This is a genomic window from candidate division WOR-3 bacterium (genome assembly GCA_016867815.1).
Classification (GTDB): Bacteria; Hydrothermota; Tepidihabitantia; order Tepidihabitantales; family Tepidihabitantaceae; genus UBA2258.
In genome coordinates, this window is sequence record VGIR01000015.1 from 1 (window position 1) to 43,218 (window position 43,218).

A 43,218-nucleotide genomic window follows, 5' to 3' on the forward strand; every position below is an offset into this window, starting at 1 on the left:
TGGCGGGTGTGGTTCTGCGATCTTGTGGTGGGTGGGTTAGAGTCGAAGAACGGCAGAATCAGGCGTTGCCCGGCGGCAGAAAACCCGCCGCCCGGCGACAAGGACTGTAACCCATGTCCTGACAATAAAGTGTAACCCATGTCCCGTCCGCGCCGCCCGGGGGACGACCCCTACCCTTGAATTGCGGAGCAGATGCCCGGCTCCAACCTGCTGAATATTAGTCACTTAGGACCGACTCAGTGCCCGGCCCGAATCCCGGTTTCGGGCATCGACTTCGCGGCGTCAGGATGTGTGATCGCTCAGGCTATTTTGGGCTATTTTGGGGACACTTTACTTAATTGACATGGATCGTGGCTTGGGACCTCGCTTGCCGGGGACCAGAACCCGACCGCTCTTGGCTTCGAGTGTCTCAACGAATTCGGGACTGCCCAAAGGTCGCCCGCTGCGCATGTGACGACGTAGAATCTCCGTGTCGGCGCTCTCCTGCTCGGCGCTGAGGTACTCACGCCAGTCACTGACTCGGCCGAGCATCGGCTTCACCTTCACCAGCACGTCATCCCGCTTCCTCACGTGCGCTGCCGCGCTCGACCACGAGTACAGCCAGGGCCGCTCGACCAGCCTCGCCCGTACCGGATTCAGCTCAGCATAGCGGACCGCGGCAAGAAGATACTGCTCGTCGAGCGGGTAGGACGAGAACCGCCCCTGCCACAGATACCCGCGCCAGTTCTCGCGCTGGTTCACACGCACCGTGTACCGGCGATGGGCCTCACCAATCGCTCGGGCAAGCCCCTGCTCGTTCTCGGGCACTGCCACCAGATGCACATGGTTAGACATCAGGCAGTAGGCCCAAACCTCAACCCGCTCCTGCTGACACCATGTGGCCATCAACCGCAGGTAGGCCTTCTGGTCCGCCGAACTGAAGAAGACCGGCTGACGCCGGTTGCCTCGCTGCACAACATGATGCGGTACGCCTGCTGCCACTACTCGCGCGATTCTGGCCACGAACAAGTCTACAGGGAGCTGCATCGGAGTCAACGGCGATTAAGTATTGTGTCCCCGAAATAGGAAGTTGTGCGCTTGAGCTGGCTGAGAGCTTGAGGCTAGTGCGGCGCAGTCGCCGTCCGCCAAACGTGCTTCTGAATCTACTCGGCAAAGTGAGTCCCTGCCACTCCCAAGTACCGGCACCGGGCTCGACACAGGCCGTTCGGCTAGCATCAGCTACCAACTCTTGCTCAGTTGCGCGGTCAGGCGCAGGTCGTTGTACTTCCCGTCGTCACCTGAGTAGGCAGCGTCACTGACGCCAACGCTGGCGTCGCATATCTTCCATATCGGGAATGACGATGTGAAACGCGCATCTATCCGTCTTGCGCCGCCAAAGGTCCCGCCGAGGCTCAGGCTGTTCGTCCACTTCTCGAACAGCGTGTACGATGGAGAAATGTCGAAGTAGATCCGGTTGTCAGATGTAGTGTCCATCACTGCCTCCGACGTGCTGTACCCGCAGCTCGCCGACAAGGACAGCGGGAACTCGAATCCCAGCCCATAGTTCAGGCTTGCGTCCCAACTCGAGTTGTCGGCCGATTCCGACACCGGGCCACGCGCGTCGTTGTAGCTGAAAGAAGCTCCGGGCGAATGCGAGACCTTGCCGGTCTGGAAGCTGTGACCTGCGCTTGCTGAAATCACGCTGCCCTCGAGTATCCTTGTCGCTGCCACGTTGGCCATTGAGTCCAGGCTGTCGCTGCTCTGGGTGTACGGGCTGTAGCTCACTTGCAGGTACGGTAGATTGGGGAACGCCAATCCCAGACTCGCCTCCCAATTGGTGAACCGCGACGTCATGCTCTTCAGCGTGAGCACGCGCATTGCTCTGCCGAGGCCGTCTTTCACGGCCTGAGTCAGCAGGTTGTCATGTTCACTCGTGTATTCGGCCGAGAAAGAGACGGCGTTGTCCAGGAAGCTGCGCTCGATTCCGGCGCCGATGGCCATATTGTCATTGCGCAGGCCCGGCGCGCCCAGCGACTGAAAGCCCGGCCCGACAAACTCGATCTTGCCGTACACCCTCGTATCCAGCGCTTTCAGGGACGGCTTCACCTTGAATGCGTAGTCAACCGAACTCGATATCCGAGGTCTAACCGCACTCGCGGCCCAAGCCGGCATCCAGTCCCCCTTTTCGACCGGCAGCCGCTTGTCCCTGGTCATCTCACATACCGCGACTTCGGATTCCAGCCGAAATGCATCCTTAGCCAGGCTCAGGTTGAACTCCGCGCCCAGAACGTAGTTCTCCTGCGGCCTCACGACTTCATAGGTGTCGGTTGTGTCGTTCGGGTTCGGCTGCTTGTTGCCCGCGGGCGAGGCTGTGTCGTCCCCGGCGTACAAGGCGGTCAGGTAGAAGTGAGTCTCCTCCTTCTTGCCGAATCCGAACCGTCCGGAGTAGAGCATCCGGGCGTACGCCCCCTGGGTCGAGTCCGAAACAGGGACCCGGCGCTGAGTGCGGCCCGCTGCAGCGGCTGTATACAGGTGCCATGGAGTTAGTTCCACGGCGCCGCCCAGCACCGGCGTGCCGGACAGGGTGTATGGCGTCCACGACGGATTGCAGGAGCCCAGTTCCAACCCCTTCAGCGACCAGGCAAACCCCGACAGGTTGGTTTGGGCCTCCAGCCACTTCCTCGGGTTCAGGAAGAGCTTGAACTTGTCCAACTGCTGCCTGAGCGGGTTCTCCTGCGTACTCAAGAGCATGTTGAGACCGAGCGGTACTCCGAAGAGCGAGAGCGTGGGGTTGATGTTGAACCGCAGCTCCGGCGTTGGTTTGACCAGGCTGTCGCCCGTCACCCTGCCATACTCACTGTACATGCTGGCGGAGCCAGAGAACTGCACCGGTCCGGCGCCGAGCGAAACTGCCAATAGCGGCGCGATCAGAGTCAGCACTCTTGACCTCCTGAATCGACTGGCCGTTGTAGCTGCTTCAATTCGGCTACCACCCGGCGGCTAGTGCTGCAGCACTATCGGCCCAGGCTGGGTGAGAGTCTTCACAACGTGTCCGTGTCCGTCGTCGAACTGGAACAGATACCAGTGTTCTCCGGCCGCGAGCGGCGTCTGGTAGACGAACCACATCCCGGCGACCGGTTCTCCACCTCCCGGTATCATCCTTTGTTGCACACCGTCAACCACGGCCGAGTGCTCAACCGGCAAGTCTCCGTCCGGATCACGATAGAGCACGCGATAGACGAAAGGCATCCCGGCCAGGCCGGAGTCAGGCTGCACCTGTCCTGAGTCGAGTACCGGCGCCCGGTTCTCGGCTGTGCCCGTGAACACCGGCTGGGTCAGGCGGTCGTTTCCGGGGTTGCTGTCACCCGCAAGGATGGTCTGGAACGATGCTTCGTAGCTGTTGCCCGGCCCGCCTGGAGTCCAGGCGCTGAATACCACGTCGGCCGTGACCCCGGGACCCAGGCCGTTGACGGTCCGCGTGTCGTGATACACCTGTGTTCCGGCCGAGTCCACCCGGCACGAGACAGTCAGCATGCGGATGGTATCCCGTCCGTAGTTCTCCACGACCGCTTCCGGCGCAACCGGCGTCTGGCCCGGAATTTCCAGCCGTGGGGCCAGGGCGTTCTTCACCCCGGCGTCAGCTCTCTCCTGCGGCCGGCCGGCAATCGCCAGGTTGGCGGCGTTGATGATGCTGTCGTACACCATATTCCCCGTGAAGGTGATGTCGTGGCAGGGGGTGAACCCTTCCGGCGCTTTCCCGCCCGCCGGCCGCACCCGCACGGTCTTGCCTTTGAGCGCGGGCGGTTCGGCCACGAGCACGTCAATCCAGCCGTCGCCCGCGGCCTCGATATGCCCTTTGAGTTTCAGTTCCACGGGTCTGGCCTTGGTTACCCAGCCCGGCTGGCCAAAGCTGTCCAGCTTGATGGAATCAGGAGTAAGTACGCCCCGCACGTTGACCGTGTTGCAGGGCTTCACGAAATCCGGCAGCGGCCTGCCGGGTGGCAGCTTCCACTTCCGCACCGTGCAGAACAGCCACTCCGGATCCTGGATGTGGAACGTCACTACGCCATCCTTCACCTCGCGCACGTGTCCGCGGTAGACTAGCTTCTCGCCACGGGTGTTGATGGTTACGCCGGTCGCGTCGTAGATGCTGTCCGACAGCCGGCCCTTGAGGGATACCCACTTGCAGTAGCCGATGCCGGGCGGCAGTTTGACCCCTTCCTTCATCGTCACGCGGCGCGTGTGGCAGTACTGCCACCCCGGCCTGGTGATGTGCATCGTGAACTCGCCCTTGTCCGGGTCTGCCGACTGGACGTGACCGTAGAAGTTGACTTCGGGAGACTCCCGCTCGTCCGCTCCGCTGATGGTCGGAACCGTGTCCAGGTGGCCTTTGGTAATCGTCACCCACTTGCACTCCTGCAGCCAGTCGGGCAGCGAGTCCGGGGGCTTCCACTTGAAGGTGTAGGTGGATTCCTTCATGAAGTCCGGTCCGCCGAAGTGTACTACCACCAGGCCATTCTCCCGGTCCACGCTCTGGACGTGCCCCCACGCGCCTTCGACATTGAGTGAGACGGTGCTGCTCTTGGCCGTGTAGGTGGTATCCTTCTTCTGCACCAGGATGGTGGCGTCCGAGCAGACGTTGAGCAGGCAGAAGTCGAGTTCCTTCCTTCCCACCTTTATCCGCGAACCCGGGTTCATCACTATCTTTCGCAGCGTGCCGGTGCGGTCTTTGAGCGTCACGGTCTTGGGCCCGTTCGGCTTGGGCTGTTCCACCGCTTCCACGTGGCCGGAGAACCGCTTCCAGGTCTGGGGCTTGTCCGTCTTCTTGATGGCGTCGCTTCTCTCGCTGTCCGCGCTCTTGCCCGCCTCCTGCATTGCGTCCTGCAGGTTCGCTCCCTTTGGCACACTGGCCAGGTCTTCGTTGAATTTGGTCGGCCAGTCCCGGCCGCCCCAGGTGACGGTCCTGTTCTTCTCGTCGATGATGCCGTCGCCGCTGGCTGTCGTCCCGCCGGTGCTCGACTGGGCGATGATGACGTGCGGGTCCGCGTTGGTCACATTGTCGATGAAGTTGCCGCTGTAGCAGGAGTGGTCAACGATGATCACCTTGCAGGTGCAGAGGCTACGCAGCCCGGCTGAGTCCAGAAACCAGCTCACCAGTTCGGACGCGGTCACCGAACCGATGTTGCCCCGCCGGCGGAACTCGAGGTTCCCGCCTGACGCGCTGCCGTGCCCGTTGTAGTAGAAGACGATGGAATCCCCGCACTTCACTCTGCCCTTGAGTCTCTTGATGGCGGCAAGCAACTCGCCTTCGGACTTGGCGCTGTCCATGTTCGTCACCCCGCGCTCGCCGACGAGCCTCGCGAATTCCCGCGCCCAGGCTTCCATCTGCGGACCCATCAGGGGATCTCCACCCGCGGCCCAGATGCCGTAGTTCTCAGCCCGCGCCGGGACCCACAGAAGGAGGACGGCCAGCAGCGCGAAACCCGCCGCCGGACCGACGTCGAATGACGGGTGCCGTCTCATCGCCCGCCCCCTTTCGTCTCCAGGAAGATGACATGCCTGTCTCCGGCCAGCTCCTCGGGCGTCACCCATATCCAGTTGCGGTTCAGGCTCGGCCACCAGTTGCGCACCTCCACGCCCAGCTCCCCGGTGGAGGCGTCCACGAAGACGTAGCGCGTCGGGCGCGCAAAGTAGGAGAGGGGCCGGTCGTTCACCCAACCGAACCAAGTCGGCTTGGAGAAGGTCTTCTGCCACGGGTTGTCGCTCGCCTCAGCCAGGGTGTCGGCCGGCCCCAGCGGCGCCCGGCCGAGAAAGGCCACGACATCGTGGTCCAGGCTCTCCGGCTTGATGACCTGCTTCAGGATGATGGCGACGACCTCTTCGCGCGTCAGCATCCGGGCGGTCTTCCCCATGGCAAGACGCCGAGTTTCGCTTGTCCCGCCCGGGCTGCCGGTCACCTGCCAGGCAAAGTCCTCGCCGGATTCCAGCGCCTGTGCAGAACTCGGGTAGACCAGACTGGTGCCGACCATGTCCCGTTTCTCGAACCACGGCAAGTTGACGCTCATCGCCTCCTCTTTGGTCTGGCCGGGCAGCAGTTGGACCAGCTTCAGGCCAAAGGTCACCCGGCCCGAGGGCCTCGGCACCGGTGGCGCCCAGACGAATTGAGGATACCTCGCTCTGACGGTGTCACCATCACGCGGCGAGATCAGCCTCGGCGGGCCCATCGGCTTCACTTCGAACCCGTTCGAGTCGCCGACATCGAACGGCTTCAGGACGAGTTCGAAGCTGTACCGGCCCTGAGGCAGAGTCCCCTGCCGCGTAAGGAAGGCCTCGTAGCCGGGCGCGGTCTTGGTCTCGTCAATGGTCACGCTGTGGTAGCCAAAGACCTTTGTACCCCGGGTCAGCGAGAACGTCTTCGTCTTCGCCCAGAACACCTGCCCCTGCCGCGCTTCAAGCACGAAACCTTCAAACCAGACGTTGTCGTAGGAGCTGTCGGAAACGACCGTGGCCTTCCACAGGTCTTCGATGCCGTACCGCCCCGGCGGCGGAACTGACAGTCTTACGAGTACCTGCGCGGCCGATGCAACCGCCAGCGAGATCGCTATCATCGCGGCGGCGAGGACGGGTCTGCGTCTCAACGTCTCTCCTTTCGTATCCTCGACGCAGTCAGTCACGCGCCTCGGGTGCCGGCTGCCTCGGCTTCAGTCTTCTGTGGTCAGGGAGCCCGCGTCCGGACCTTTCCGCTGCTCGATTCTACAGGTTGTCGTGGAGTCGCGTCAAGCGAAATCTTCGGGGATGGCTTGACCTCGCTTCAAGTGCGACGGACTAGGTGGTGTCGCTCTGGTCTTCGGCGCACTTGCCTGGCTCCGTAGGTGGTCAATTCTAGATGCGGCACGCAACCATCCCCGGATTCCTCCTCCGTGCAGGCTAGACTCAGGATCTGGCGTGGGGCGGACTGTAGGGCAACGGGCTGAGGAATCAACAGAACCGCAAGTGATCAGGTGACCTAGTGGTCAAGTGGTCCAGTGAGAAGAGAAGGGAGTGAGGAACGGGGTCAGAAGCTCGATGCCGGAGGCGAGAAGCGGAAGGACAGCGGTGCGAGATGTGACAAGGACCTGCGGAATACGGCGGCTTGGTCTCGCTATCGCTGAATGACGAGGCGGGCAGCAGTGCCCGAGCCAGCGCGGAGGAAGTAGACGCCACTCGGCGTGGCTCGCAGGTCGAGTTCCAGGGACCGCACGCCTGACGGCGCAGGAATTGCCTGTTGCACCCGCCCCGCGACATCCACAAGGGTAGCCTGCATCGGCCTCACGAGTGGGCGTGAGAACTCGATGCTGACTCGACCTCGGCACGGGTTCGGCCGGACCGCGACTCCAGCAGCCAGGTTGTAGAGGCCTTCGTATCCGCGTGCCTCATCAACCCCTATCGCCCAGTCGCCGAAGCCGAGAACCAGACCGTTCGCACCCACAGCCCAGGCATGGGTGCTGTCCAGAACGAACACATCGTAGAGGTCAGACGTGAACTTGCTCCCGTCCCAGATCCAGGTCTGACCTCCGTCGCTCGTGCGGAGTATCAGGCCCTTCTTTCCGACAATCGCGCCATGCAGCGAGTCACAGAAGGCAATTGCCTGTAGCCCGGAGTGCACCACACCGCCATTCCAAGTCATACCGCCGGTGGTCGTCTCGAACAATTCTGAATCAGAAATGGCCCAACCGGTTGTCAGGCTGGTCATCTTCAGGCGCTTCACGCCGATACCGGTCGCGATGATGGTCCACGAATCACCGCCATCGGTGGTGCGGCGGATGTTGCTACGGGAGTCGATTACCCACCCATTGAGCATATCAAAGAAGCTGATGTCAAACGGCTCCCCGTAGCCTCTAGTCCCGAGCGTATCCATGTCGAGCCATGTTGTGCCGCCGTCGGTGCTACGTAACGAGTTGCCATCCGGTGTCCATACACCGGGATGCCATATGTGTCGGTCGACGCGCGCAAACCGTGAGGACCCGATCGGCGATGCTCCGTAGTCAAAGTAGATGGGGTTAATTGAGGCCCACGAATCTCCGGCATCGGTCGTGAGTCCAAGCGCGAAGTGTCCGTACCACCACATATTCATAGGGTCGTACTCGCTGTACGCTCCTGCCACGAAGGCTGCCGACTCATCAAGAGCCAGCACGTCGCTCACTGGACTTACTGGAGGTCCGGCCGACGCCGGAACCCAATACCTTCCTCCGTCGGAGGTCCGAGCCGGCCAAAGAGCTGACGCCGCCCAACCGTGGAGGCTGTCGATGAAGTCAACGTTGCGGAGCGTCGCGCCAGACTGTGGCTTCGCTCGATCCCACGAAATGCCCGAGTCAGATGACGACCAGATTGCGCCACCGTCTCCGCAAACCCACGCGCGCTCGCCTCGCACGGCTGAGATGTCGCGAAACGCCTCTATCTGAGACGCCCCCGACCTGTGGCATAACGGTGGCTCATAGACGACCCATCCTCGTTCCTCAACTCCACACACGCGGCCTTCTGGGCCGATGTCACAGGCAACGCCGCGAGTGGTGTACCCGGTGAGAGAATCCCACGATGCGCCACCGTCAGTGGTGGCTGACCAGCCACAGACGAAGTAAGTATGGAAGCCCGAATTGAAGGAGCTCCGCCAAGCGCAGACTCCCGTATCCTGATTGGTGAAGCCAAGGCAGTCAACCCCACCAGAGGAGTACGGAAGGGGTACTTCGCCGACATAGCTCCAATGCTGTCCCGCATCGGTAGTACGATAGATTAGTGTCATAAGAGAGCACCATCCGTTCAGGCTGTCGGTGAACCACGAATTGTCATACGGCCGCCCCTTCAATGACCAAGTTAGCCCGCCGTCTGAACTGCGTAGATTCCTGTCGTTAATCACGACCCAGATGCAGTGACGTGTGATGAACCGAATCCGGCCACCGACGTACTGAACGTAGGTGGAATCCCAAGTCCCGCCATTATCAGTTGTACGATAGATGATGTCACCCTCGGCCGTGATGAGGCCGAAGCTCTGGTCCCAGAACTCGACGTCAACGAGATTGCGGGTCGTGAAACGAGGCACGCGGCGCCAGCACCCGCCGTTGTCCTCGGAGTAGAAGAACAGACCGTCCTGCCCGACCGCCCAGACATGGCTGCCGACGCTTGAGATGCCGGACAGCCTGCCGCCGGACAGGTAGTGCCACTCGTCGGCGGCCGCCGTCGCCGCGATGGCGCAGACCGCGAACAGCGCAAGTCGCTTCATGTTGTCCCCAAGAGGGTCGCATTAGTCTAGCTCTCGGCTGACCCCTGTCAAGCCGTCGGCCGATGATGCTGGACCCCGAATCCGATGTTGAGCCACGAAGACACCAGGAACGTCAAGCAGACAGAACTGTCTTCCGTCCTCACCCGCTCTATGTCTTGGAGCCTTGGTGGTGAATTCCTGTGTCGCATTCCGGGCTGAACCGGAGGCCTTGACCTGCGGCTGAGTTTGGGTAGAGTGTGGCTCGTGCTTAGGCAACCGATAGCATCTTCTGGAGGCGCGATGAAAGCCCGGACCCCTTTCCTTCTCCTGCTCGGACTGCTGGTGCTCCCGCTGGCCGGAGGTTGTGGGTCCGGCCGCGACCCTGCGGCGATCAAAGGCGGGCCTAGCGACTGGTTCTGGACCGGCTTGATTGCGGTCATCTCGCTCGCCGTAGGATTCCTCATCGGCGCGACGATGTCGCGGAGCGGAGGCCTCCAACTCAGCCATCGCCGTCACCGGAGCCGACGCCGCACCGAGTCCGGCTGGAACCGAATCTCGCAGCGCATCAAGGACGGGACGAGTCAGGGGTTGGCCGACTGGCGCAACTCCGGGAGCTCCGAAAACCCGGACTGGGCCGACCTCAGCCGCAGGATTGAGGAACGTGTCATCGAGGAGATGCGCAAACACCACGACTAGCTCCCACCTCCGCTCCGTCCCGTAGTCACACCACCCAGGCACCGGCACTTCCTCTCCTCGTTTCTGTCCCGATCCCGTTGTCTCATCCCTTCAGCTTCGCACGCAGTGAACCCCAGATCCGCCATACGGAAGCCAACCACAAGAGCAGAAAGACGTTCGAGGGTCCGAATGGATATGTCCGGTGCATGCCTGGTGCTCTTGGCGTCTTGGCGGTTCAGTGCCGAGTTCAGGGTTGGACCGGGCACTTGACCGCCGCGTTTGGCGCGGTAGAGTATGGAGCTCGATCAAAACCGGAGGTGTCGCTATGATGCACAATTGGTCCAAGATCCTGCTGGTCGGACTTCTGGTCCTGCTGGTCGCCGGCTGCGCGCCCGGAAACGCCAGATACAGCGTTGAGACGGGCCGACCCGCCAACTTCTGGGCCGGGCTGTGGCACGGCCTGATCATCGTCATTACGTTCATCGTCAGCCTGTTTGCGAGCGACGTCCGCATCTACGAGGTGAACAACGTCGGCTGGGGCTACAACCTTGGCTTCATCCTCGGCTGCTGCATATCTCTCGGCGGTGGCGCCCGCAGCGTCAGGCACCGCAAGGCCAAGAAGCGCGACTGGGACGAAGTCGGCGACCGAATCGCCGCCAAGGTCCGCGCCCAGTTCGCCGACGAGATGAAACGCGATGAACCGGACTGGGACGAGTTCAGCCGCCAGGTTGAGACCCGCATCCGGGACGAGTTCAAGAAATGGAAGGATTGAACTGACGTGCGGTTTGGCACAGCAATGAGCGAGAAAGGGATAAAGGGACAAAGGGATCGCGGGGCGAAGTTCCGGGACCGGGCACTCTATCCCTTTCTCCCTCGATCCCCCTGTGCCTTTGCCCTTCTCTCTTCACTCTTCACCCTTTCCTTTGCCGCCCAGTTCGTCGGCGAACCGAGCTACACGTTGCCGGCCGATGAGACGCGCATCGGCGACATCTACTTCAGCGGAACGATGCTCCGCATTGAGGGTCGGCTCGACGGTTCGGTACTGGCGGGATCCCAGACCATCAACGTTTCCGGCCCGGTCACGCGCAACCTCTTTCTCGCGGCTCAGAATATCGACGTGTCGGGCGCGGCGGCCGGCGACCTGGTCGCGATCGGCGCGACCCTCACCGTCAGCGGCCGCATCGGCGGTGCGGTCCGGGCCGGTGCCGGCGCGATCTACATCAACGGCGGCGTCGGTCAGGACGTGCTGGCCGGCGGCGCCGCGCTGGCCATCGGCAAGAATGCTGAGGTCCGCGGCGACGTAGTTGCCGGCTGTCAGAAGCTCGAAATCGCCGGCACGGTGCGCGGTGACGTAAAGGCGGTCGCCAATGAAGTCGTGATATCCGGCTCGATTGACGGCGATGTGGACGTGACCGTGGCCGACAAGCTGTCACTCACTCCCGACGCCCGCGTCTACGGCAACCTGCGCTACCGCTCGAGCAAGACGCTCGATGTCGCCAACCCCGACAACGTATTCGGTAACATCGAGCACGTGCAACTCCCCACGCCAAAGGAAATCGAGGACCTCAGGCAGATGAAACCCCGACCGGGGATGCTCGTCAGGTTCTTCCTGCCGTTTACGATTCTCTCGATAGTCGGAGCGCTGGTGGTCGGGTTCCTGCTCGTGGCAATCTGGAAGCATGCCCTCAACGAAGGTCTGACTCGCTCGCTCGGTCACTGGGGCCGGACCCTCGGCTTCGGCGCCATCGGGTTCCTTATCGGCCCGATGAGCATCGTGGTGGCGTTCGCGCTCATCATAACCATTCCTGCCGGCCTCATCGCCCTGGCCGCATACATTGTCTGCCTCTACGTGGCCAAGGTGCTCGCCGGCATGTTCACCGGCCGGCTGTTGTTCCGGATCTTCGGCTCGCCCGAGGTCTCGCTCTGGTGGGCCGCTCCGGTTGGCATCGCCATCGTATTCGCCCTGTGCGCCATCCCCTACGCGGGGTGGGCATTCTGGCTCGCAAGCATGGCTGTTGGTTTCGGGGTCCTTGCCGAACTGCTCGGCATGTCCCGCACCGCCTAGGAGGAAAACATGGCCCATTCAACGCCGCCCTCGCCGAGCGAGGGCGTACAGAAGTACATCGACCGCGCCAACCAGGCGCTTGAGGTCCGCAAACAGGATATCGCGCGGGCGAAGAAGCGCCGCTTCGACACCATCGCGGTTCACGGCCTCTATACCGCGACCGAGGCGATTGAGAAGAACCAGGGCGCGATCATCGAGCCGGTTTTCGCCAGCTCCGGTCAGGCCTACCGCGATTCGGACGAGATGGAGGCCGCGCAGGCGGGCCAGATCCCGACCTGGGCCTACATCCGCATCCATAACCCGACGCTCGGCTACCTCGAGGACACGCTCGCCCTGCTCGAGGCCTACGGCACCGAGGTGGACGCGGGCTGTGTGGTCTATTCATCCGGCATGGCGGCAATCGAGAACTTGACCGACACGCTGCTCGTCAAGCAGGGCAGCGACCCCATCAACTTCGTCGCCCAGTGCCAGATATACGGCGGAACCTTCCAGCAGTTCAACGTCCGCAAGATGCAGGAACGCGGCATCGAAGTGCGCTGGATTCTCGACCCGAACAACCTCGACGAGTGGCGGTCGAAGATCGACAGGAACACCCGGTTCCTGTACGGCGAGCTGCCCTCCAACCCCGGCCTGGTGTTCTTCGACCTGAAGAAGACGGTCGACCTGGCCCACGAACACGGGCTGCCGTACATCGCCGACTCGACCATCGCCACGCCCGCGCTGCTGCGGCCGCTCGCCTACGGCGCCGACATCGTGGTTCACTCGGTGACCAAGACGATGAGCGCGTCCGGCACCGGCACGGCCGGCGCCATCATCGCCCGCAAGTCGATTCCCTCGAACGTGGACAACGACCGGATGAAGGCTGACCTCTGCACCTACCTGCGCGAGTACCCGCACCGCGACCAGGGCGGTTGCCTACACCCGTACCAGGCACTGTCGTCAATTAATGACCTGCGCACCCTGCGCACCCGCGTGGACGTCTGGTCGCAGAGCGCGCTCAAGGTGGCCCGGTTCCTGCAGAAGCAGCCGGGAGTCACCAACGTCAACTACCTCGGCCTCGAGGACCATCCGCTTCACCCGCTGGCGAGCAAGTACCTCTGGCTGGCCGACTCCGAGTACGACGACCGTTACGGGAAGAAGGTGAACCGCTACGGACATCTACTCTCGTTCCGCGTGAAGGCAGGGCCCCAGGCCGCGCGCAAGGTCTTTGACCGGCTGCAACTCATCATGCGCGTAACGGACCTTGGCCGCGTGAAGTCCATCGCCACCATTCCCTCAATCTCTACTCACCTGCAGCAGGGCGAGGAAAGCCGCAAGATGGCCCACATCCCGCCCGACCTTATCCGGCTCTCGGTCGGAGCAGAGCATCCGGACGATATCGTAGCGGACTTAGAGCAGGCGTTGAGCGGAGCGAAGTAGATAGGGATCGAGAGATCAAGGGATCGAGTGATCGAGAGAAGCTCAGGAGCTACCGCGACCTCAAAGTGTGGCAGCGGAGCTACGCCACATCGCTGAAGGTGTATCGCCTGACCATCGGCTTTCCTGCAGGTGAGCTGTACGGCCTCGTGTCGCAAATGCGCCGAGCCGCCATCTCAATTCCATCGAACATCGCGGAGGGGTACGGGCGTCACAGTTCGGCCGAGTTTCTCCGGTCGCTGCGCATAGCCTATGGATCGAACTGTGAGTTGGAAACGCAGGTTATGATTGCCTGCGATCTGCGCCTGCTGACGGCCGAAGATTCCAAGGGTCTCCGGAACGACATCCACGAGGTGGAGCTAATGCTTGCCAGCCTGATGCGCACCATCAAGCGTCGCTCGATCTCTCGATCTCTGGTTCCCTCGATCTCTGAAAAGAGGTGACTGATCATCCTTCTCTACAGCACCAACCTACATTCCCCGGACGTGGACTTGAAAGGCGCTCTTCTCCAGGGCCAGGCCCCGGACAAGGGTCTCTACATGCCGCGCGAGATTCCGAGAATCCCGCTCGACGAGATTGTCGGGTTCCGCGACAAGAGCTACCCCGAGATCGCCTTTGCCGTCCTGAAGCGTTACACCCAGGGCCTGATCCCCGATGACGAACTGGTGCGGCTGTGCGCCGAGTGCTACAACTACGACGTGCCGCTGGAAAAGGTGTACGACCGGAACTACCTTATGCGGCTCGACCAGGGCCCGACCGCGAGTTTCAAGGACTTCGCGGCCCGGATGATGGCGCGGATGATGCGCTACTTCCTGAAAATGGGGACTGTACCTCCTGGTGGACTGTCCCCATTTTCGAATTCGGATCGTGTCTCAGACCATTCGGACAATCTCGTCATCCTCACGGCCACCTCCGGTGACACCGGCTCGGCGGTCGCCAACGCCTTCCACAACGTGGACGGTATCTCGATGGTGGTGCTCTTCCCGATCAAGGAGGTCTCTGACCGCCAACGGAAGCAGATGACCACACTCGGCGGTAACGTCTCGGTCATCGGCGTGGACGGTCAGTTCGACGACTGCCAGGCTCTGGTCAAGCTCGCCTTTGCCGACCCGGCACTGAAGCGTATCCGCTTCTCGTCGGCCAACTCCATCAACATCGGCCGGCTTCTGCCGCAGGCGGTCTACTACCTGTATGCCTGGGCCAAGCTGCAGGAGAAGGGCGAGGCAGCGGTCATCTCGGTTCCATCCGGCAACTTCGGCGACATCTGCGGCGGCCTGATTGCCCGGCAGATGGGTCTGCCGGTCGCACGCTACGTCATCGCCACCAACGCCAACGATGAGTTCCCGAAGTTCGTCGCCACGGGCAGGTACGAGAAGATCGTACCCTCGCGCGTCTGCATCTCCAACGCGATGAACGTCGGCCACCCGTCCAATCTGCCGCGGCTCGTGGCCTTGTATGGTGGCGCGATGGATGAGCAGGGCAAGGTCTCCAAGGAGCCAGACTTTGCGGCGATACGGCGCGACATCTACGCCGTCAGCATCGACGACGAAGGAACCCGACAGGCAATCAAGGACGCCTGGGCCAGGTACAAAACGATGCTCGAGCCGCACGGCGCGGTCGGCTGGGCCGGACTGGTCCGCTACCTGGAACCCTTGAATCCTGGAATCCTTGAATCCTCCCCTCTGGCCATCTCCATCGAAACCGCCCACCCGGCCAAGTTCCCCGAGGAAATCCAGCGTTTGCTCAGCGTCGACCCGCCGCTGCCGCCCTCGCTCGCCGGCCTCGACACTAAGCCGGAGCACTACGAGAAGGGTCCGAATGACTACGGGTGGTTCTCCGATTTCCTTAATCGGAAGTTCCCAAGAGGTTGAGTCATGCGCATAGATGAGAAACTGACCGAGTACGTAGTTGAGCAGGTCGTCCGGCTGGTCAAGACACCCAGCCTGGCTGGCCACACCGACCAGGCCATCAGCTACGTTGAACAAGAGCTGACCCGGTCCGGCATCAAGAACCGTCGCACCGGGCGCGGCGCGCTGCTGGCAACGCTTGAGGGCCGGGAGCCCGGCCCGCACCGGGCGCTGACCGCCCACGTAGATACATTGGGCGCGATGGTAAAGGAGGTGTCGAGCGACGGCTCGCTCGTGTTCACACCGGTCGGCGGCTACGCACTGGGCACGGTCGAAGGTGAGTACGTGACGATCGAACCCGGCTCAGGGAAGCCCCTCCGCGGCACCATCCTGTTCGACGAGCCGTCCGCCCACGTCAGCAAGAAGATAAACGACACCAAGCGCGAGTTCGACAACATGAGAATCCGTCTCGACTCCGAGGTTCACAACGAAAAGGACGTTGCGAGGCTCGGCATCGCAGTCGGCGACTACGTTCACTTCGACCCACGCTGCGAGGTGACCGAGACCGGGTTCGTCAAAACCCGTCACCTCGACGACAAAGCCGGAGTGGCGTGTCTGCTTGGTTCTCTGAAGGCACTGGCCGATTCAGGAACGCGTCCGCGCCTGACGACGCACTTCTTGTTCAGCACGTCAGAAGAGGTCGGGTTCGGCGCCTCAGCGGGAATCCCAAACGAAGTCACGGAACTGGTCGCCGTTGACATGGGCGCGGTCGGCAAGGGTCAGGAGTCGGACGAGTACTCGGTCTGCATCTGCGCCAAGGACTCAACCGGGCCGTTTGACTACGCCTTGCGGCAGCGGCTGGTGAAACTGTGCCGCTCGAAGAAGATACCCTTCAAGGTCGACATCTACCCGTTCTACGGCTCGGACGCAGCCGTTGCCGTACGGGCCGGGTTGGATGCAGTCACCGGGCTTATCGGCCCGGGCATCAACGCATCGCACAACCTCGAACGGACTCACCGCAAGGCCCTGGCCGCAACTGTCCGGCTGATTCTCGCGTACGTCATGGGAGAGAAGTGATCAAGTGGTCTAGTGGTCGAGTGATCTAGTGGCAGACAGAACACAGGTAAGGACCTATCAGGACTTGACCGCGTGGCAGAAGGCGTTTAACTTGTGCGCCGACGTCTATCAGGCCACGAAGCGGTTTCCCCGAAGTGAAGTCTACGGGCTCGCCGGTCAGATGCAGCGGGCCGCCGTGTCCATACCATCAAACATCGCCGAAGGCTTCGGACGACGCACGACAGCCGATTTCCTGCGCTCGCTCTACATTGCCTACGGCTCAATCTGTGAACTCCAGACCCAGGCGCTTCTAACGACGAAGCTGTGCTACCTGTCTGACAAAGAGTCTGCGCCGCTGCTTCAGTCGATTGGCGACACCGAACGTCTGACGAAGGCTCTCATCCGCGCGCTCGAGCGTAAGCTCTCTTCGCCTTCCTCCACTTGACCACCGGACCACTTTCCTCTCCCTCCCATGACCACTGGACCACTAGAACACTCGACCACTGTCCGCTCCCGTCACTTGACCACTAGACCACTGGGCCACTAGACCACATGCGTTATGTCGTCTTTCTCGCCGACGGCGCTGCCGACTTTCCGGTCCCCGAGCTCGGTGGAAAGACCCCGCTGCAGGTAGCAAGGAAGCCCGCTATCGACCGCATCGCCCGGCTCGGCCGCTGCGGCTCGTTCGTCACGGTTGACGAAGACATGCCGCCCGGTTCCGAGGTCGCTAACCTGACCGTGCTCGGGTACGACCCGCACGAATGCTACCAGGGCCGCGGCGTCATCGAGGCCGCTTCGATGGGCGTCAAGCTGAACGACGCCGACATCGCGATGCGTTGTAACCTGATCTGCGTCGCGGACGGCCGAGTCAAGAACCACTCGGCCGGCCACATCTCAACCGAAGAAGCGCACAAGCTCATCCGCCACGTTGACCGCTACATCGGCGGCGACGACGCCCACTTCTTCCCCGGCATCTCCTACCGACACCTGATGGTGCTCGACCAGGGCTCTACCGACTTCGACTGCTTCCCGCCCCACGACCATGTCGGCGAGAAGGTCGAGGACCTGATGATTGTCCCGAAGTCCGAAGAGGCCAAGCCGACGGTCGCCCGGCTGAACGACATGATTCGTGGTTCTTGGAACCTGCTGCCGCACCACTCGGTCAACCGGGAACGGGTCAAAGCCGGGAAAGACCCGGCCAACTCCATCTGGTTCTGGTCACAGGGCCGCAAACCCAAGATGAAGACCCTGAAGGAACAGTACGGCATCACCGGCGCGGTCATCTCTGCGGTCGACCTGATCAAAGGACTCGGCGTCTACGCCGGGCTCGACGTAATCGACGTACCCGGCGCGACCGGTCTCATTGACACCAACTATGAAGGCAAAGCCGACGCCTGCCTGAATGCGCTCGCAGACCACGACTTCGTCTTTGTCCATGTTGAGGCATCGGACGAAGCAGCGCACGCCAAGGACTTGAAGCAGAAGATCCTTGCCATCGAGTATCTCGACTCGCGCCTGGTCACGCGGGTGATGAAGGGGGTTGAGGAGAAAGGCATCGCGGCCACGGTTGCGGTCCTGCCTGACCACATGACGCCGGTTGCCGAGGGCAATCACGTCCACGGTCCGGTTCCGGTCGCGATACTGACTCCGGACGTCGCACCCGACTCAGTCCAGGCGTACGACGAAGCCGCCTGCGCTTCAGGTTCCCTCGGAATGCTGCACGGCTCCGACTTCATCAGAACTGTCTTGAACCGAAACTCCGGTCGCTAGACCACTGGGTCACTTGACCACTGCGCCCCTTCTCCTCGTCCTCGCCCTTCTCGGCCAACCGCCACTGTCCAACATGCCCGACTCGCTGCGCCGTCCTCCGCTCGATCCCTTGATCTCTCGATCTCCTGATTCCTTTCCTCACACTCGACCACTGGACCACTTGACCACGAGGCCGATTTCTCCTGAGCCCGACCGCTGGCTCGCTATAGACAAGTTCTGGCACTTCTCGGCCAGCTTCGTCACCGTCGGCGCGGCGTATCACTTTGGCAGGGACCGAGTCAACCTCTCACAGCCGTTGTCCACGGGAATTGCGACGGGCGGTATCCTGACACTGGGTGTCACAAAAGAGCTCTACGACCTGGTCGGCCCGGAAAAGCACTTCTCCTGGAAGGACCTGGTGGCCGACGCAGCCGGTATCTGCGCCGGTTACTTCGCCTTCATCCACCGCTACTGAGGGAGTCGGGTTCAGGGATTCACGGGCTCCTGGGTTCCCGTGCCGGATTCGACTCAGACCCCGGAATCCGCGAACCCCTCTGCCAGAATCAGGCGGGCGGTGCTGGGCTACTGAGCTCGACCCCGACGGCGTCCGTGAGAGGAAAAACGCCGGACAAGGAGTTCGGCACCGCCCGCCCCAATGAGAACTGCCGTGCGACGGCGACCGCTCACGACTCGCTCGGGCGATTCGGACGAATCGCGACTTCGAAAGCAAGCGGTCCGAACTGCGGCCGCACAACCACCCCAGACCCGTCCGCCGAAGCGCTCTCCATCACGAAGGCGCAGTTGAACGGCAGATCAAGGCAGAAGTGGCCGGGCGTCGTCACCAACTCGTCGTTTGCCGGCGTTGCGCACCGGGCGATCTTGAACCCGACGAGTGTCGTACCGGTCCCGACACTGAACTGCACCAACACCTGCTGCGGCTGCGGGGCGCTCGCGTAGGCCGCGCCCATTGCTGCCAGCAGCATCACTGCAGCAAAACACCTCATCTTCGCCTCACTTCTGAGGACGGGGACAAAGGGATACAGGGACAAAGTGCCGAGCACACGTCCGACACTCGATCCCTTGATCCCTTTATCTCTCGATCCCTGTCCGTATCTCATGCTTCAATACTGAACGGCGGATACTTGTCTGTCGCGAACAGCACCGCGTACCACACCACGCGTGCCTGCCAGCGCATCACCCCGACCACGAAATCGAACAGCGGCCGCGGATACCGGCCGGTGAAGAGGATGGCGAACCAGGCGATGATGACGCAGACGTATGCGGCGATGTTGACGAAACAGAGGACGACGATGTGCGGGATGACGAGGAACCACTTCACCAGCGGCAGCCAGCGGTTCAGCTCGGTCTTCACCTCCGGGTAGGCGACGTCGAGGTGCACTGCCTGCTCCTCGTCGGTGGAAGGGTACTCGTCCCGCAGTAGCCCGAAGTACGCACTCACCCGGAAGACGAACCGGTTCAGGTTCAGGTTCCAGTCGAACCACCAGCGAGGGTACTTCTGCCGGAAGAGGATCATCAGCAGCGCCGGCGCGACTACGCATCCCGCTGTCGCCCACGCGACATCTCCACCCGCGCCATCAAAACCCCATCGGTACTCGCTGCCGACGAGCAGCGCTACCAGCAACGCCATGGGGATGACCAGGATCAGCCTGAAGAACGCGGTCGCTCGGTCGCGCGGTCCCTCTTGGTAGTCAATGCTCAAACTGACCGGATACTGTTCGCTATTCACTGGGCCTCCGTCGCCGCTTGCGCTGCCGACGGCTGCGACGCGCACCTAGACGCCCGTATCACCGCCGCTGCTGCTGCCAGAATTGCCTTCATATCATTTCCTCCGCTTGCCGCTGCTAGTACCAGGACTCCGGGCCCGCCTCACCCAGGCTCGCCACGCTGGGCAGGGACGAAGCCCTCACGACTACCTCGGGCATCTGGTTCGCCCGGACAACGACCTCGGGCACGACCGTGGGGACGCCGGCGCCGGCCACGTCGCTGATCTCGACCGTGTAGGGCCCTTCCGCGCGCCGGGGACTGGAAAGCGCCCACGCGGCGGCCGCCACCAGGGCAACAATCGCCGCGGTGAGGAACAATGTCTTCATTTCTTCTCCTTGGCTGCCTTGCGCCGGTATGTCGCCTCCTCGCGGTCCGCCCGTCGCCTCATTTCCCTCACCTTGTCCATGTCCACCCAGGCACGCTGGACCTCGTAGAAAGTATCGTCGGTTACGTACCGGCGACTCAGGTTACGCAACTCGACTCCCAGCTCCTCTTTCGACTTGCCGGACCAGATGAGCTGCGAGGCCCGGTCGAAGATAAACTCGTGGAACGCGCCGGAAAACGCCTGCATCGCCAGATACGGGTCCTTTATCCAGACCGCGCGGTGCACGCCGGCTCCGTCCTTCTTCAGGAGCGAGTAGAGCGCCTCTCGGCTGTCCACGATTATGTTCATCCAGTCGGCCTTCCATATCTCAAGGTGGAGAGCGGGCTTCTTCGGCGCGATTACCTCGCAGCCTTTGATTTCGCCCGGCAGGTAGGTCAACGCCCAGATTTGCACTCCCCGCTTCGCCGCCGCCTCCAGGTCGCCGCGCAGGTGATCTAGCGGCGTCGGAAAGATATCAACGAGCGCGACCCTCTTCGCCTCGCGCAGCAGCGTCCGGGCCCGGCCGTAGACCTGGTCGGGCGTAGTGAGCTGGTATATCCCGCCCTCCACCCCGCCCGCGGCAAGCCCCTTCAACTCCTCCTCGAGGTGGCCGCGCATCGTATCCAGCCTGCGCTTCATGCCGTCGAAGAACTCGCTCACCGGCAGCGCGGTGTAGGTCCGGCCGCGCCCGGTCTCATCCACGATAATCGCGCCCTTCTTGTGCAGGGCGTCCAGCGCCTTGTAGGTATTCGGCACCGGCTTGCCCGCCAGCCGCGCAATCCGGTACCCGGTCGCCTTCGGCTCCTGCAAGAGCGCCACGTACACCGCCGCCTCGGCGCCCGAGAACCCGAGCTCGGTCAAATGGTCAATCACACTTTCTTTCATCTTCTAGTCCTTAGGTTCGTTGTCTATCACAACCATTAGTAATCAAATACTACTAATGTTCTATCGGCTGTCAACAGCTATTTTAGGGCCGGGTTAGAGGCGGAGGGGTTCTGGTCGGGAGGCCGGCGCCGGCCAGGGGTCGAGACGGGACATGCCCGTGCTGCCCGTCAGGAGTCTCGCGGCCAATCCGGCCGGGGTTCGGATCGAGTCCCAGGCCTGCCAGGCCGGGAGGAAGTAAGATCGGCGGGCAGCTGCTCTACGGCGCTAGCTTGTCAGTGAGCGCAGTGCCAGAACGACACCCGCGAGGAAGGCGAAGAGACCGAGGATAAGGTCACCGGTCCGGCTCTTGGGACCGTAGCGCTGCGAGAGTGGTCGCGCGAGCAGCACGTAAGTCCCCAGCAGGGCAGAGTAGCAGGCGATCGCGAGTGTGGCCCATTTCATGCCGCCTTGGTTCAGGGTCGCCATCGCCTGACCGCGAGGGTGAGGAGGAGCGAAGTCCTGGTCGGACGGCTTGGGACACGATCCGAACCCTCGGCGGATTCGGTCATGTCCCGCGCCGCTACTGCTTCGGGTCGTAGATGGCGCCGAGGAAGAGAATAGAGCCGGTCACGTCGTCGCGGATGGCGCAGAGGAATGGGTGGTCGCAGATGAAGGAGAACTTCTCGTCCTGGCGCGGCATCGCCGTCGCGAGCATCTTAATCGCGGTCACTGCCGCTGCCTCGGTTCCTTCTTCGTTGACCTCGACGAACGTCTTGTGCAGGACTTCGCTGATTGCTGCGGTCGCCGGCGGCACGACCATGCCTGAGAAGTCGGCACCGGGTGTGAAGGCGATGCCCATGCCGAGCTGAGCGAGCACCTTGTTCAGGCTCTGCTCGTACTCGAGCTTGAACCGGGGCAGGACGACCGTGCCTTTCTTTTCGCCGAACCCGGCGAAGAGCGCGGCGAAGTTCTCCGGCTTGGTCGCGTTGATGAGCTTGCCCAGACCGTCCTTGTCGCGGGGCAGGAAGATATACAGGTTGAGCCGCTCGTCGCCGTAGGGCAGGGCGACCGCCTGCATGGCGTCGTTCTCTTTGTAGCGGAACTTGTCTTCACGGTTCATCATCTGGCGCTGGACGCTGCCCGCAGCCAGGTGGAACTCGCGCGGAGCCGTGAGCTTGGGGTCGAACTTCTCCGTCCAGGTTCCCTTGAAGTAGATGGCGTTGACGAGGACGAGGATCTCCTCGGGCTTCAGCTCGCTCACTATCTGCTTGATGCGGCCGTTGGTGTTCTTGGAGCACCAGTCGTTGATGGTGGTCACTGCCGAAGGCCGGGCGAAGTCGAGCGTGGTCACCGACGCCCGGTAGTACTTGCCGCAGTCGTCGGCGAACTGCTTGCGCAGCATCACGCCTTTGCGCAGCCAGAGCGAGTTGGCGATGCCGAGCCGGACCGCCTTGTCGGAGTTCACCAAATCCTCGCGGAGTCGCTGGTTGCCGGCCGCGACCTCGGAGCGAGGGAGCCCGGATACCCGCATCGTGCCGGCCATCGCATCCCAGGTCGCGCCGGCCGCGCCATGCGCGGTCATCTGCAGGGCGATGGCGATGCTCAAGGGCGAGATGAAGACGTTCTCTTGCGGCCGGGCCGTGGTGAGCTGGTCGAAGACCGCGAGCCCAAACATATTGTCGGCCTCGACCAACTCCGCGGTACGGATTGCCGCCGGCTGGGCGCCGGATGCGGCCGAGCAGAAGAGAATGGCTGCGAGCAGTAAGTTCATGGTTCCTCCAGAACGGATTGGGCACAGCCACCGTTTTCGTCCGACGATAGCGGTGGCAGTCCCCGCATTTCTTGAACAGGCTAGCTGGCAGGACATGGCTTGTCAAAGACAATCTACCGGTGGATGCGGGAGGGTATTCCGGGAAGGGGCAAGGGTACTAGTGGTCAAGTGGTATGGTGGTCCAGTGGTCCTCACCCCAACCCTCTCCTCTGAGAGGAGAGGGAGAGCGAAGCGAGGGTGAGGAGAAGACGAAGCAAGAGACCAGAAGCCAGGGGTGGGATGAGCTGGTGCTCTAGTGCCAGGGAAGGGAAGTGCTCAAGTGCGGGGATGGGACGTGCTCTAGTGCACGATTGACCGGTTCATCGAAAGCAGGATAATGGTGTGTTGGCTGGCACCTACCCCGCCTGCGCGCAGTCGTTGAAGTCGGCTCATGCCGGTCGAATGGAGGTCTTGTGAAGGACGTATCGAGGCGTGATTTCCTGAAGTACGTCGGCGTCGGCGCCCTCGGCCTCGTCGCGAAACCGCAGCTCCTGTCCGCGTTCGACCGCAAGCTGTGGCCGGCGCTCGACGCCAGCGACGTGGTCCAGTGCTTCCACGATGGCGCGACCAGCGGCAGCACCATCAACGAGCCGGTCGTGCAGATGATGGTGGACGAGTCGATCATGGCCCTGGCCGGCGTCCGCAACGTCGGCGAGGCCTGGAAGTCGATCTTCCCCGGCATCACGCAGTCCAGCATAGTCAGCATCAAGGCCTGCAACGGCAACGGCGCCATCCCGACCCATCCCGCGGTCGTGCGCTGCATGATTGACGGCCTGGCCCGGATGGACGTCGGCGGCAGCAACTTCCCGAAGAACAACATCATCGTCTGGGAGGATCACGATTCGCAGTTGACCCAGGCCGGCTTCACGATCTACGACGGCAGCGACCCGGATACGGTGCGCTGCTTCGGGACTGACCATTCCGGCGTCGGCTACGACAGCGGCGTGACCCTCAACATCAACGGCACCTCTGCGAATCCGAGCAAGATCCTCAGTCAGATGAGCGACTATGTGATCAACGCCGCGACCCTGCGCACGCACAACCTGTCCGACGTGACAGTGAGCCTGAAGAACCACTACGGTTCGGTCAACGCCCGCCAGCACACGAACAAATGCAGTCCGGCCCTGCCGGCGCTCAGCCAGCAGATTCGGGACGTCATCACGCCCAACAACATCCAGAAGCTCTTCGTGGTGGACGGCCTGTTCGGGCTCTATTCCGGGGGGCCGAGTGGCGCGCCCAACTTCAATCCCAAGCTGCTGCTGATGACCCGGGACACGGTGGCCTGCGACGCCCAGGCCCAGAACGTGATTAACGCCGAGCGCGCGCTCCACAGCCTGCCCGCGCTCGACGCGGACCATATCAGAGTGGCGGCAGACCCGCCCTACAACCTCGGGTCGCTCGACATCAACCTCATCGAGCTGAACAACCTCGGCGTCGGCGAGACCGGTCGACCGGCTGCCGACGACGGCCTGTTCGCTGTCTCGCCCGAGCCGGTGCGGAACCGCGCCACAGTCACTTTCACCGTCTCGCGCCCGGGCCCGGTGTCGCTGGAGCTGCTGGACGCCGCTGGCCGGACCGAAACGCGACTTTTCGCCGGCACCCTCCGCCCGGGCAGGCACAGCGTCACCTGGCACACGACCCGACAGCTGGCCGCGGGTACTCACCTGCTCCGCCTGAACGGCGCCGGCGCCATCCGGACTCGCAACGTGCTGATTGTGAAGTAGACACCCACAGCCGGAATCCGCCGGCATCTGCTGGCCCAGTGCTTGCTTGACCGGTTCCCAGGATAGGGGATAATCCATCCCACTGTGAAAGTCGACCTGCTTTCGATTGGATCGTCCTACCCCGGTTGACCGGAGGGAACATGAAGGAAGTATCAAGACGTGATTTCCTGAAGTACGTCGGCGTCGGCGCCCTCGGCCTCGTCGCGAAACCGCAGCTCTTGTCCGCGTTCGACCGCAAGCTGTGGCCGACGCTCGCCGCGAGCGACGTGGTCCAGTGCTTCCACGATGGCGCGACCAGCGGCAGCACCGTCAACGAGGCGGTCGTGCAGATGATGGTAGATGAGTCGATCATGGCCCTGGCTGGCGTCCGCAACGTCGGCGAGGCCTGGAAGACCATCTTTCCCGGCATCACCGATGCCAGCATCATCGGCATCAAAGTGAACTGCGCGAGCGGGCAGTGCCCGACGCGGCCCGAGACGGTCCGCTGCCTCTGTAACGGGCTGGCGCAGATGGACGTCGGCGGCTCGCAGTTCAAGAAGAACAACATCATTGTCTGGGAGCGGACGAACAGCGAGCTCAACGTGGCCGGGTTCACGAAGTACACCGGTTCGGATCCGGACACGGTCCGCTGTTTCGGCAGCAACGAGTCGGGCGTCGGCTTCGATACGGATACGACCCTGGTGGTCGCGAGCAGCTCAAACCAGAACCCGAGCAAGATACTGAGCAAGATGATCGACTACGAGATCAATGCCGCGGTGCTGAAGACCCACGCGGCTGCCAAGCTGACGCTGACGCTGAAGAACCACTATGGCTCGGTCCACAACGCCTCCGGGTTGCAGCACACCAGCAGCTGCTCGCCGGCAATTCCCTCGCTCAACCAGCAGATCCGCGACGTCATCACGCCCAACGCCAAGGACAAGCTCTTCTTCATCGACGGCCTGTTCGCGATGTACTCGGGCGGGCCGAGCGGGCCGCCCAACTTCAACCCCAAGCTGCTGTTGATGAGCAAGGACCCCGTTGCCTGCGACAAGCAGGGACAGAACGTCATCAACGCCGAGCGCGCGCTCCACAGCCTTCCGGCGCTCGACGCGCCGTGGCTACCGGTCGCGGCCGAACCGCCCTACAGCCTCGGTTCGCTCGACATCAATCTCATCGAGTTGAACAACGTCGGCGTCGGTGAGTCCGCCAGGCTGGTTACCGGTCAAGGCTTGTTCGCTGTTTCACCGGAGCCGGTGCGGGACCGCGCCACAGTCACGTTCACCGTCTTGCGCCCGGGCCCGGTGTCGCTGGAGCTGCTGGATGCCGCTGGCCGGACCGAGGCGCGCCTCTTCGCCGGCACGCTCCGCCAGGGCACGCACAACGTCAATTGGCACACGACCCGACAACTGGCCGCCGGCACTCACTTGCTCCGGCTGAACAGCGGCGGCGCCACCCGGGTACGCAAAGTGCTGGTTGTGAACTAGGTTCAGCCGCAGGCCGGCCGCCCCCAACCGCCTCTAACGAAGCTGGCTCTTCAGCCCCCCGCGCTGCGGCGGGCTTTGGCCAGGTAGGAAGCGACCACGCCCAATTCGAACAGCGCGAGCAGCGGAACCGCCATCAGGATCTGGCTGAACACGTCGGGCGGGCTCAGGATCGCAGCGGCGATGAAGACGAGCACGACCGCTATGCGCTGGTTCTTCATCAGCAGCTTCGGGGTGATAACCCCGAGCTTGGTCATGAAGAACATTATCACCGGCAGTTGGAAGATGACTCCGCAGGCAAGCAGGAACGCGCCGACCGTGCCGACGTACTCGCTGATGGAGATCATTGCCTGCAGCTTGGGCGTCTCAAAGCCGAGCAGGAATCTCATCGATATCGGCACGACTACCAGGTAGGCGAACGCGACCCCGGCCACGAAGAGCAACGAGCAGACGCTCACCGCCGCGGAGATGTACTTCACCTCGTGCTTCTGCAGCGCCGGCCGGACGAACCGCCAGAACTGGTAGAAGATAACCGGCGCGGCGAGGAAAACGCCGGTGGTCAGGGCCACCTTGAGCTGAACGACGAATGCTTCGGCCGGGGCGAGGAACACCAGCTTCGGCACGGACCGGGTAAGCAGATCAAGCACCTGCTGCGAGAAGAAGAACGCGACAACCGCGGTCACGCCCAGCGCGATGAGCGAGTAGAAGATGCGCTTGCGGAGTTCTTCCAGGTGGTCGAGGAAGGTCACTAGGAGAGTGCTCTAGTTCTCAAGTGCACAAGTGCGAGAAGAGAAGTGCTCTCGTGTTCCGGTGCAAGGAGGAGAAGGGCACAGAGGCTCTAGAGCTGTGCGCGTTTCCGTTCCAGAGCGCGTATGAACGCCTTGGTCAGCCTCTCGACATCGCCGGCAGACTGAAGCAAGCTGACGCTCGTGTTGCTCTTGATGTACCCGAGCTCGGTGGCGAGCATAATCTGTGTCTGCAACTCGCAGATGGAGCCGTAGGCTATGTAGAGGGATCGCAGGAAATCGGGGGTCGTGCGTCGGCCGAATCCCTCGGCGATGTTCGATGGTATTGAAACCGCAGCCCGCTGCATCTGGGCAGCAAGGCCGTAGACTTCCGACTTCGGGAAGCACTTCGTCGCACGGTAGACGTCGAGGCTGAGGGAAAACGCCTTCTGCCAGGCCCTCAGATCCCGGTACGTGTCAGCCATCTGTCAACGGACCGCACTTGCGCACTGGGGCACTCGTGCACTTCGTTCCCGCGGACTGGTGCACTCGAGCACTAGAGCACTATCGGGTCAGTCCGCCTTCGGCCCCTGGTCGTCCTTTTTGTCTTCTGCAGGCTCGGCTTTGTCAATCTCCTTCATTCCCTGCTTGAGCTCGCGCACGCCTCGGCCGAGGGAGCGCATCACTTCCGGGATCCGCTTGGCCCCGAACAGAAGCAGGACAATGAGGACAATGAGCAGTACTTCCTGCCAGTTCACTCCGAACACGGGTGCTTACCTCCGGGCTGTTCGCGTTCTTTCACACCAAGACTATAGAAGCGCGCCCGCCGCGGGTCAAGCTGCGGCCGAACTGCGCTTGACCCGGTCCGCCGGATGCGGGATAATCTAGTCGGTAGTGAGTCCCATACCAGTCTCGGCAGCGCCGGATCAGCCCGGTTTCACGGAGGAACATTGAGAGAAGTATCAAGGCGTGATTTCCTGAAGTACGTCGGCGTCGGCGCCCTCGGCCTCGTCGCGAAACCGCAACTCTTGTCCGCGTTCGACCGCAAGCTGTGGCCGACGCTCGACGCGAGCGACGTGGTCCAGTGCTTCCACGATGGCGCGACCAGCGGCAGCACCATCAACGAGCCGGTCGTGCAGATGATGGTGGACGAATCGATCATGGCCCTGGCTGGCGTCCGCAACGTCGGCGAGGCCTGGAAGTCGATCTTCCCCGGCATCACCGATACCAGCATCATCGGCATCAAGGTCAACTGCATTAACTCGGCGCACAAGACCAATCCTGCGGTGGTTCGCTGCATCTGCAACGGGCTGGCGCAGATGGACGTCGGCGGCTCGCAGTTCAAGAAGAACAACATCATTATCTGGGACCGGACGAACAACGAGCTGACCAACGGCGGCTACACCAAGTACACCGGCTCCGACCCGGACACCGTCCGCTGCTTCGGCACCAACGAATCCGGCTACGGATACGATTCCGGGTTGACGTTCAACGTCAACGGTTCCAGTCAGAACCCGAGCAAAATCCTGAGTCAGACAATTGACTACCTGATTGATGCAGCGGTGCTGCGCACCCACGGCTCGGCCGTGCTCACGCTCAGCATGAAGAACCACTACGGCTCGGTCCACAGCCCCGGCACTCTCCAGCACTCCAGCGGCTGCAGCCCGGCCATTCCCTCCCTGAACCAGCAGATCCGTGACCTCATAACGCCGAACAACATCCAGAAACTCTTCTTCATCGACGGCCTGTTCGCGATGTACTCCGGCGGGCCGGGCGGCTCGCCCAACTTCAACCCCAAGCTGCTGCTGATGAGCAAGGACCCGGTTGCCTGCGACAAGCAGGGACAGAACGTCATCAATGCCGAGCGCGCGCTCCACAGCCTGCCCCCGCTGGATGCGCCCCAGCTGCCCACCGCGGCGGCGCCGCCCTACAACCTCGGGTCTCTCGACATCAACTTGATCGAGCTGAACAATGTCGGTGTCGGCGAGGCGGGCCAGCCGGTCCCGGACGACGTCGCCTTCTCGGTCTCTCCCGACCCGCTGCGGAATCGCGCTACGGTCACCTTCGGCGTGTCGCGCCGCGGCCCGGTGTCGCTCGACCTCGTGGATGCGGCAGGCCGCATCGAAGCGCGGCTGTTCGCCGGCACGCTCCCGAAGGGCAGACACAGCGTTGACTGGCGTACCGGGCAGGGCCTGGCCCGGGGCACGCACTTCCTCCGGCTCAACCGTGCCGGCGCGACGCGTGTCCGCAAGGTAACCGTCGTCAACTAGGAAGATGGCCATGAAACTCCTGTTCGCCGGCTGCGTCGCCCTGGTCTGCCTGGCCTGTACACCTCCCGCAAACGAACCGGTCGACGTCGTCACGCTCGTGCCCGGGGACAATGAGATCAGCGGCTGGATGCGGAGTTCGCCCATGCAAGTGGCCGAAACCGGGACCCAGCTCGAGGCCATCATCGACGGCGAGGCCGTGCCCTATGACGACAACCACTTTACCAAGTGCGCGTTTCAGAACTACACCGGAGACGTGGGGGGCTCGCAGGTCGAACTCAACCTCAGGATCTTCGACATGGGCGACACGACGAATGCGAAGAACGTGTATGCGGCAGTAACGGCCGGCACCGAGGTGCCCTGGACCGGTGATAACCCCGGTGTCGAGGCGCGCACGGACGAGAGCTTCCTCTTCGCCTACCGCGTGGAGTTCCGGGACGGCCGCTTCTACTTCCGGGCCGACATCATGGACAAGTCATCCGCAGCCCAGGACGTGGCCAGGCTGTTCGCCCGGAACGTCTCGTCGGCCATCCGCGATACGGCCAGATAGATGGGAAACGAAATGAACCGCCGCGACTTCCTCAAGACCGGGATCGGCATCGCCGCGGCTGCGCTGCTGCCCAAAGCACTGCTCGGAGCCGTCCCCGGTAAGGACGCCGGCCCGGTTGTGGCTGTGGCTCGCGGCAACAAAGCCAAGCTCGTCGGCGGAGCGCTCGACCTGCTCGGCGGGATGGGCAGGTTCGTGAAGCCCGGCGACAAGGTCTGCATCAAGCCCAACTTCTCCTTCGCCGCCAACAGCGAATGTGGCGCGACTACGAGCGCTGAAATCACCCGGCAGGTCGTGCAGCTCTGCCTCGCCGCCGGCGCTGCGCGCGTCGTCCTCTTCGACTACCCGATCCAGGAAGCGGCGCTCTGCATCGAGCGGAGCGGCATGAATTCCGCCCTGGTGGACAAGGAGAAGGTCAGCCTCCTCGCCCTCAGCAAGGAGCGCCAGTTCGCGGATACGACCATACCCTCCGGCAAGGAGCTGAAGTCCGCCCGGGTAGCCAAGGTCGTGCTCGAGTCCGACAAGTTCATCAACCTGCCGACCGCCAAGTCCCACTCCGCGACCGGCGTCAGCCTCGGCATGAAAGGGTTGATGGGCCTGATCTGGGACCGGGGTGCTCTCCACCAGATGAACCTGCACCAGGCAATCGCCGACCTGGCCTCGCTCGTCAAGCCTGACCTGACGATAATCGACGCTACCCGGGCCCTGACCAGCGGCGGTCCGGGAGGGCCGGGCAAGACCGTGGCTTTGGACATGGTCATCGCTGGCACCGATCCGGTAGCGGTCGACTCGTATGCCGTAGGCATCACCCAGTGGTACAACAAGTCGTTCGCCGGCAAGAGCGTCAAGCACATCGTCGCGGCGGCCGAGATGGGCCTGGGCGAGATCGACACGGCGAAGATGGACATCAAGCAGGCTACGGTCTGATAGGCGGCTTCCGTCTGAAGACTGCCCTGTGAAGACGAAGCCGGGCTTCGCTGTCCGAGTCCTGCGCTGGCTGATACAGCTCGCGTTCCTGTTCCTATTCATTGCGCTCTTCACCCGCATCCGCTACGGTGCCTCGCCCGCCCTCTCCGACATCTTCTTCCGTTTCGACCCGCTGCTCTTCCTCGTGATCTCGATTGCGAACCGGGCGGTGCTGGCCGCAGGTCTGCTCTCCCTCGTCGTCGTCGCGGCCACCTTCCTCTTCGGCCGCTTCTTCTGCGGGTTCGTCTGCCCGCTGGGCACGACTGTTGACCTGGCCGGCGCCGTGCTCAAGCGCAAGAGCCCGCCGGCCGACGCCTGGCGCCGGGGCAAGTTCTTCACTCTCATCTTCCTCGTGGTCGCCGCCGCGGTCGGCGCATCATTTGTCGGTTTCTTCGACCCGCTGGCCATCCTCTCGCGCTCGCTCACCCTCGTCTTCTACCCCGGCACGTCGCACTTCATCGGGCTGGTCTCTGCCCTGCGCCCAGCGGTCTTCACCGAGACGCTGCTCGCCCTCGCGTCCCTGGTGTTCATCCTCGGGCTCGGTCTTGCCGCCCCGCGCTTCTGGTGCCGCAACCTCTGCCCTCTGGGCGGCCTGCTGGGGTTGATTTCCAGGTTCTCCTTCTTCAAGTTCTCGTTCCGCGGGGAGTGCAAAGCCTGCGGGCTATGCGCGAAGGCCTGCCCGACCGGCGCCATCGACTCCGGACGCGCAAGAGTCGACGCCGCCGAGTGCATCGGCTGCCTTGCCTGTCTGCACGCCTGCCCGGACAGCGTCATCGCGTACTGCGTGAAGCCCGTACCGCAGCCCCTGGACGTTGGCCGCCGCGAGGCCATCATCGCATTGGGCTCCGGCCTGGTCGCTGCCCCGCTGGCCAGGTCCGTCGTCCACCGCAAACTGCAGGGCCGCCTGCTCCGGCCGCCGGGCTCGATACCGGAACCCGATTTCCTCAACGCCTGCATCCGCTGCGGCCGCTGCATGAAGGCCTGCCCGACCAACGGGCTCCAGCCCGCGGTCCTCGAGTCCGGGTTCGACGGGCTCTGGACCCCCCGCCTCGCACCCCGCATCGGCGCGTGCGAGAAGAACTGCAATCTCTGCGGACAGGTCTGTCCGACCGCGGCCATCCGCAACCTGCCGCTTGAAGAGAAGACTTATGCGCGCATCGGCACCGCGGTGATCGACCGGTCGCGCTGCCTGGCCTGGGAACAGGACCGCGCCTGCCTCGTCTGCGACGAGGCCTGCCCGTACAACGCCATCGATTCGCGCAACCAGACGATACTCGCCACGACACTGGGCCGGCCGTTCGTGAATGAGGCGGCCTGCGTCGGCTGTGGACTGTGCGAGTCGCGCTGCCCGATCGATGGCCCGGCCGCAATCCAGGTCTTCTCCATGGCCGCTGACCGGAAGAAGACGGGCTGGTACAAGACGCCGGAGAAGGCCCGGCTCCGCTCCTGCGGCGACGAACCGCAGGAGGATCTCCCCTCCGGTTTCATCCAAGAAGAGCAGTGACCGAGCTGCTCCTCTGCCTTCTTGCCGTGACCGCGAAGGGCACGGCTGACCGTCCCATAATCCTCGACGGCGCGACTGACTCCTACGCCTCGGAGTTTCTCTTCTTCGCCACTGACTACGGCATCTACACTTTCGACCGCAATTCCGAAACCTGGAGCCGGATTACCACGGCGAGCGGTCTGCCTTCGAACCGGGCGCTGGCACTCGGCCTCGACGAGGGCGTGCTCTGGGTCGCGACCGACTCCGGCCTCGCTTCGGCCGACGTCCGGGTCAGCGACTGGCAGACGTACGACCTGCCCGGAACCGTACGCGCGCTCGCCTTCGACGACCGCTACGTCTGGGCCGGAGGCGACTCGGGCCTGGCGCGGTTCGACAAGTACTCGGAAACCTGGCAGCACCAACTTCTCGACACGCCGGTTCTGGATTTGCTCGCTGAGAAAGAAGGACTCTGGATAGCGTCGGACGCCGGCGTGCTCCGCTACGACCCGAAGTTCGAGCGCATCGACCAGACCCCGGCCCCGGCCGACTCCTACGCGCGCATCATCGCCACGACCAGCCGGATCTGGTTCGCGGGCGGCTCCCGGCTGGCCGGCTACCGGAAAGACGCCGCGTCCTGGTCCGAGCAGAGCCCCATCCGGGTCGCCGACTTCTCCACGCTCGGTGACACTGTACTCTGCGCCGTGAGCGGCAGCCCGTTCCTCTTCGACCCCGGCTCGGACCGCTGGAGCGTACCGCAGCTCATCGGCCTTCCCGAGGGCGTGACTGATGCATTCCTGACCGCTTCGGAGATGACGTTCGCGTCCCCTGCGGGCCTGTTGGTCCTCGATACCAAGAACAACACCCGGCAGGTCTGGACCGGAAGCAACGGCCTCGAGGACGCCGCCCTCGTCCGGGTGTATACCGATCAACGCTTCATCTACGCCCTGACCGCAGGCAGCATCCAGTACTTCGACCGCCAGCAGGCGCTCTGGAAACGCGAGGAGTTCGTACCGCCGCAGGCGCGCAGGGAGCAACTCGCCTTTCTCGACGACGCGGGTGCGCACTTGAGAATTGTGCCCGGCACCGACATTCGGCTCTCCGGGCGCGCCTACTACTCGCAGACCCGCACGTTCTCGGGCGGCGCTGTCACCACCAGCGACTTCGAGAACTTCGGCCTCAACCTTGCGGCCCAGCACCGGTCGGGCCGTACGCTCTCGCTCTTCTACGACGATTCGGACAAAGACCAGGTCGCCTACGGCCTCGGGTATCGGGGCATCGCGAACGACCTGCTCCACCGCGCCAGCGGCGGCAAGCTGAGATCTGAATACCTCGAGTTCGACCTCATCCCGCAATTCTCCCTCTTCGGTGCGAACGCGCGCCTCGTCCTTCCCCGTTCCCCGACCCCTGACCCCCGATCCCTGGCTCTGGACCTGCAAGCCGGCCGTATCGAATCCGCGCTCCGCTCTGAATTCTTCACCGGCCGCTCGGTGGACAAGGAAGTAACCAGGCCCGACGTCAACTACGCGCGCGGTCTCTTCTACCGCATCCCCAATCGCTCATCGCTCCTCACTTCTCGCCCCTTCCTCTGGGACACTCTCTTCGCCGACGACCGCAACCCGGCGACGAATACGCCCCGCACCCGCACCGGCTTAACGGTGGGCGGCGTCATCGGCGACTTCGACCCGCTCGTCCGCGGCACGGACTACTTCGTCGACCGCGACGGCGGCGTCATCCACCTGCTCGGCGCGCGCAACCCCGACGACGCACTCGTCCTGGTGACAGACGCGGGCGCGCAAGTCCTCCAGTCCGAGTCGGTCACCGGCAACGCGCTGAAAAACACCTACTTCTTCGGGCCGGACATCACGCCCGGGACGTTTGAACTCGTGATTACCGATACCACCGGCGCCGTCCGTGCCCTGTCCGAGTTCGGCCTCGACGACGACCGCGACGGCAGGGTCGACCCGGCATTCATCAACCACGACCTTGGATTCCTGACTCTCCCCTCGCCCATTGTCGCCGACTCCCTCTCTCCCTCGCTCTACTCCCTGCGCGCGTCATACCGTTCCCAGTCGGCCTTCTACGGCCTCAGACACGCTCCGGTCGTGCGGAACAGCGAAACTGTGCTGGTCGACGGCGTGGCGATGACCCGCGGGTCCGACTACGTGATGGACTACACCTCGGCCATCCTCCTCTTCCTCAAGAAAGACGCGGTCACCGACTTCAGCCAGATTGACGTGCGGTATTCGTCGGTCGAAAAGCCGGAAACCTGGACGACGAAGCAAATGCTCTTCTCGGGCCAGCCCGCCATTGCCTTCGGCCGGGGCGTGATGCTGGCACCGGGCTTCTCGCGGGTCGCAGACGAGAACATCGTCCACCTTTCGGGACGGGCCGAGGCGGGCGCAGGCACCGACAAGAGCCTGAAGTTCGCGCCCCAGCTGGCAGTCAACACCGACGGGGCGCTGGCGCAGGACTACTCCCTGAACGGGAACTACCGCATCTTCAGCGCCGCAGCCCAGTACCGCGGATTCGCCCCGGGGTTCGAAGAGTTCGGCGCGGGAGATCGGCGCTATGGCCAGCTCCGCCATTCGGCCGCTGCCACGGTCGGGGTCGAGCCGCTGTCGCAGCTCCGCTTCGACGGGTCGTTCAAGCGCGAGTACCTCGCCGACACTCTCTCCAGCGCTTCGCTCCAGGCTGCGAACTACCTGTCCGGCAAGCTGAGCTACCTCAACCCGAAATACCCGAACGGCTTCGTGCTTCTGGCCAATGACCGCCTGCCGGACGGCAACAAACTCCGGGCCAAGGCAAACGCGGGCTACGAGTTCACGCTCCTAAAATCCAAACTCAAGCTGAGCGGCATAGTCCAAAACACCTCACTCGACCACTTGACCACTGGACCACTTGACCACTCCCTTGAGTACATCGCCGAGGCGACCTTCGCCCTGCCCTTCCCGGTCCAGGGCAGCGTCCGCTACCGGAACAACGGCCTGTCGAGCGACGGCGAAAAGACGCGCCGCGACGACGAACTGCGCGGCCAGCTCAATGTCGACGTCGTTCCCGGCCTTTTCTACACCGGCTCATACAAACTCGAGTCCGAGGCGAGCCCGCTCGGCCCAAGCCAGGACCTCGCACTCCAGAGCTACTTCTACAACAATCTGCAGATCGCGCCCGGCCGCTGGTGGTCCAGGCTCTCGGTCGTCAACTTCTCGCTTGGCACCGGCTCCAACTTCGACGAGTACGTACGCAACCTCGACTCCGCCTACGCCCGGCCGTTCCTGCTCCTCTCTCCTCTCTCCTCCCTTCCCGGCTCGGCCGCCATCTCCTCCGCCAATGACCTCCGGACTCTCTACGGCACGGTGCAACTCCAGCCCTTCACCCGTCTCACCCTCCGCGCCAGACGCACGCTGGGCAACAACGGCACCGCCTACTACGGCCTGCCCGAGCTCAAGCCCTCGACCGAAGACGAACTTCGGGCCGAGTACGAGCCGGAGCACCTCGGCATGTTCACCGCCCTCTTCAACTCGCGCGTCGCCTCCGGCCTGCCGAAGACCACGCGCCGCAACCTCTACTTCGAGTGGAACATGCCCTGGTCGGAACTCCTCCGCACGCGACTCACCACCACCTACGGTTTCGACGCGGAGTTCTACGGCGCGGCGCTGACCCTGCACCCGCAGAGCATCACACCCAATGCCGAGGCGCTCTTCCGCTTCAACTCCCGCTCCTACGCCACCGTCGGCTTCGGCATGGCCTGCGAACAGCGGACGTTCTCGGCCACGGGTTCGGGCTGGGTCCCCGACCCCTGGAAGGTCTCCCTCCGCCCGGCCGCGGGGTTCAACCTGAACCTGCTCAAGTTCCTCTACGTCCAGCTCAACTACCAGTCCGCCTTCGTCCTCTCGGGCACGCCGACCCACACCCTCTCCGGCCGCCTCACCGCTCAATTCTAGCCTCCCGCCGCCCGCTTCCGCGACTCAGAAGGCTGCTATCGCGTCACCGGAACTCCTTCGGCTCGCTTGAGCTTGTGCTTGAGCTTGCGCTAGCTGGAGGCTTGTGGCTTGTGGCGGGTTTTCCCCAAGCCCAAGGACTCGGGCTACCTCATACCGGCCGAACGGCTGGATAACGCGATACTGGAGATACGCAGTCGCAAGGTAATGCTGAGTCACGACCTTGCCGCATTGTACGGCGTCTCCACCAAGGTCTTCAACCAGGCCGTCAAGCGTAACGCGGAGCGCTTTCCTCCTGACTTCATGTTTCAGCTCACTTGGGAAGAAACGGAGGCTTCAAGGTCACAAATTGTGACCTTGAACGACCCCGCTCCAAGATCGCAGAATGCGACATTGAAACGCGGCAGCAACATCAAGTATCTGCCTCTTGCATTCACGGAACACGGCGCAGTCATGGCGGCAACGATACTCAACTCGCCGCGGGCAATTGAAGTGAGCGTCTTCGTAGTTCGCGCCTTCGTGCGGCTCACCCGTGCCGCCGCGGACTATCGCCAGGTGGCGCTGAGACTGGCGGAGATCGAGGCGAAGTTCGCGTCCCATGACAGAAACTTCCAGGTCGTCTTCGCCGCCCTGCGCATGCTCATGCAGTCTGCAGAGCCCGGTCCCAGGAAGCGCCGGATAGGATTCGGTCCGGACGACGACCGAACCGGGTCTGCGTCGGACTTCATCGCCCGCGACCGTCCCCGCGACTGGGAATCATCAGGACCTCAATTCGTCGTTCGGAGTTTGGCGTTCGGAATTGGGAGGCGGCCCCGCGACTCAGGAGTCTTCTGCTGCTCCCAATTCGGCGCGCTGCGAGCGCTTCAGCAGGCGTCGGAGTAGTTCAATGGAGTAAGGTGGGATTCTGCGGTGCAGCATGTCGTGGCAGTTGGAGCAGACCAGAGCGATGTCCGAGAGCCTTGTGACCGAAGCCCGCGTTCGGACTCCGACCGGCTTCAGGTGATGGGCCACGATGTAGTCCCTACCTGTGTCACCGTACCGCTCTCCGTAGTGCATGCCGCAGACTTCACACCGATAGTCCGAGTGCATCTTCTTCGCGGCGATCAGGGCGCTGTTCCTTTTACGGAACTGGATCTCAGACCGATAGACCTCACCCTCGCGGGCTTCCATAGTTCTCGACCTTGCGGTCGCTGTCCGTTCGGCTACGCCCAGAGAACGCAGCTGGCTATCATTCAGGGGGAGCACCGTCCACTGCTCTGCGCCTAGCTTCAGCGGGATGGGCCTGAAGGTCGCATTCCATTCGACCCTTCGATAGTGATCATGCGGGTGGTCTGGATCATCCATGACAGCTGGGTCGTACAGATACTCGCTGACGACCTTTCCCCTGCCGACTATCCGTGGGCCATTCTTCGCGTAGATGATGTCGCCGGGCTTCATCTCGTAGATGAACCTTCTGAGGCTGACGCGAGCTGTGGTATTCTCAGGCCACTTCCTGCGCCACACGTTGTCGAAGTCGGCCACGGGCACCTCTGAGCAGTCGCCGACGATAGGACGCATGCGGTAGCCGAAGTAGCCTATCGCGGCAACGTTCTTAGAGCGACACGTGGGCCAAAGCTCGAAGCCCTGAGACCCCCATCTGAACGCCATGCGCCAGTAGTTCATGTTGTCTCCTCTGTCCCCAGCTTCTTGACGCGCGGGGCGAAGACCTTGTAGAACAGCTCAACGTTCTTTCTGAGCCACTCGAACTGCTGTGGCCACGTGGTCCGATCCATGACGTCCGCTGCCCGTCGCGTGTAGATGCGGCACGCCTGCTTGTCCTCTGGATTGTACCAGACTAGCTGTAGGCCGAGCTCACGCTCGATGTCCTCGCGCTGCTCATTGAGCTGAGCGAAGTGCCTTTTCGCGCTGCTGCCGCTCATGTAAAGGTCGACCCGAATCTCTGGGCCCGCCTTGCCACTCTCTGAATCCCAGTATGACGTAATCGACGAGAGCCACATTCCCGGCCAGCCGACGTTGTGATTGAGCCAGTGTCTCGCCGCGGGCGGTTGGCATGGAACCCTGCTCTTGGACGATGTCATGTACTCACGATACTTGGTCCAGAACTCCAACTGCGTCCGCCGGTACTCGGTCATCCCGGCCCGCTCTGCGTCTGCACGGACTACCCTGCTCCAGTCGTTGGGCTTGGCCACGATGCTGAACTTCGGGGCAGGAGGTGAGTTGCCGATCCTCCAGAGTTCGACCTCCAGACCCAGGAATGAGGTCTTCTCGTCCGTGTGCTCGTTGAGCCAGTCCAGAGCCGCGCGATGCTCCTCGGTGAACTCCGGGGCAATCCAGATCATCGTCGCCGCCTCGAGTCCGGCAGCGTATGTTAGTATCTGACCAAGGTGGGAATGGTCGGTGCGCGCCAGTTGGTTCTCTATCACCACCCATGAGTCATTGGACAAGTCCTTGCACAAGATATCGGCCATGAACCTGCCTACCGCTTTCTCCTGCTGCACCAACTCAAGCTGCATCCCCAGCGTCTCGCCCAGCAGGCGCAGATTCTCCTCTTGGGCCAGCCACGGCGTAAACTGCCCGGACTCCTCTTTCCAGACCTTGCGAAGGTCTACCTTCTCCAGTCGCCCCAGCTTGTCGTTGCTCACAACTCCTCCCTTGTTTTAGAACCTCGGCTTGGCGTGCCTTTGCGGAGGGCGTCTCGCGGAACCTGCGCCCGGCTCATCGGCAGGATTCTAGGCCGGTGCAGGGCGGTGTCAAATGGGCGGACGGAACTGGGGCGCGTAGACTAGCCCTTGACTCGCTTCAGATTGAGATAAGTGATGTGTCCCCGAAACTCCCCGAAAGCACCCCCTCGGAACTCGGCACCGGACCCTCAATCTTCAATCCTGAAACCTCGGTCTTGCTGCACCGCCCGACAGCACCCCGCAGGCATTCCCGGAACCTGAGCCCTGCTGCCAATCTCCCGTATAACTCGGGCCCCTTCGGGGAGCAGTAGGCGGTCCGAATGACCACCTGCACGCGCCTTGGGGCTTGGGGTCGCACGCCCGGGCTATTCAGGCACCTGCGTACTTCGTATCGCCGGTCGGCTAATGACGTTTCGGGAACAGGGGACGCGACACGAACGGATTGTCCTTTAGGTAGAACCGCCAACGCCAGTTGGCCGCCGCCCCCGCGTAGTCTATGTTGATACGTCTGGTTGCCACTAAGTCCCTCTTGGCACCGGGGTGCCCGGCCCTGACGAAAAGCCTCCTGCTACAAAGGTCGAGCCCATAGCTCGCCATGTCGATGCCCATTGCTTGGCATAGACGTCCCGGGCCGCTGGTCAGACTACGGAGGTCAGCGTCAGCTCCGAGTCCGCGCCTCCGGCGCATCTCGGGGATCCCGCGGCGTGGCTCCAGCGCTCTTACCAGAACGACCTCCGGCATGTCCTGTCCTTGGGTAACCACGTTGAAGCAGCAGTACATGCCGTAGATGCGGTAGACGTAGGCTCGTCCTCCTTCTTCGTACTGGACACGCGTGCGGTCGGATCGGATGCCCCTGTATGCGTGCGAGGCAGGGTCGCGGGGGCCGATGTAGGCCTCGACCTCAACGATCAGACCCGACGTCAGGCCTGCCTCTGACTTGTGGACGAGTTCACACCCGAGGAGATCCTTGGCGACCTGTAGCGTATCTCGGAGATAGAAGGCCCGCGGGAGCGGGCCCGTCACGGGAGGGAACGGAGAATCGACTCTGCGGCCCGAATCCCTGTGGCAGCGGCGTAGACGATGCCCTGTGAGAATCCGGCGCCGTCGCCGGCGACATACGCGCCGTCCACCCGTGTCTGCAGGTTCTCGTCAGCGTCCACGCGCGGCATCCACCACTCAATAGCGGGCGCATACAGCAGGGTGTCGTCACTCACCAAGGCTGGGTCCACGTTCGACAGCCGTCCTACGAAGTCAACCAGTTTGGCGTTGAATCCGTTCGGAAGCCCGAGTTGTGCGATATTCCCCGGGGTAGCCGTTGAGTCGGTCGGCTTGATGGAGTTCTTGGACAACCGTTCGGGCGTTGTCGCCCTGCCGCGAAGGAAATCGCCGTACCGCTGCACCAAAAGCCCGCCGCCACTGTGCATCCGGACGCGTCGCATGATACCAACACTGTCCTTCCAGGCATAGCGGGCGTTGGGAGTGTCTCCCAGTAGTATGCTGAAATTGGCGTGCAGCGTGTCCGGTTTCTCTTCATTTGCCTCGGTGTATGGGCTGTGCCCTCCAGCAAGTGGAAGCCGGTAGTATCGCAAGGACGAGACGTGGCCATGACGGCAGTAGCAGTGCGTCTTCATCTTGGACCCATCGTCGTAGTGCCAGTAGAACTTCGGGTCCAGCGAGTACTCCGTCATCAACTCGGAGGGCTTGGTTTCCACTCTGACGCCGATGTAGGTCCTGTTGGGTTGGCTCTTGATGCCATGCCAAGCCAGGAAGCTAGTGAACCAACTCGCTCGCGAACCTTCCTTGCCTGGCGCTAGCAGTACGTTCCGTGCCAGAAGAGAATTCCTTCTGCCGGTGCCGTCGGAGAACCGCACTCGGAAGCAGTCCTTCTCTCGTTTGATGGAAGTGACCTCGTGTTCAAAGCCGGTCTCCAGTTTGCGGCGCAGCAAATCGTGGAAGAACCGCCCGACCACCGCCCTAAGGTTCTCCGACCCCATATGCCGAACTGGTAGATGCTTGTACGTGATGCCTCGTTGCGCCATCGCGTCAGCGTAGACCTGCCACTGGCTGGCGGGCTTGTCTTTTCTTACGGAATACCCGTCGTATGCGGTAAGTACACGCTCGACGTAGCGTAGGTACTGGTTTGCCCTCTCCTCCTGCGCGAAGACTCCGTCCAGCTTGCCCCCGGCCCTGAGAGTGAGAACCAGCTTCCCGTCAGAGAAGAGACCGGCTCCACCCGCACCGGACACCCGGTTGACGGCTTCCTCACGGCCGTCTCGACAGTGCCTTGGCGAGCACCGCGTCGACACAGGCTTGCCTTTGTCGAGCATCACGACCCGCAGGCCGGGCGCCTCCTCAAGGCACTTCCGCGCGGCAAACATCCCGGCCGGCCCAGCACCGACGATGACAAGGTCGCAAGAAGCCAAGCTACGCGCAGGCTGGCTGTAGACGCTCACCGCTGGTTGCCCTTGGCTGGCTTCGTGGTAGTCTTCTTGCCGGAGTCTCGCGACATGCCCTGCGAACCAGGCACACGGGAGGTGTCATTCTGGTTCGAGTCACGATCTCCTGAACCTGAGAACGTATCACCCTGAGTAGGCGAGCGCTCTGGAGGCCTCTTGGCGACGCTTGGTGCAATTGTGTTGAACATGAGAATCACCGTGATCACCGCCACGGCCACACTGATGGCCGACAGGATTAATGGCAAAGCTCTGTAGAAAGTCTTCTGAAGTCCGCCTATCTCGCGGCGCAACGACAGCAGACTGCTGTCGATGGGCTCTTGCGCGAATTTCTCGATGCTGTCCAGATTCTGATACGTACCACTATAGGTGCTATCCGGCGTGTCGTCCAGTTTGCGGAATTCGATTGTCACCAAGTGCTCGCCGCGCTTCAACTTCACGCTTTTGTTGGAGAAGTTGTACAGCAACGCCACGACCTTGCCTTTGTAGCCCGGGTCTATCTGAGACTGCGCCGCTAGAATGACGCCCTGCTTGAGGAGGCTGTGGCAGATAGACACGCTGGCAGCAGCATCGCACGGCATTGTCAGGGTTTGTTCGGTAATGACGAACGCCACCTCGTTGCTCGGTATTGAGAAGGACGCCCCTCTCTGGCCCAACTTGCCGTCCCTCTTGCCGATCCTGAACTGGTCTCCAACAGAGAGGTCATAGCTGGCGGGCTTGACAAGATTCACATCGTATGGCTCCACCAGCAGTGTCGGGGCTGCGCATAGCCTCTTGATCGTCTTGTCGGAGAAGACCGCCATTATGGGCAATCCTGCAGCGTCTTGCGGCCCAGCCAGGGCCTAGCCGCCACCATCGAGTGTAGATTCATTAGTCGTTGTAGTTCAGACGCTTCCTGAAGTCGATGAGTTCGCGACCTTTGGCGTGCCACTTCTGGCGAGGGCCTCGCTTCTCACCGCTGAGTCGCCTCGACCCCTTCTTGGCTCGGAAATAGCGTGCCACGGCGTCCTCGGTCACTTCTAGCGCGGCCGCGCACTGCTCAATTGGGTACCATTTGTCTGATTCTATCTTCAACGCAGCCTCCCTATGTCGGCCAGCAGTGGCAACAAGTCGTCATTACCTATGACAATGTACGACAACCTCTGATTGCATCTGACGACACATGTTAGGGGGCAGCGGTCTCCGTGTCAAGCAGTAGGCAACAGGCAATCATAGTATAACGTGCTGCTCCTGAAGTGTTCGTGGACGGTTCGTTCGCGAATCGTCCGCAGGTCATTCGCGGCAGTTCAATACTCCAGCCGTCCCCTAGTTGATGCCAATCAGCTCCTTGAGTCGCTTGTTGGTTGCCGTTACCCTGACAAAGTCGACTAGGTCTTCGCTGCAGATGACCCGGATGCGCCGCACGTTCTTGACAAAGGACTGCAGTATGCTGCGGGGAAGAATGGACACGAACTTGTCGGTGAACGGGCTGGGGTTGCGCTGTCGCCTAGGCAACTCGCCCTCTCTGTAGTGCACCAAGATCCTCTTCAGCTGCGTTGTCTCGATCGTCCGCTTCGCGTCTGGCACGTCGATCAGTATTTCCCAGTCCTCCACCTGCCTCTGTACCGAACGCCGCGCCTGACTGCACAGTTCTTTCTCGGCGTTCTTCCGGCGGACGTCGTCGTAGAATCCCGTGAGGCTTCCTTTGAATCTGTACCCGGGAATGCTGCGCCCACGCTTGTGTAGGTGTCGCTTCATGATACGCCCAAACAAAGGGTTTCTACTTCTCTCAAGCATGGATAGGAGCTGCGTGTCGGTTTTGTCTTGGATCTTCTCTGGAGACAGTCCTTCATCCAGAACGACTCTCTTTAGCATTGCCTGTACTATCCGCACGGCGTGATGCCAGTACACATGCCTGTACATCAGGTATGAGCATGTCCCTCGGTTAGTTGAAATTCCTAGCGGCTCCCACATCACTTTAGGCAACTCTCTCTGTTGCGTCAATTTCTTTCGGTGACGCGGACCGTTCCAGTGCACTCAGCAATGCGGGGATGTGCCGGTAGCCATCTACGCACCGGAAGTGCTGCTCGGCATGTAGCAGCCCAGCTACACACCAGCGCCAGCGCATCTCGCCAGGGCGCCAGCGCTTC

General features: G+C 62.6%; 38 protein-coding genes and 1 pseudogene. 18 read left to right on the forward strand and 21 right to left on the reverse strand.

Going from position 1 to position 43,218, the window contains the following annotated elements; translation table 11 throughout:
* Positions 1 to 330: 330 nt before the first annotated feature.
* The 5 genes from FJY68_03780 to FJY68_03800 all read right to left on the reverse strand — a co-directional run bounded on the left by FJY68_03780 (position 331) and on the right by FJY68_03800 (position 9,235).
* Positions 331 to 1,002, reverse strand: a complete 672-nt coding sequence (locus FJY68_03780; protein MBM3330956.1) for a transposase — start codon at positions 1,000 to 1,002, stop codon at positions 331 to 333.
* Between the two features lie 216 nt (positions 1,003 to 1,218).
* Complete coding sequence (locus FJY68_03785) at positions 1,219 to 2,919, reverse strand: hypothetical protein (GenBank protein MBM3330957.1); 1,701 nt, start codon at positions 2,917 to 2,919, stop codon at positions 1,219 to 1,221.
* Positions 2,920 to 2,979: 60 nt separating this feature from the next.
* Positions 2,980 to 5,502 (reverse strand): hypothetical protein, encoded by a 2,523-nt coding sequence (locus tag FJY68_03790; protein MBM3330958.1) that lies wholly within the window; start codon positions 5,500 to 5,502, stop codon positions 2,980 to 2,982.
* Complete coding sequence (locus FJY68_03795) at positions 5,499 to 6,617, reverse strand: hypothetical protein (GenBank protein ID MBM3330959.1); 1,119 nt, start codon at positions 6,615 to 6,617, stop codon at positions 5,499 to 5,501. Before FJY68_03795 ends, FJY68_03790 begins: the two co-directional genes overlap by 4 nt.
* A gap of 503 nt (positions 6,618 to 7,120) precedes the next feature.
* The gene (locus FJY68_03800) at positions 7,121 to 9,235 is read right to left on the reverse strand and encodes a hypothetical protein (protein MBM3330960.1); all 2,115 of its coding nucleotides are present in this window, start codon (positions 9,233 to 9,235) and stop codon (positions 7,121 to 7,123) included.
* 279 nt (positions 9,236 to 9,514) lie between these two features.
* Between FJY68_03800 and FJY68_03805 the strand changes: the two genes are divergently transcribed.
* The 10 genes and pseudogenes from FJY68_03805 (at position 9,515) to FJY68_03850 (ending at position 18,497) form a co-directional block, all read left to right on the forward strand.
* Complete coding sequence (locus FJY68_03805) at positions 9,515 to 9,910, forward strand: hypothetical protein (protein ID MBM3330961.1); 396 nt, start codon at positions 9,515 to 9,517, stop codon at positions 9,908 to 9,910.
* 304 nt (positions 9,911 to 10,214) lie between these two features.
* A pseudogene (locus FJY68_03810) lies at positions 10,215 to 10,478 on the forward strand (hypothetical protein).
* Positions 10,479 to 10,685: 207 nt separating this feature from the next.
* Positions 10,686 to 11,954, forward strand: coding sequence for a polymer-forming cytoskeletal protein (locus FJY68_03815; protein MBM3330962.1), 1,269 nt, complete (start codon positions 10,686 to 10,688; stop codon positions 11,952 to 11,954).
* Between the two features lie 9 nt (positions 11,955 to 11,963).
* A complete protein-coding gene (locus FJY68_03820; protein MBM3330963.1) occupies positions 11,964 to 13,373 on the forward strand; it encodes an O-acetylhomoserine aminocarboxypropyltransferase/cysteine synthase in 1,410 nt (469 codons plus the stop codon).
* Positions 13,374 to 13,387: 14 nt separating this feature from the next.
* Complete coding sequence (locus tag FJY68_03825; GenBank protein ID MBM3330964.1) at positions 13,388 to 13,813, forward strand: four helix bundle protein; 426 nt, start codon at positions 13,388 to 13,390, stop codon at positions 13,811 to 13,813.
* Positions 13,814 to 13,816: 3 nt separating this feature from the next.
* Positions 13,817 to 15,241 (forward strand): threonine synthase, encoded by a 1,425-nt coding sequence (gene thrC, locus FJY68_03830; protein MBM3330965.1) that lies wholly within the window; start codon positions 13,817 to 13,819, stop codon positions 15,239 to 15,241.
* Positions 15,242 to 15,244: 3 nt separating this feature from the next.
* Positions 15,245 to 16,294, forward strand: a complete 1,050-nt coding sequence (locus tag FJY68_03835; protein ID MBM3330966.1) for a M42 family metallopeptidase — start codon at positions 15,245 to 15,247, stop codon at positions 16,292 to 16,294.
* A 28-nt stretch (positions 16,295 to 16,322) separates the two neighbouring features.
* A complete protein-coding gene (locus FJY68_03840; protein MBM3330967.1) occupies positions 16,323 to 16,718 on the forward strand; it encodes a four helix bundle protein in 396 nt (131 codons plus the stop codon).
* Positions 16,719 to 16,825: 107 nt separating this feature from the next.
* Positions 16,826 to 18,043, forward strand: coding sequence for a cofactor-independent phosphoglycerate mutase (locus FJY68_03845; protein ID MBM3330968.1), 1,218 nt, complete (start codon positions 16,826 to 16,828; stop codon positions 18,041 to 18,043).
* Positions 18,044 to 18,203: 160 nt separating this feature from the next.
* Positions 18,204 to 18,497, forward strand: coding sequence for a hypothetical protein (locus FJY68_03850; protein ID MBM3330969.1), 294 nt, complete (start codon positions 18,204 to 18,206; stop codon positions 18,495 to 18,497).
* A 208-nt stretch (positions 18,498 to 18,705) separates the two neighbouring features.
* On the opposite strand, the gene FJY68_03855 is transcribed toward FJY68_03850, so the two are convergent.
* From FJY68_03855 to FJY68_03880, 6 genes are all read right to left on the reverse strand, one after another.
* Entirely contained in the window at positions 18,706 to 19,026 is a 321-nt protein-coding gene (locus tag FJY68_03855; protein MBM3330970.1) for a hypothetical protein, read from the reverse strand.
* A 110-nt stretch (positions 19,027 to 19,136) separates the two neighbouring features.
* Positions 19,137 to 19,670 carry a DUF4389 domain-containing protein gene (locus FJY68_03860; GenBank protein MBM3330971.1) on the reverse strand — a complete coding sequence of 178 codons (534 nt, stop codon included), beginning with the start codon at positions 19,668 to 19,670 and terminating at the stop codon, positions 19,137 to 19,139.
* A 214-nt stretch (positions 19,671 to 19,884) separates the two neighbouring features.
* Entirely contained in the window at positions 19,885 to 20,133 is a 249-nt protein-coding gene (locus FJY68_03865; protein ID MBM3330972.1) for a hypothetical protein, read from the reverse strand.
* Complete coding sequence (locus FJY68_03870) at positions 20,130 to 21,056, reverse strand: hypothetical protein (GenBank protein MBM3330973.1); 927 nt, start codon at positions 21,054 to 21,056, stop codon at positions 20,130 to 20,132. The genes FJY68_03865 and FJY68_03870 overlap by 4 nt, the downstream gene beginning before the upstream one ends.
* A 264-nt stretch (positions 21,057 to 21,320) precedes the next feature.
* Positions 21,321 to 21,521, reverse strand: a complete 201-nt coding sequence (locus tag FJY68_03875; protein MBM3330974.1) for a hypothetical protein — start codon at positions 21,519 to 21,521, stop codon at positions 21,321 to 21,323.
* Between the two features lie 94 nt (positions 21,522 to 21,615).
* Positions 21,616 to 22,902, reverse strand: coding sequence for a serpin family protein (locus FJY68_03880; protein ID MBM3330975.1), 1,287 nt, complete (start codon positions 22,900 to 22,902; stop codon positions 21,616 to 21,618).
* Positions 22,903 to 23,258: 356 nt separating this feature from the next.
* Between FJY68_03880 and FJY68_03885 the strand changes: the two genes are divergently transcribed.
* Together FJY68_03885 and FJY68_03890 are read left to right on the forward strand one after the other, a co-directional pair.
* Positions 23,259 to 24,569: a DUF362 domain-containing protein gene (locus FJY68_03885; GenBank protein ID MBM3330976.1), complete on the forward strand. Its 1,311-nt coding sequence runs from the start codon at positions 23,259 to 23,261 to the stop codon at positions 24,567 to 24,569.
* A 140-nt stretch (positions 24,570 to 24,709) separates the two neighbouring features.
* The gene (locus FJY68_03890; protein ID MBM3330977.1) at positions 24,710 to 26,032 is read left to right on the forward strand and encodes a DUF362 domain-containing protein; all 1,323 of its coding nucleotides are present in this window, start codon (positions 24,710 to 24,712) and stop codon (positions 26,030 to 26,032) included.
* Between the two features lie 50 nt (positions 26,033 to 26,082).
* Here the strand turns inward: FJY68_03890 and tatC are convergent, their stop codons facing one another.
* The 3 genes from tatC to FJY68_03905 all read right to left on the reverse strand — a co-directional run bounded on the left by tatC (position 26,083) and on the right by FJY68_03905 (position 27,521).
* Positions 26,083 to 26,778 (reverse strand): twin-arginine translocase subunit TatC, encoded by a 696-nt coding sequence (gene tatC / locus FJY68_03895; protein ID MBM3330978.1) that lies wholly within the window; start codon positions 26,776 to 26,778, stop codon positions 26,083 to 26,085.
* Between the two features lie 89 nt (positions 26,779 to 26,867).
* Positions 26,868 to 27,239: a four helix bundle protein gene (locus tag FJY68_03900; protein ID MBM3330979.1), complete on the reverse strand. Its 372-nt coding sequence runs from the start codon at positions 27,237 to 27,239 to the stop codon at positions 26,868 to 26,870.
* An 87-nt stretch (positions 27,240 to 27,326) separates the two neighbouring features.
* The gene (locus tag FJY68_03905) at positions 27,327 to 27,521 is read right to left on the reverse strand and encodes a twin-arginine translocase TatA/TatE family subunit (GenBank protein MBM3330980.1); all 195 of its coding nucleotides are present in this window, start codon (positions 27,519 to 27,521) and stop codon (positions 27,327 to 27,329) included.
* Between the two features lie 105 nt (positions 27,522 to 27,626).
* On the opposite strand from FJY68_03905, the gene FJY68_03910 reads away from it, so the two are divergent.
* The 6 genes from FJY68_03910 to FJY68_03935 all read left to right on the forward strand — a co-directional run bounded on the left by FJY68_03910 (position 27,627) and on the right by FJY68_03935 (position 36,837).
* Complete coding sequence (locus FJY68_03910; protein ID MBM3330981.1) at positions 27,627 to 29,024, forward strand: DUF362 domain-containing protein; 1,398 nt, start codon at positions 27,627 to 27,629, stop codon at positions 29,022 to 29,024.
* Positions 29,025 to 29,034: 10 nt separating this feature from the next.
* On the forward strand, positions 29,035 to 29,571 hold the full coding sequence (locus tag FJY68_03915; GenBank protein ID MBM3330982.1) for a hypothetical protein: 537 nt from the start codon (positions 29,035 to 29,037) through the stop codon (positions 29,569 to 29,571).
* Positions 29,572 to 30,495: a DUF362 domain-containing protein gene (locus tag FJY68_03920; protein MBM3330983.1), complete on the forward strand. Its 924-nt coding sequence runs from the start codon at positions 29,572 to 29,574 to the stop codon at positions 30,493 to 30,495.
* Positions 30,496 to 30,523: 28 nt separating this feature from the next.
* Positions 30,524 to 32,038 carry a 4Fe-4S binding protein gene (locus FJY68_03925; GenBank protein MBM3330984.1) on the forward strand — a complete coding sequence of 505 codons (1,515 nt, stop codon included), beginning with the start codon at positions 30,524 to 30,526 and terminating at the stop codon, positions 32,036 to 32,038.
* Positions 32,035 to 35,958, forward strand: coding sequence for a hypothetical protein (locus FJY68_03930; GenBank protein ID MBM3330985.1), 3,924 nt, complete (start codon positions 32,035 to 32,037; stop codon positions 35,956 to 35,958). Before FJY68_03925 ends, FJY68_03930 begins: the two co-directional genes overlap by 4 nt.
* Positions 35,959 to 36,162: 204 nt before the next feature.
* Positions 36,163 to 36,837 (forward strand): ORF6N domain-containing protein, encoded by a 675-nt coding sequence (locus FJY68_03935; GenBank protein MBM3330986.1) that lies wholly within the window; start codon positions 36,163 to 36,165, stop codon positions 36,835 to 36,837.
* On the opposite strand, the gene FJY68_03940 is transcribed toward FJY68_03935, so the two are convergent.
* The 7 genes from FJY68_03940 to FJY68_03970 form a co-directional block, all read right to left on the reverse strand.
* The gene (locus FJY68_03940) at positions 36,775 to 37,617 is read right to left on the reverse strand and encodes a hypothetical protein (GenBank protein MBM3330987.1); all 843 of its coding nucleotides are present in this window, start codon (positions 37,615 to 37,617) and stop codon (positions 36,775 to 36,777) included. The genes FJY68_03935 and FJY68_03940 overlap by 63 nt on opposite strands.
* On the reverse strand, positions 37,614 to 38,597 hold the full coding sequence (locus tag FJY68_03945) for a DUF4268 domain-containing protein (GenBank protein ID MBM3330988.1): 984 nt from the start codon (positions 38,595 to 38,597) through the stop codon (positions 37,614 to 37,616). Before FJY68_03945 ends, FJY68_03940 begins: the two co-directional genes overlap by 4 nt.
* A gap of 441 nt (positions 38,598 to 39,038) precedes the next feature.
* Positions 39,039 to 39,659, reverse strand: a complete 621-nt coding sequence (locus tag FJY68_03950; GenBank protein MBM3330989.1) for a DNA-3-methyladenine glycosylase — start codon at positions 39,657 to 39,659, stop codon at positions 39,039 to 39,041.
* Complete coding sequence (locus FJY68_03955; GenBank protein MBM3330990.1) at positions 39,656 to 41,014, reverse strand: hypothetical protein; 1,359 nt, start codon at positions 41,012 to 41,014, stop codon at positions 39,656 to 39,658. The genes FJY68_03950 and FJY68_03955 overlap by 4 nt, the downstream gene beginning before the upstream one ends.
* A 71-nt stretch (positions 41,015 to 41,085) precedes the next feature.
* Complete coding sequence (locus tag FJY68_03960) at positions 41,086 to 41,892, reverse strand: hypothetical protein (protein ID MBM3330991.1); 807 nt, start codon at positions 41,890 to 41,892, stop codon at positions 41,086 to 41,088.
* 67 nt (positions 41,893 to 41,959) lie between these two features.
* Entirely contained in the window at positions 41,960 to 42,163 is a 204-nt protein-coding gene (locus FJY68_03965; protein ID MBM3330992.1) for a hypothetical protein, read from the reverse strand.
* Positions 42,164 to 42,394: 231 nt separating this feature from the next.
* Complete coding sequence (locus FJY68_03970) at positions 42,395 to 42,826, reverse strand: hypothetical protein (GenBank protein ID MBM3330993.1); 432 nt, start codon at positions 42,824 to 42,826, stop codon at positions 42,395 to 42,397.
* Positions 42,827 to 43,218: the final 392 nt, after the last annotated feature.

Excerpts from the sequence above, each read along its gene's own strand:
- FJY68_03790 (MBM3330958.1), bottom strand. The coding sequence starts at position 5,502 with ATGAGACGGCACCCGTCATTCGACGTCGGTCCGGCGGCGGGTTTCGCG.
- FJY68_03800 (MBM3330960.1), bottom strand. The coding sequence starts at position 9,235 with ATGAAGCGACTTGCGCTGTTCGCGGTCTGCGCCATCGCGGCGACGGCG.
- FJY68_03805 (MBM3330961.1), top strand. The coding sequence starts at position 9,515 with ATGAAAGCCCGGACCCCTTTCCTTCTCCTGCTCGGACTGCTGGTGCTC.
- FJY68_03815 (MBM3330962.1), top strand. The coding sequence starts at position 10,686 with ATGAGCGAGAAAGGGATAAAGGGACAAAGGGATCGCGGGGCGAAGTTC.
- FJY68_03820 (MBM3330963.1), top strand. The coding sequence starts at position 11,964 with ATGGCCCATTCAACGCCGCCCTCGCCGAGCGAGGGCGTACAGAAGTAC.
- FJY68_03835 (MBM3330966.1), top strand. The coding sequence starts at position 15,245 with ATGCGCATAGATGAGAAACTGACCGAGTACGTAGTTGAGCAGGTCGTC.
- FJY68_03845 (MBM3330968.1), top strand. The coding sequence starts at position 16,826 with ATGCGTTATGTCGTCTTTCTCGCCGACGGCGCTGCCGACTTTCCGGTC.
- FJY68_03855 (MBM3330970.1), bottom strand. The coding sequence starts at position 19,026 with ATGAGGTGTTTTGCTGCAGTGATGCTGCTGGCAGCAATGGGCGCGGCC.
- FJY68_03860 (MBM3330971.1), bottom strand. The coding sequence starts at position 19,670 with ATGGCGTTGCTGGTAGCGCTGCTCGTCGGCAGCGAGTACCGATGGGGT.
- FJY68_03865 (MBM3330972.1), bottom strand. The coding sequence starts at position 20,133 with ATGAAGACATTGTTCCTCACCGCGGCGATTGTTGCCCTGGTGGCGGCC.
- FJY68_03870 (MBM3330973.1), bottom strand. The coding sequence starts at position 21,056 with ATGAAAGAAAGTGTGATTGACCATTTGACCGAGCTCGGGTTCTCGGGC.
- FJY68_03875 (MBM3330974.1), bottom strand. The coding sequence starts at position 21,521 with ATGGCGACCCTGAACCAAGGCGGCATGAAATGGGCCACACTCGCGATC.
- FJY68_03880 (MBM3330975.1), bottom strand. The coding sequence starts at position 22,902 with ATGTCCTGCCAGCTAGCCTGTTCAAGAAATGCGGGGACTGCCACCGCT.
- FJY68_03890 (MBM3330977.1), top strand. The coding sequence starts at position 24,710 with ATGAAGGAAGTATCAAGACGTGATTTCCTGAAGTACGTCGGCGTCGGC.
- FJY68_03900 (MBM3330979.1), bottom strand. The coding sequence starts at position 27,239 with ATGGCTGACACGTACCGGGATCTGAGGGCCTGGCAGAAGGCGTTTTCC.
- FJY68_03910 (MBM3330981.1), top strand. The coding sequence starts at position 27,627 with ATGCGGGATAATCTAGTCGGTAGTGAGTCCCATACCAGTCTCGGCAGC.
- FJY68_03915 (MBM3330982.1), top strand. The coding sequence starts at position 29,035 with ATGAAACTCCTGTTCGCCGGCTGCGTCGCCCTGGTCTGCCTGGCCTGT.
- FJY68_03920 (MBM3330983.1), top strand. The coding sequence starts at position 29,572 with ATGGGAAACGAAATGAACCGCCGCGACTTCCTCAAGACCGGGATCGGC.
- FJY68_03935 (MBM3330986.1), top strand. The coding sequence starts at position 36,163 with ATGCTGAGTCACGACCTTGCCGCATTGTACGGCGTCTCCACCAAGGTC.
- FJY68_03940 (MBM3330987.1), bottom strand. The coding sequence starts at position 37,617 with ATGAACTACTGGCGCATGGCGTTCAGATGGGGGTCTCAGGGCTTCGAG.
- FJY68_03955 (MBM3330990.1), bottom strand. The coding sequence starts at position 41,014 with ATGTTTGCCGCGCGGAAGTGCCTTGAGGAGGCGCCCGGCCTGCGGGTC.
- FJY68_03960 (MBM3330991.1), bottom strand. The coding sequence starts at position 41,892 with ATGGCGGTCTTCTCCGACAAGACGATCAAGAGGCTATGCGCAGCCCCG.
- FJY68_03970 (MBM3330993.1), bottom strand. The coding sequence starts at position 42,826 with ATGAAGCGACACCTACACAAGCGTGGGCGCAGCATTCCCGGGTACAGA.